52 protein-coding genes (2 of these 52 cut by a window edge) are annotated in these 57,357 nt (G+C 71.3%); 20 read left to right on the top strand and 32 right to left on the bottom strand.

All coding sequences use genetic code 11. The annotated features are described in order from the left end of the window. From cofG to K0817_RS04160, 5 genes are all read left to right on the top strand, one after another. Positions 1-1,411, top strand: the 3' portion of a protein-coding gene (cofG, locus tag K0817_RS04180; protein WP_253735168.1) for a 7,8-didemethyl-8-hydroxy-5-deazariboflavin synthase CofG. Its footprint begins 1,037 nt before the window's first position; 1,411 of the gene's 2,448 nt are visible here — the last part of the coding sequence; the start codon falls outside the window, past its left edge; the stop codon is at positions 1,409-1,411. Next, positions 1,408-2,901, top strand: a complete 1,494-nt coding sequence (locus K0817_RS04175) for an NAD(P)/FAD-dependent oxidoreductase (protein WP_219980108.1) — start codon at positions 1,408-1,410, stop codon at positions 2,899-2,901. Before cofG ends, K0817_RS04175 begins: the two co-directional genes overlap by 4 nt. Next, a complete protein-coding gene (gene fgd, locus K0817_RS04170) occupies positions 2,898-3,932 on the top strand; it encodes a glucose-6-phosphate dehydrogenase (coenzyme-F420) (RefSeq protein ID WP_219980107.1) in 1,035 nt (344 codons plus the stop codon). The genes K0817_RS04175 and fgd overlap by 4 nt, the downstream gene beginning before the upstream one ends. A 77-nt stretch (positions 3,933-4,009) precedes the next feature. Further along, positions 4,010-4,612, top strand: coding sequence for a 2-phospho-L-lactate guanylyltransferase (gene cofC, locus K0817_RS04165; RefSeq protein ID WP_253735167.1), 603 nt, complete (start codon positions 4,010-4,012; stop codon positions 4,610-4,612). Positions 4,613-4,637: 25 nt separating this feature from the next. Beyond that, entirely contained in the window at positions 4,638-5,069 is a 432-nt protein-coding gene (locus tag K0817_RS04160) for a cupin domain-containing protein (RefSeq protein ID WP_219980105.1), read from the top strand. A 259-nt stretch (positions 5,070-5,328) separates the two neighbouring features. Here the strand turns inward: K0817_RS04160 and K0817_RS04155 are convergent, their stop codons facing one another. The 11 genes from K0817_RS04155 to K0817_RS04105 all read right to left on the bottom strand — a co-directional run bounded on the left by K0817_RS04155 (position 5,329) and on the right by K0817_RS04105 (position 17,914). Next, positions 5,329-6,072, bottom strand: a complete 744-nt coding sequence (locus tag K0817_RS04155) for a sulfite exporter TauE/SafE family protein (protein ID WP_253735166.1) — start codon at positions 6,070-6,072, stop codon at positions 5,329-5,331. Position 6,073: 1 nt separating this feature from the next. After that, positions 6,074-7,060, bottom strand: a complete 987-nt coding sequence (gene cofD, locus K0817_RS04150; protein ID WP_219980103.1) for a 2-phospho-L-lactate transferase — start codon at positions 7,058-7,060, stop codon at positions 6,074-6,076. 45 nt (positions 7,061-7,105) lie between these two features. Then, a complete protein-coding gene (locus tag K0817_RS04145) occupies positions 7,106-7,954 on the bottom strand; it encodes a uroporphyrinogen-III synthase (protein WP_219980102.1) in 849 nt (282 codons plus the stop codon). A 177-nt stretch (positions 7,955-8,131) separates the two neighbouring features. Further along, positions 8,132-8,410, bottom strand: a complete 279-nt coding sequence (locus K0817_RS04140) for a hypothetical protein (RefSeq protein WP_219980101.1) — start codon at positions 8,408-8,410, stop codon at positions 8,132-8,134. Next, positions 8,400-8,801 (bottom strand): phage holin family protein, encoded by a 402-nt coding sequence (locus K0817_RS04135; protein ID WP_219980100.1) that lies wholly within the window; start codon positions 8,799-8,801, stop codon positions 8,400-8,402. The genes K0817_RS04140 and K0817_RS04135 overlap by 11 nt, the downstream gene beginning before the upstream one ends. A gap of 1 nt (position 8,802) precedes the next feature. Next, on the bottom strand, positions 8,803-9,189 hold the full coding sequence (locus K0817_RS04130) for a hypothetical protein (protein ID WP_219980099.1): 387 nt from the start codon (positions 9,187-9,189) through the stop codon (positions 8,803-8,805). Between the two features lie 102 nt (positions 9,190-9,291). Beyond that, positions 9,292-10,866, bottom strand: a complete 1,575-nt coding sequence (locus tag K0817_RS04125; RefSeq protein ID WP_219980098.1) for an NAD(P)/FAD-dependent oxidoreductase — start codon at positions 10,864-10,866, stop codon at positions 9,292-9,294. A 53-nt stretch (positions 10,867-10,919) separates the two neighbouring features. Continuing rightward, on the bottom strand, positions 10,920-11,762 hold the full coding sequence (locus tag K0817_RS04120) for an ABC transporter ATP-binding protein (RefSeq protein ID WP_219980097.1): 843 nt from the start codon (positions 11,760-11,762) through the stop codon (positions 10,920-10,922). Then, the gene (locus K0817_RS04115) at positions 11,759-12,730 is read right to left on the bottom strand and encodes an ABC transporter ATP-binding protein (RefSeq protein WP_219980096.1); all 972 of its coding nucleotides are present in this window, start codon (positions 12,728-12,730) and stop codon (positions 11,759-11,761) included. The genes K0817_RS04120 and K0817_RS04115 overlap by 4 nt, the downstream gene beginning before the upstream one ends. 4 nt (positions 12,731-12,734) lie before the next feature. Next, on the bottom strand, positions 12,735-15,476 hold the full coding sequence (locus K0817_RS04110; RefSeq protein WP_219980095.1) for an FtsX-like permease family protein: 2,742 nt from the start codon (positions 15,474-15,476) through the stop codon (positions 12,735-12,737). Continuing rightward, positions 15,473-17,914: an FtsX-like permease family protein gene (locus K0817_RS04105; protein ID WP_219980094.1), complete on the bottom strand. Its 2,442-nt coding sequence runs from the start codon at positions 17,912-17,914 to the stop codon at positions 15,473-15,475. Before K0817_RS04105 ends, K0817_RS04110 begins: the two co-directional genes overlap by 4 nt. 109 nt (positions 17,915-18,023) lie before the next feature. On the opposite strand from K0817_RS04105, the gene K0817_RS04100 reads away from it, so the two are divergent. Further along, positions 18,024-18,593, top strand: a complete 570-nt coding sequence (locus tag K0817_RS04100; protein WP_219980093.1) for an HhH-GPD-type base excision DNA repair protein — start codon at positions 18,024-18,026, stop codon at positions 18,591-18,593. Positions 18,594-18,601: 8 nt separating this feature from the next. Here the strand turns inward: K0817_RS04100 and K0817_RS04095 are convergent, their stop codons facing one another. Continuing rightward, positions 18,602-18,757: a hypothetical protein gene (locus tag K0817_RS04095; RefSeq protein ID WP_219980092.1), complete on the bottom strand. Its 156-nt coding sequence runs from the start codon at positions 18,755-18,757 to the stop codon at positions 18,602-18,604. 139 nt (positions 18,758-18,896) lie between these two features. On the opposite strand from K0817_RS04095, the gene K0817_RS04090 reads away from it, so the two are divergent. Continuing rightward, positions 18,897-19,526, top strand: coding sequence for a LysE family translocator (locus K0817_RS04090; RefSeq protein WP_219980091.1), 630 nt, complete (start codon positions 18,897-18,899; stop codon positions 19,524-19,526). Here the strand turns inward: K0817_RS04090 and K0817_RS04085 are convergent. Continuing rightward, positions 19,519-20,121, bottom strand: coding sequence for a TetR/AcrR family transcriptional regulator (locus K0817_RS04085; RefSeq protein WP_219980090.1), 603 nt, complete (start codon positions 20,119-20,121; stop codon positions 19,519-19,521). The two genes, K0817_RS04090 and K0817_RS04085, sit on opposite strands and share 8 nt — an antisense overlap. 23 nt (positions 20,122-20,144) lie before the next feature. Between K0817_RS04085 and K0817_RS04080 the strand changes: the two genes are divergently transcribed. The 3 genes from K0817_RS04080 to K0817_RS04070 all read left to right on the top strand — a co-directional run bounded on the left by K0817_RS04080 (position 20,145) and on the right by K0817_RS04070 (position 23,392). Continuing rightward, positions 20,145-21,302: an MFS transporter gene (locus K0817_RS04080; RefSeq protein WP_219980089.1), complete on the top strand. Its 1,158-nt coding sequence runs from the start codon at positions 20,145-20,147 to the stop codon at positions 21,300-21,302. An 80-nt stretch (positions 21,303-21,382) separates the two neighbouring features. Next, positions 21,383-21,850 carry an NfeD family protein gene (locus K0817_RS04075; protein WP_219980088.1) on the top strand — a complete coding sequence of 156 codons (468 nt, stop codon included), beginning with the start codon at positions 21,383-21,385 and terminating at the stop codon, positions 21,848-21,850. 48 nt (positions 21,851-21,898) lie between these two features. Further along, positions 21,899-23,392, top strand: coding sequence for a flotillin family protein (locus K0817_RS04070; RefSeq protein WP_219980087.1), 1,494 nt, complete (start codon positions 21,899-21,901; stop codon positions 23,390-23,392). A gap of 118 nt (positions 23,393-23,510) precedes the next feature. Here K0817_RS04070 and K0817_RS04065 read toward each other — a convergent pair whose 3' ends face one another. Both K0817_RS04065 and K0817_RS04060 read right to left on the bottom strand, forming a co-directional pair. Beyond that, positions 23,511-24,893 (bottom strand): glycine--tRNA ligase, encoded by a 1,383-nt coding sequence (locus K0817_RS04065; RefSeq protein ID WP_253735165.1) that lies wholly within the window; start codon positions 24,891-24,893, stop codon positions 23,511-23,513. Between the two features lie 114 nt (positions 24,894-25,007). Beyond that, on the bottom strand, positions 25,008-26,333 hold the full coding sequence (locus tag K0817_RS04060; protein ID WP_219980085.1) for an alpha-hydroxy-acid oxidizing protein: 1,326 nt from the start codon (positions 26,331-26,333) through the stop codon (positions 25,008-25,010). 361 nt (positions 26,334-26,694) lie between these two features. Here K0817_RS04060 and K0817_RS04055 point away from each other — a divergent pair, with 361 nt between their 5' ends. Next, entirely contained in the window at positions 26,695-33,027 is a 6,333-nt protein-coding gene (locus tag K0817_RS04055) for a fibronectin type III domain-containing protein (protein ID WP_253735164.1), read from the top strand. Between the two features lie 179 nt (positions 33,028-33,206). Here the strand turns inward: K0817_RS04055 and K0817_RS04050 are convergent, their stop codons facing one another. The 4 genes from K0817_RS04050 to K0817_RS04035 form a co-directional block, all read right to left on the bottom strand. Continuing rightward, positions 33,207-34,079, bottom strand: a complete 873-nt coding sequence (locus K0817_RS04050) for a hypothetical protein (protein WP_253735163.1) — start codon at positions 34,077-34,079, stop codon at positions 33,207-33,209. A gap of 147 nt (positions 34,080-34,226) precedes the next feature. Further along, positions 34,227-35,360, bottom strand: a complete 1,134-nt coding sequence (menC, locus tag K0817_RS04045; RefSeq protein WP_219980083.1) for an o-succinylbenzoate synthase — start codon at positions 35,358-35,360, stop codon at positions 34,227-34,229. Positions 35,361-35,510: 150 nt separating this feature from the next. Further along, on the bottom strand, positions 35,511-35,660 hold the full coding sequence (locus K0817_RS04040) for a hypothetical protein (protein WP_219980082.1): 150 nt from the start codon (positions 35,658-35,660) through the stop codon (positions 35,511-35,513). A 190-nt stretch (positions 35,661-35,850) separates the two neighbouring features. Continuing rightward, the gene (locus K0817_RS04035; RefSeq protein WP_219980081.1) at positions 35,851-36,786 is read right to left on the bottom strand and encodes a cyclase family protein; all 936 of its coding nucleotides are present in this window, start codon (positions 36,784-36,786) and stop codon (positions 35,851-35,853) included. A gap of 487 nt (positions 36,787-37,273) precedes the next feature. On the opposite strand from K0817_RS04035, the gene K0817_RS04030 reads away from it, so the two are divergent. After that, complete coding sequence (locus K0817_RS04030) at positions 37,274-38,074, top strand: SDR family oxidoreductase (protein ID WP_219980080.1); 801 nt, start codon at positions 37,274-37,276, stop codon at positions 38,072-38,074. A gap of 2 nt (positions 38,075-38,076) precedes the next feature. After that, positions 38,077-38,301 (top strand): hypothetical protein, encoded by a 225-nt coding sequence (locus tag K0817_RS04025; protein ID WP_219980079.1) that lies wholly within the window; start codon positions 38,077-38,079, stop codon positions 38,299-38,301. A gap of 12 nt (positions 38,302-38,313) precedes the next feature. On the opposite strand, the gene K0817_RS04020 is transcribed toward K0817_RS04025, so the two are convergent. Continuing rightward, entirely contained in the window at positions 38,314-39,027 is a 714-nt protein-coding gene (locus K0817_RS04020) for a GNAT family N-acetyltransferase (RefSeq protein ID WP_219980078.1), read from the bottom strand. Positions 39,028-39,124: 97 nt separating this feature from the next. Here K0817_RS04020 and K0817_RS04015 point away from each other — a divergent pair, with 97 nt between their 5' ends. From K0817_RS04015 to K0817_RS04005, 3 genes are all read left to right on the top strand, one after another. Continuing rightward, positions 39,125-40,528, top strand: coding sequence for an MFS transporter (locus K0817_RS04015; RefSeq protein WP_219980873.1), 1,404 nt, complete (start codon positions 39,125-39,127; stop codon positions 40,526-40,528). Between the two features lie 81 nt (positions 40,529-40,609). After that, the gene (locus K0817_RS04010; protein ID WP_301339661.1) at positions 40,610-42,241 is read left to right on the top strand and encodes a peptide MFS transporter; all 1,632 of its coding nucleotides are present in this window, start codon (positions 40,610-40,612) and stop codon (positions 42,239-42,241) included. 196 nt (positions 42,242-42,437) lie between these two features. Continuing rightward, positions 42,438-42,617 (top strand): hypothetical protein, encoded by a 180-nt coding sequence (locus tag K0817_RS04005; RefSeq protein ID WP_219980077.1) that lies wholly within the window; start codon positions 42,438-42,440, stop codon positions 42,615-42,617. On the opposite strand, the gene K0817_RS04000 is transcribed toward K0817_RS04005, so the two are convergent. Then, entirely contained in the window at positions 42,603-43,829 is a 1,227-nt protein-coding gene (locus tag K0817_RS04000) for an MFS transporter (protein ID WP_219980076.1), read from the bottom strand. The two genes, K0817_RS04005 and K0817_RS04000, sit on opposite strands and share 15 nt — an antisense overlap. A gap of 78 nt (positions 43,830-43,907) precedes the next feature. Between K0817_RS04000 and K0817_RS03995 the strand changes: the two genes are divergently transcribed. Then, positions 43,908-44,294 (top strand): MerR family transcriptional regulator, encoded by a 387-nt coding sequence (locus K0817_RS03995; protein WP_219980075.1) that lies wholly within the window; start codon positions 43,908-43,910, stop codon positions 44,292-44,294. A 35-nt stretch (positions 44,295-44,329) separates the two neighbouring features. Next, positions 44,330-45,205: a formyltetrahydrofolate deformylase gene (gene purU, locus K0817_RS03990; RefSeq protein WP_219980074.1), complete on the top strand. Its 876-nt coding sequence runs from the start codon at positions 44,330-44,332 to the stop codon at positions 45,203-45,205. Positions 45,206-45,425: 220 nt separating this feature from the next. Here purU and K0817_RS03985 read toward each other — a convergent pair whose 3' ends face one another. The 11 genes from K0817_RS03985 to K0817_RS03935 all read right to left on the bottom strand — a co-directional run bounded on the left by K0817_RS03985 (position 45,426) and on the right by K0817_RS03935 (position 55,281). Continuing rightward, a complete protein-coding gene (locus K0817_RS03985; protein WP_219980073.1) occupies positions 45,426-46,208 on the bottom strand; it encodes an IclR family transcriptional regulator C-terminal domain-containing protein in 783 nt (260 codons plus the stop codon). A 43-nt stretch (positions 46,209-46,251) separates the two neighbouring features. Beyond that, positions 46,252-46,911 carry a cyclodeaminase/cyclohydrolase family protein gene (locus K0817_RS03980; protein WP_219980072.1) on the bottom strand — a complete coding sequence of 220 codons (660 nt, stop codon included), beginning with the start codon at positions 46,909-46,911 and terminating at the stop codon, positions 46,252-46,254. A gap of 200 nt (positions 46,912-47,111) precedes the next feature. Beyond that, positions 47,112-48,281: a thiolase family protein gene (locus K0817_RS03975; protein WP_219980071.1), complete on the bottom strand. Its 1,170-nt coding sequence runs from the start codon at positions 48,279-48,281 to the stop codon at positions 47,112-47,114. A 1-nt stretch (position 48,282) separates the two neighbouring features. Next, complete coding sequence (locus K0817_RS03970) at positions 48,283-48,975, bottom strand: 3-oxoacid CoA-transferase subunit B (RefSeq protein ID WP_219980070.1); 693 nt, start codon at positions 48,973-48,975, stop codon at positions 48,283-48,285. Beyond that, entirely contained in the window at positions 48,972-49,796 is an 825-nt protein-coding gene (locus K0817_RS03965) for a 3-oxoacid CoA-transferase subunit A (protein WP_374209520.1), read from the bottom strand. The genes K0817_RS03970 and K0817_RS03965 overlap by 4 nt, the downstream gene beginning before the upstream one ends. Before the next feature lie 246 nt (positions 49,797-50,042). Next, positions 50,043-50,441, bottom strand: coding sequence for a 4-carboxymuconolactone decarboxylase (pcaC, locus tag K0817_RS03960; protein WP_219980069.1), 399 nt, complete (start codon positions 50,439-50,441; stop codon positions 50,043-50,045). After that, complete coding sequence (locus K0817_RS03955; RefSeq protein ID WP_219980068.1) at positions 50,438-51,229, bottom strand: alpha/beta fold hydrolase; 792 nt, start codon at positions 51,227-51,229, stop codon at positions 50,438-50,440. Before K0817_RS03955 ends, pcaC begins: the two co-directional genes overlap by 4 nt. Next, positions 51,226-52,722: a lyase family protein gene (locus K0817_RS03950; RefSeq protein WP_253735162.1), complete on the bottom strand. Its 1,497-nt coding sequence runs from the start codon at positions 52,720-52,722 to the stop codon at positions 51,226-51,228. The genes K0817_RS03955 and K0817_RS03950 overlap by 4 nt, the downstream gene beginning before the upstream one ends. Next, positions 52,712-53,299: a protocatechuate 3,4-dioxygenase subunit alpha gene (gene pcaG, locus K0817_RS03945; protein ID WP_219980067.1), complete on the bottom strand. Its 588-nt coding sequence runs from the start codon at positions 53,297-53,299 to the stop codon at positions 52,712-52,714. Before pcaG ends, K0817_RS03950 begins: the two co-directional genes overlap by 11 nt. Beyond that, positions 53,299-54,168, bottom strand: a complete 870-nt coding sequence (gene pcaH / locus K0817_RS03940; protein ID WP_219980066.1) for a protocatechuate 3,4-dioxygenase subunit beta — start codon at positions 54,166-54,168, stop codon at positions 53,299-53,301. The genes pcaG and pcaH overlap by 1 nt, the downstream gene beginning before the upstream one ends. Positions 54,169-54,522: 354 nt before the next feature. Further along, positions 54,523-55,281: an IclR family transcriptional regulator gene (locus K0817_RS03935; protein WP_219980065.1), complete on the bottom strand. Its 759-nt coding sequence runs from the start codon at positions 55,279-55,281 to the stop codon at positions 54,523-54,525. 67 nt (positions 55,282-55,348) lie between these two features. Here K0817_RS03935 and K0817_RS03930 point away from each other — a divergent pair, with 67 nt between their 5' ends. Both K0817_RS03930 and K0817_RS03925 read left to right on the top strand, forming a co-directional pair. Continuing rightward, a complete protein-coding gene (locus K0817_RS03930; protein WP_219980064.1) occupies positions 55,349-56,101 on the top strand; it encodes an IclR family transcriptional regulator in 753 nt (250 codons plus the stop codon). Positions 56,102-56,601: 500 nt separating this feature from the next. After that, a protein-coding gene (locus K0817_RS03925; protein WP_219980063.1) for a 4-hydroxybenzoate 3-monooxygenase crosses the window boundary here: on the top strand, positions 56,602-57,357 show its 5' portion. 429 nt of this gene lie beyond the right edge of the window; only the first 756 of its 1,185 coding nucleotides appear in the window; the start codon lies at positions 56,602-56,604; the stop codon falls past the right edge of the window.

Raw genomic sequence — 57,357 nt, 5'->3', positions numbered from 1 at the left:
CGGAGTCTCGCCGCTGACCGCCGACCACGTCAACCCCGAGCGCCCGTGGCCGCATCTCGACGACCTCGCCCGCATGACCGCCGAGCTCGGCTTCGAGCTGCGCGAGCGCCTCACCGCGCAGCCCGAGTTCGTCCTCGATGCCGAGACCTGGATCGACCCCGCCTTGCGCCCCGCCGTCGACGCGCTCGCCGATCCGGCGACCGGCCTGGCCGCGGCATCCGCCCCTCCCACCCCCATCCCCACCCCCGCGGTTCGTTCGTCACACATGTACGCGGCGGACGGCGTTTCGCGTACATCTGTGACGAATGAACCGGGGGGTGGTGCCGGCGAGAGCGCGGCGGGCGTCAGGCGGCTCGCCGAGGCCGCGGCGGCCGACCCGCTCGCGCTCGACGACGCCGGGTGGGTGACGCTGCTCGAGGCCACCGGTGACGACCTCGACGCGCTCGCCGCGACCGCCGACGACGTCCGCCGCTACACCGTGGGCGAGGCGGTGAGCCTCGTGGTCAACCGCAATCTCACGTCGAGCGGACTGCGCTCGGTCGTGACCGAGGACCCCGCCACCTTCACCCTCGACGACATCGCCGCCATCGCCGCCGACGCGTGGGACCTCGGCGCGACCGAGCTGTGCGTGCAGGGCCTGCTCCCCGGCGCGGAGAGCCCCGAGCGCTACCTCGACATCGCGCGCGCCGTGAAGGCCGCCGCACCGGGGATCCACCTCCACGCCTACCGCCCGCAAGACGTCCGAGACCTCGCCGATCGCACCGGCCTCGGCCTCGAGGGGGGCCTCGACGCCCTGCGCGAAGCCGGCGTCGACACCGTGCCTGGCACCGGCGTCAAGGTGCTGAGCGAGCGGGTGCGCGGCCTCGTCGCGCCCGGCGACCTCGAGATCGACCGCTGGATCGAGGGGATCACGGCGGCGCACCGCGCGGGCCTCCGCTCGACGAGCGTGCTGTTCTACGGCCACGTCGAGACGGCCGCCGAGCGCATCGCCCACCTGCGGCGGCTGCGTGCGATCCAGTCCGACACGCGAGGCTTCACCGAGTTCGTCCCGATCGCCCTCCCGGGGCCGACCGGGGGCGTCCCGCTCGTTCCCGGCCGCGCGCCGATCGACGAGCACCGCGCGATGGTCGCCGTGTCGCGGCTGATGCTGTCGGGCAGCATCCCGCACATCCAGATCCCGTGGACGCGCGTCGGGCGCCAAGCATCCGCCGTGCTGCTGCAGTCCGGCGGCGACGACCTCGGCGGCACGCTCCTCGACGGACGCGTGAAGCCCCGGGCGGGCATCGAGCACGGGCTCGAACTGCCGGTGACGGATGCCGCGGCCCTCGTCGCACGCCTGTTCCGTCCGTTCCGCCAGCGCACCACCGACTACCGTGAGCCCCCGCCCGGCCGCAAGGCGGCGCTGCGATGACAGCTGCCGGGGTGACCGCACGCGTCGAGGTGGCCATCGTCGGCGCCGGCTTCGCGGGCATCGGCATCGCGATCGCGCTGCAGCGCGCCGGGCGCGACGACTTCGTCGTGCTCGAACGCGGCGCCTCGGTCGGCGGCACGTGGCGCGACAACACGTATCCGGGGGTCGCGTGCGACGTGCCCTCGCACCTGTACGGCTTCGCCTCGCACCCGAACCCGTCGTGGTCGGGCACGTTCGCGCGCGGCGACGAGATCCACTCCTACCTCGAGGACGTCGTCGAGGCCGAGCGGCTGGGCGGCCGTCTGCGCCTCGGCACGGCGATGCAGTGGGCGGATTGGGATGCCGAGCACGAGGTGTGGCGCATCGGAACCTCGACCGGGGTCGTGGTCGCCGATGCCCTGGTGCTCGCGTGCGGACGCTTGACCGAGCCCGCCATCCCCGACATCGCCGGGCTCGGGACCTTCCCTGGACCGTTGTTCCACTCCGCGCGCTGGGACCACGAAGCCCGGCTCGACGGCCTGCGGATCGGCGTCGTCGGCACCGGTGCGAGCGCCGTGCAGATCGTGCCGAGCCTCGCCCGCGACGCCGCGCACGTGACGCTGTTCCAGCGCAGCCCGGCCTGGATCGTCCCGCGTGGCGGCACCGTCTACTCCGACGCCGACCGCGACCGATTCGCCGCCCACCCCGACGAGCTGGCCCGGGTGCGGGCCCGCCTGTACGCCGAGGGCGAGGCGCGCTTCGCGTCACGTGCGGGGGATGCCGTGGCCTCGGCCACCGCGACGGCGGAGGCGCGCGCCCACCTCGAGGCGCAGGTCGCCGACCCCGCACTGCGCGCTGCGCTCACGCCGGACTACGCGTTCGGCTGCAAGCGCGTGCTGCTCTCGGACGACTTCTACCCGGCCGTCGCCTCCGATGCCGTGACGCTCGTGCCGTCGGCCCTCACCTGCGTCGAGGGTTCGACGCTCGTCGCCGCGGACGGCACTCGCCACGAGGTCGACGCCCTCGTGCTCGCGACCGGATTCGCCTCGACGCGGCAGCCGTACGCCGACCTCGTCGTGGGAGAGGGCGGGCAGACCCTCGCGGCGCACTGGTTCGCGGGCATGACCTCGTTCGGCTCGACGGTCGTCGCGGGGTTCCCCAATCTGTTCGTGCTCAACGGACCCAACGCCTCGCTCGGCCACTCCTCCTCGGTGCTCATGATCGAGGAGCAGGCCGCTTACGTCGCGCGCGTGCTCGACCGCCGCGCCACAGCCGGCGGCGTGCTGCGCGTGGACCCCGTCGCCGAGCGCGCGTACACCGACGAGATCGCGGCCGCCGCGGCATCCACCCCCTGGATCACCGGCGGATGCCGCAACTGGTACGTCGACGAGCGCTCCGGCCGGCTCACACTGCTGTGGCCCGGCACGGTCGATGCCTTCCGCGCCCGCTTGGCCCGGGCCGACGGCTCGGAGTTCCTTCCTCTGCCCATCCTCGAAAAGGAGCCCACATGACGGATCGACTTCAGCACGGCGGCGTCCCGCTGCGGTTCGGCTACAAGGCTTCCGCCGAGCAGTTCGGTCCCACCGAGCTTCTCGACTACGGCGTGCTGGCCGAGGAGGTCGGCTTCGACTCGGTGTTCATCTCGGACCACCTGCAGCCCTGGCTGCACGAGGGCGGCCACGCTCCGGCATCCATCCCTTGGCTCGGCGCCCTCGGCGCGAAGACCTCGAGGGTGATGATCGGCACGTCGGTGCTGACGCCCACGTTCCGCTACCACCCGGCCGTGGTCGCGCAGGATTTCGCGACACTCGGTGTCTTGTACCCGGGACGCGTGATCCTCGGCGTGGGCACCGGCGAAGCGCTCAACGAAGCGAACCTCGGGATGACCTGGCCCGATCCGCCCGAACGCTTCCAGCGTCTGAAGGAGGCCATCGGGCTGATCCGTCGGCTGTGGTCGGAGGACCGCGTCACCTTCGACGGCACGTACTACACGACCCGCAACACGACGGTCTACGACAAGCCCGACCAGGCGGTGCCGATCTACATCGGGGCGGCGGGTCCGGCTGCGACGCGGCTGGCCGGACGAACGGCCGACGGCTTCATCACGACGTCGGGCAAGAAGCCCGAGCTCTACACCGAGACGCTGCTGCCGGCGCTCGACGAGGGATTGTCGAAGGCCGACCGCACGCGCGCCGACATCGACACGCTCATCGAGGTGAAGGTCTCGTTCGACCACTCCCTCGAAGCGGCCCGCGAGAAGACTCGTTTCTGGGCTCCCCTCGCTCTCACGCCCGACGAGAAGATGGGCGTCGACGACCCCATCGAGATGCAGCGGCTGGGCGAAGAGCTGCCCATCGAGCGCACGGCGTCGCGGTTCATCGTGTCGACCGACCCCGACGAGCACGTCGAACGCATCGCCTGGTACGTCGAGCACGGCTTCCGTCACCTGGTGTTCCACGACCCCGGGCACGACCAGGCGACGTTCCTGCGCATGTACGGCGAGGAGATCCTGCCGCGGCTGCGCGCGAAGTACGGCGCGTGACGGGCTCGATCCGGCGTCTGTTCGGACGGCGAGGTCCGGGCGAGGCGGAGTCACCGCCGTTGCGGTGGATCGTCGTCGTGCCCGTGAAACCGCCCGCGCGCGGAAAGTCCCGGCTCGATGTGCCCGGCGTCGACCGCGCCGCCCTCGCGCACGCGATCGCCCTCGACACCCTCGAGGCGGCTACGGCGTGCGAGCTCGTCGCCCAGGTGGTCGTCGTGACGAACGACCCGGCGTTCGCTCGCGAGTCAGCCGTCATCCCGGCGCTGCGGTTCGTGCCCGAGGGCGATGCCCGAGGCCTCGACGCGGCCGTCGCCACGGGGGTCGCCGCGATGGACCCGAGCGCCCGTATGGCTCGTGCCGCGCTTCTCGGCGACCTGCCGGCGCTGCGACCCGGCGACCTCGCGGACGCGCTTCGGGCCGCGGCATCCGTCCCCCGCGCCGTCGTCGCCGACGCCGAGGGCACCGGCTCGACCTTGGTCACGGCGGCGCCGGACGTGGCGTGGGAGTCGTCGTTCGGCGAGGGCTCGTTCGCGCGGCACCGCGCGCTGGGATGCACGCCGGTGGCGGTTCCGGATGCCTCGACCCTGCGCCGCGACGTCGACACCGCCGACCAGCTCGACGCCGCGCGCGTCCTGGGTCTGGGCGCGCACACGGCCGCCCTGCTCGACCGCCGCGGCTGACCCCTGCCGCCGATAGCCTGGCGGGATGAGCGACTATCAGGTGCTGGAGATGGGCGGACTGGACGAGTGGCGCGAGCACTACGGCGGGTTCCGGCCCGACAGCTCGCGCGACGGCCGGCGGGTAGTCGACCACGACATCACGATGCAGTACATCGGGATGACGGCCAACGCGCTCGAGCCGGGCGAAGAGGCCGGGTACTGGCACCGGCACGCCCGCATCGAGGAGCTGTACGTCTTTCTCGCGGGCCGGGGCCAGATGGGCCTCGACGACGACATCGTCGACGTCGGCCCCGGCACGGTCGTCCGGGTCGGGCAGGACGTGTGGCGCACCTGGCGGGCGGTGCCGGGCAGCTCCGAGCAGCTGCGGTGGCTGTGCATCCGCGCGGGCGGCACCGAGCTGCCCCACCTGCCCGACGACAGCGAGCGCGGCGGCGACCGCCCCTTGCCCTGGGCCTGAGGCTGCACCCCCGCCCGTCGCCTCCCCGCCCGCCCGTCGCACCCCCGCCCCGCCCGCCCGTCGCCGCCCCGCCCGCCCGCACCCCCGCCCGTCGCCGCCCGCCCCGCCCGCCCGTCGCCGCCCCGCCGCGTCGTCGCCTCCCGCGTTGTCGAGAACGTGCGTACTCGCCGAATACGCACGTCCCACGCGCCAGCAGGATGCGTGTTCGGCGAGACCGTGCGGTTTCGACGGAAGGGGGTCGGCGCGACGGAGCGGGGCCTCACGCGACGAGCAGGTACACCGCCCCGACGATCGTGAAGACGATGACCAGCCGTTCGAACAGCTTCTGGTCGAGCCGGTCGGCCAGGCAGCGCCCGACCAGCGCGCCGCCCACCACGAGCGGCACCAGTACGAGGTCCAGCAGCAGGCCGGGCGGTGTGATGATGCCGAGCCCGACCGAGAACGGCACCTTGAACAGGTTGACGATCGCGAAGAACCACGCCGCTGTGCCGAGGAACTCCTTCACCGGAAACCGCGCGGCCAGGAAGTACATCGACATCACCGGCCCGGCGGCGTTCGCCACCATGGTCGTGAAGCCGCCCAGCACGCCATAGGTCGCGGCGGCGACGCGGTGGGGCCCGACATCCGACACCCCCGCCCCGAAGCGGCGGCGCAGCAGAGTGATCGCGATGACGAGGATCAGGATCACGCCGATCGTCCGCTTGACCCAGATGTCGCCGGCGAACGCGAGGAACACCACGCCCAGCAGCACGCCGGCCACGACGGCCGGAGCCAGGCGCAACAGCGCTCGCCAGTTCGCGTGCCGGCGATACATCGTGACGGCGAACAGGTCGGCGACGATGAGCAGCAGGAGCAGCGTGCCGGTCGATTCCCGCGCGGGCAGCACGGCGGCGAAGATCGCCACTGCGAGCGTGGCTGCGCCGGGAACCGCCGTCTTCGACAATCCCACGATGACCGCGGCGAGCGCGAGCAGCGCCCACGCGAACCAGGTCAGCTCGGGCACGTCACACGCCGGCTGCGCCGAGCGCGGTCTCGGCGAGGGCGGTCGAGTGCGCGGCATCCGTCATCCACAACGGTGTGACGAGCGGACGGATGCCGAGACCGGCCACCTCGGCGGCGGCGGCCTCGTCCTCCTGGGCGATGAGCCACGCGTCCAGCAGGCCACCGGCATCGCGCGAGCCGTAGTGCGCGGCGACCGCCGCCGCGGAGGTCTCGACGCCGATCGCGGTCAGGCACACGTCGGCCATGCCCCGCACGACCTTGCCGCCGATGATCGGAGATACCCCGACGACGCGGGCGGATGCCGCGGCGAGGGCTTCGCGCATGCCGGGCACCGCCAGGATCGGACCGATCGAGACGACGGGGTTGGAGGGCGCCACGAGCACCGCGTCGGCCGCCGCTATAGCGTCGAGCACTCCCGGAGCGGGGGTCGCCCGGTCGATCCCCGGATTGTGGAACCGGGCGGGGGCGAGGGTCGCGCGGTGCCGCGTCCACCACTCCTGGAAGTGCAGGCGACCACCGTCTTCGAGCTCGACCATCGTGTCGACCTCGGAGTCGGTCATCGGCAGCAGGCGCGCGCCGAGGTCCCAGCGGTGCGACATCCGCTCCAGCACGGCGGTCGGCGTCAGGCCGTCGCGCAGCCATCCGGTGCGCGCCAGGTGGGTGCCGAGGTCGAGGTCTCCGAGCGTGAACCACGGCCAGCCCGAACCCCACGCCTGCAGCTCGTGGTTGACCCGCTCGGTGTCGCCCTGGCGGCCCCAGCCGCGCCCGCTGTCGTTGACGCCGGCGAGGGCGTAGGTGACCGAGTCGACGTCCGGCTGCAGGCGGACCCCTGAGAGCCACAGATCGTCGCCGGTGTTGACGACGACCGTGAGAACGGAGGTCGTGTCCTCGTCCCAACCGCGCGCGCGCAGCGCACCCCGCACACCGAGGACGAACTTCGATCCGCCGACCCCGCCGGCCAGCACGACGACCCGGGGCATCTCGCTCATCGCGCGTCCATGCGCAGCGAGGGCACTCGGCTCATGGGTCGCTGGTCACGCCCGACGGTGGCGGTCGGCGCCGGGGAGCGGCAGGGCGCCCGTCCGCGGTGCGAACTCGTCGGCCGCGTGCGGCAGTGAGAAGGTCGCGACTGCGTCGATCAATGCGTCGACGGTCTGCGTCGGCGCCACGACGTCGACCTCGAGCCCGGCGCGCTGGGCGTCCTTGGCCGTGCGCGGTCCGATCGCGGCGATGAGCGTGGTGTCGGGGACCTCGGGGAACTGGGCGTGGACCTGCTCGGCCACCGACCCGCTCGTGACGAGGATGGCGTTGATGCGACCCGAGCGCACGTCCTCGGCTATGCGCTCGGTGACCGGCACACCGACGGTGCGGTAGGCCACGACGCTGCGTACCCGGTGTCCGGCTTCGGACAGCTTGCGGGTCAGCACGGGCTTGGCGATCTCGCTGCGCAGGGTGAGGATGTCGCGCGCCTCGGGCTCGAGGGCGATGAGCTGCTCGGCCATGCCGGCCGCGGAGTTGTCCTGCTCGGGAACGAGATCGACGCGGTATCCGACCGCGAGCAGCGCGGCGGCGGTGGTCTCACCGACCGCCGCGACCCGGGTCTTCGACGGCACGACCGCCCGGTAGGCGTACAGCACGTCGACGGTGGTGGCGCTCGTGACGGTCAGCCAGTCGAAGGCTCCTGCGGCCAGGTCGGCGAGCGACTGCTCGAGAGCGGCCTGGTCGTTGGTCGGCGCGAAGTTGATGAGCGGTGCGATCACCGGAGTGGCGCCCTGGCGTCGCAGGGACGCGGCGACGCCGTCGCCCCACGGACCGCCTCGGGGCACGAGAACGCGCCAGCCCGTCAAAGGCTTGGCTGTCGGATGCTGCGCGCCGGCGTTCATTGGGTAGCGGTGTTCATGAAGGAGGTCGACTCTCGTGGTGCTCAGTCGGCCGCCCAGGACGTTCGAGCAGCCGAAGCGCGATTGAATCGGGTTCGCGCGTCGGCAGCATACGCACCATTGCACTGCCTCGCCTCCCGAGCATACCCCTCATCGCGAAAGGTGTGATCGGGAGGCGGTTCAGCGTGTGTACAGGCGGACGAGTCCCCAGACGGCCGCGCCGATCGCCACAGCGCCCACGACGACCGCGACGGTGGCGGCAGTGGGGTTGCGTCGCTGGAAGGCGCGTGCTTTGGTCACGCCGTCGTCGACGGCGATGGCGACCCGCTTAGGGACGTTGGCCTTCTCTTCGATGGCAGCCAGCGCCGCCTTCAGTTCGGCGCGAGCCTTTTCGACGGGGTCGGTGAAGCCGAGCGGTACGGCGGTGCGGGGCACCGGCACGGACGCGTCAGAACTCATCGCGCACCTCCTTCACATCCTGGGCGATCGACTGGGCGGGGTTCTGGCGCTTGCCGATCTTGCGGAAGCGGAGGATGCCGAGCAGCGCCAGCACCACCGCGATGATGAGCATCGCGAAGAACACGACGAGGGCCGACAGCCACACCGGCCACCACGACGACAGGCCGGCGATGGCCCACGTACCGAGTGCCGGCACCGACCAGAACAGGACGAACAGCGCCGCGAACACCCACAGCGCGCCCCAGCCGCCGTCCTTCGCGGTCCGCGAGAGCCACACCTTGGCAGCGTCGATCTCGGCGATCACGAGGTTGCGGACGAGCTCGGGGATCTCGCCGAGCAGCGTCAGCAGGCTGTCGTCCGCGCGGTCGCGGAATCCACGCGGCGTAGTCATGTCATGCCCCGCCGCGGCCGTCGGAGGCGTCATCGACCGCCTCGTCGACGGCATCCTTGACCGCAGCCGTCGACGACTTCGCCGCCTGGCCGAGGTCGTCCGCGGAATCCTCACCCGCCTTCAGTGCGGCATCGAGCTTCTGACCGGGGCTTCCCTTGGACCCCGCGGCCTGGACGACCTTCACGGCAGAGTCCCACAGCGTGGAGGGAAGTGCCATCGCCTGGGATTTCGCGAAGTCCTTGACTTTGCCCACCTGCTCCTGCACCTGGTCGCGGTTCCAGACCTTCAGCCACTGGGACTTGATCTGCTCATAGCGTTCCCTGCCGGCACGGCTGCCGAGCACGTATCCGATGGCGATTCCGACGACGAGTCCTGCTTTGCCCCTCATTGGGGTCTCCTCACACTCGGTGATGCACCTGACGATCTCCCCCAGGGTAGCCCTGTATTCCGATTCCGGCATCCACCCTTGACACGGACCCGAATTGCGCACTCACGCGCGCGTGGCGGAACCGAAGATCAGGGTGCGACGCAGTCGATCGGCCTGCTTCTGGGCGTCGGAGACGACCTGCGCGAGCCCGCTGCCCGACAGCCATGCCCCGACGGCAGCCACACCCGGCGCCCGCTCGATCCGCTCCCGCACCGCCGAGGAGGCGTCGAGCCGGCCGCGCGCCGACGCCGGCGGCGCGAGTGTGAACCGCGCCCGGTGCGCCCCGAGAAGCCGATGCGCGCCGAGCGGGACGCCCAGGAGAGCGGATGCCTCGGCCAGGGCCTGCTCCGCGGCATCCGCGTCATCCAGGTGCGCTGTCTCGGGAGGCGCGTCGGGCCCGCCGAAAGCCACGCGCAGCACGTGCCGCCCCGGCCCCGCCGCCTGGGCGAGCCACTCCCATCGCGCGGTGTCGTGGGCGACCCCGACGGCGCGGTGCGTGCCGGGCACCGCGTGCACGTGGACTCCGCGGGGGGCCTGGTCGAGCCCCGGCGCGTCGACGACGAGCGTGACGACCTCGCGCGCGATGCCCCGCGGGGCGTCGTCGGTGGCCGGTTCGCCGATCAGATCGCCCAGCAGCATCCGGGCGCTCGTCTCGTCCGTCGCGACGATGACCGCGTCGGCCGCGAGGGCCGCACCCGCGGATTCGCCTTCCCCAGTTTCGAGTGCAGGCGGTAGCTCGTGCCGCAGCGCAGAGCTGGAACCGGCAGCAACTGCCGCGTCGGCGCCGGCAGCCTCGGCGTCGACCGGCTCGAGGCGCACGCTCCAGCGGCCATCCGCGGTCGCGACGGCCACCGCGCGGGTACCGGTGCGCACGTCGACGCCTCGCTCGATGAGCCTGTGGTTGAGCGCGCCGACCAGCCCGGGCATCCCGCCCGCGATGCCTTCGATCGCGGGCGCGTCGCCGGCGCTCAGCCGCAGCTCGGCGACAGCGGCGCCGAGCGAGCCGGTGCGCGTCAGGGCGGGGTTGAGGCCGGGCGCCGCGATCTCGACGTCGACGTCCTCGGGCGTCAGGCCGAACCGGTCGATGCTCAGGGGCTCGACCAGCCGCTGCAGCACGCGCGCGCCCATCCGGCTCCGCACCAGCCGGCCGAGGCTGCGCTGCGAGCCGATCGTGAAAGGCGGGCGCAGCCGGTCCACATACGCACGCCAGGCGCCGCCCCAGCCGATGATGTCGCGCACGCTCTCGTCCCACGCGTTGGCCGGGATGCCCAGCACACTCTCGCGGGGCAGGGGCTGCGCACCGCCCTTCGGCAGACCCGCGATCCACTCGCGGTCATCGCGCGGACGCGCGATCACGGCATCCGGGTCGACCTCCTCGATCAGCCGCCGCACGACGCCGTCCCGGGTCGAGAAGCAGGTCACGCCGGTCTCGAGTTCGATTCCGGCCACATGAGTCGTGCCGATCGTGCCGCCGAGCGCGTCGGACGCCTCGAGCAGTGTCACCGCCAGCCCGAGCTTCGCGCACTCCCATGCCGCGACCAGCCCGGCGATGCCGCCGCCGATCACGACGACGTGCGTCTCACGCGCGTGGGCGACCAGTTCGTCGAGGGGCTCCGGGGCGTCGGTCACGGCATCCATCCTCGCACCGTGCCCCTAGCCCTCGGTTGCGGTGCGGCCCGCGGGCCCCCGGGTCAGTCGCCGGAGCGCCGCTGCTCGCGGGCCTCGGCGCGAGTGAGCGGAACGCGAGGCGTGGCGGGAGCTTCTGCCACGGCCTCGTCGGCCGGGTTCTGCTCTTCGACCGCGACGGCGGGGGTGACGGATGCCGCAGGCCCGGCGACCGCGGTGATGCGTCCGTCGTGCAGCTCGATGACGCGGTCGGCCCGCTGCACGAGCAGCGGGTCGTGCGTCGAGACGATCGCCGCCAGGCCCTGCGTGTGCACGAGCTCGCCGATGAGGTCCATGACCGTGGCCGCCGTGCGGGAGTCGAGTTGGCCGGTCGGCTCATCGGCGATGAGCACGTGCGGGCGGGCGGCGATCGCGCGTGCGATGCCGACGCGCTGCTGCTGGCCACCCGACAGCTCACTCGGGCGCTGCGCCGCGTGGTCGGCGAGGCCGACGAGGCGCAGCGCCTCGGCGACACGCTGGTCGCGCTCGGCGGGCGGCGTCTTGACGATGCGCAGCGGCAGCTCCACGTTCTCGGCGGCGGAGAGGATCGGGATGAGGCCGAACGACTGGAAGACGAAACCGAGGCGTTCGCGACGCAGCTCGGCGAGCGCGTCCTCGTCGAGCGCGGTGGCTTCGACATCGCCGATCCAGACCCGGCCCGACGTCGGCCGGTCCAGCCCGCCGAGCAGGTTGAGCAGCGTCGTCTTGCCGGCTCCCGACGCGCCGCGCACGACCACCAGCTCGCCGGCCGACACCTCGATGTCGATGTCGACGCACGCGTGCACCTCGCCGGCTGCCGAGACGAACGTGCGGGTGAGCTTCTCACCGCGCAGGGCAAGGGCGCCGTCCTGAGCTTGTCGAAGGGTCATGAGGGTTCCTCTGTGGTTCGGGGCGTTTCGTCTCGCTTCGCTCGCTCAATGAGCGGGGGCGGCGACTGCTGGCCGGGCCAGACACCGACGTGGTCGGGCTCGAGCGCGAGGCGCACGCGTTCGCGAAGCTCGAGCGCCGCCACGAACTCGTCGGGGAGCTGCAGGCGGCCGACGCGGTCGAGCACCGCGTACTCCTCGGCGACGTGATGCTCGGCGCCGTGCTCATCGAGGCGTGTCGAGCGCAGCACCTCGGTAGAGGTGCGGCCGTCGCGGATCTGCACGGTGCGGGCGACATGCTCCGACACCGCGGGGTCGTGCGTGACGATGAGCGTCGTCACGCCCAGTTCGCGGTTGACCGAGCGCATCGCCTCGAGCACGTGCGCGCTCGTGGTGTCATCCAGCTCGCCGGTGGGCTCGTCGGCGAGAAGCACGCGGGGGCTGTTCGCGATGCCGACCGCGATCGCCACCCGCTGCTGTTCGCCGCCCGACATCTCGGCGGGGCGGCGGTCGGCGCAGTGCGAGACCTCGAGCAGATCCAGCAGTTCGGTCACGCGCGCCCGGCGCGCACCCGCGCCCTTCGCCGCGCCGGCGATGGCGAGCGTGGCGGCGACGTTCTCGCTCGCGGAGAGGTACGGCAGCAGGTTGCGCGAGGTCTGCTGCCACACGAACCCGACGCTGCGGCGGCGGAACGCCACGCGCTCCTTCTCCTTCATCGTCAGCAGGTCGTGCCCCGCGACCCACGCGACACCCGCCGTCGGCTGGTCGAGGCTCGAGAGGATCGACAGGAGGGTCGACTTGCCCGATCCCGAGGCCCCGACCACGGCCACGAGCTCGCCCGCCTCGACACGTAGATTGAGTCCCTGCAGCGCCTGCACCTCGACGCCGGGACCACTGCCGGACTGCACCTTGAAGATGCGCACCAGATCAGTGCACAGGATGTCGGCGTCCGGCGCCGTCACTACAGCCATCGATTCATCCTTCCTCCACCGTGCGCAGCGCACCGGCGGCGCGCACACGGCGTGAAATGAACAGGGTCACGGTGGTGAGGACCACCGCCAGGGCGACGAAGCCTCCAACCGTGAACAGCAGGATCGCCGGATCGATCACATAGGCGGGCGCGACCGACGAGCCTGTGAACGGCCGCAGGTCGACAGCGCCCATGACCACGAGCGGCACCAGCGCGCCGAACACGGTGCCGGCGACCACCGCGGCCGCGGCCGGCGGTCCGATCTCCCACAGGGCGAGCGTGCTCGCAGACCGCCGGCGCGCGCCCAAGGTACGCAGCAGTGCAAGCACACGCGCGCGAGGGGCGGCGGCGAGCGTCAGCGTCATCACCATGGCCAGCGCGCTCAAGAGGGCGGCGACACCGGTCGCCAGCAGCAGCGCCCAGCGAACGCCCTGCACCGCGGGGCCGGACTGGATCTCGGCCGCCACCTGGTCCGCGTTGTCGATCCGCACGGCCTGACCGAGCACCTCGCGGATGCTCTGCTCCACGGCATCCGTCGACGCCCCCTCGTCGAGCCTCACGAGGATCGTGCGATCGCTCTGGTCGCGCCCGAGAACCGCTTCGGCGTATGACGCATCGATCGCCACCCAGTTCTCGCGGCCGCCGATGGGAACCGGACCGCGCGTGACGCCCGCGAGCTGCGCGTCGACGCCGTCAAGGCTCAGCTCGTCGGTGTCGCCGATGAGATCTTCGGCCGCGCCTGATGCGACCACCGGCATCGGCCCGTCGGCGGGGGGCTCGAGCGAGACGCCGGCGGGCAGCATCCCCGGCCCCTCGCCCTGCACGGCGCGCAGGTCGGCGGCGTCGACGACGAACACCGAGGTGCCTTCCCGCACGCCACCGATGTCGAGGGTCGCCGGCTCGGCGCCCGAGATGCCGGTCGCGAGGTCGACGCCGGCGGCCTCGTTCACCCCGGCGAGCTGCTCACGGGTGAACAGCCCGCCGTCCACGCGCAGGTCCGCGCCGATCTGCGCGCGGGACGCTTCGGCGACGCCGGACTGCAGGGTCGACAGCAGCACGCCGGACGACATCGCGACCGACACCCCGACGACGAGCGCGAGCACGGGCGTCACACCCAGGGACGGCTCGCGAAGCGCACGCGCCGAGCCGACGAAGGCGTCGAGGTCGGCTGCGGCACGCGCGCGGGCATGGGCGGCGGCAAGCGGAAGCGGGTAGAGACGAATGGTCACGAGGCAGGCCACGAGCGCCAGGAGCAGCGGTGTGGCCGCCAGCAGCAGATCGACGCCGTCGCTGTATCCGCGGATGAACAGCAGCGCCAGCGCCGTCACCGCGAGCCCTGCGACGACGCCCTCGGCGATGAGCCGCAGCCGTGATCCGCGGCGACCGAGGTCGGTGCGCGCCTGCCGCTCGGCGACAGAAGGGGCGAGGGCGAACAACACGACGACGGGTGCGATGCCCGCCATCAGCGCGGTCAGGATGCCCGCGACGCTGGGGGCGACGCCGAACACCGCTGCTCCGGCCACGACGACCGCCGTCGCTCCGATCAGCGCCGGCACGACGCCGACGAGGAAGCCCTCTGCGGCGAGCAGCCCGCGCAGCTGCCCGAGCGAGGCGCCCCGCGCCGACAGCAGCCGCAGGCTCGAACGACGACCCTCGAGGATCAGCCGGCAGCCGAGCACGAGCACTGCGGCGGAGACCCCGACCGGTCCCGCGACGAGCATCGCGATGACTCCCGCCGTGGAGCGTTGCTGGGCGAGCGCCGATTCGATGGTCGCGGTGATGTCGGCGTCGAACCCGAGGCCGAGAAGCCCCGCACCCTGCTCCGTCGTTCCGATCGGATGCGACACCGCAGTGAGCTTGTTGAGGGCTGCGATGGCGGCCTCGGCGTTGTCGCCCACGATCCGGTCGGTGTCGGTCGGGTACCAGACGAGGGTGGACCGCTCGTCACGGAGGCCGTACGCGACGAGGGACGCCGGATGCGCGTAGGCCGTCCCCGCCACGCGGCGGGGCTGGTTCCCGTCGTCGAAGACGAAGGGCTCGAGGACGGAGGTGACGTGATCCCAGTACTCCGACTGCGGATCCGCGGCCTCGAAAAGTCCGACCAGGTCGAGCTCGACGAGGAATCGCCGAGGGTCCCCCACCGTCCTGATCTGGCCGACGGCCCACTCCAGCTCGGCGGCCGACTCCGCCGAGAGCACGACTTCGATGCGGTTGCCGATCAGCGAGCCGCCGGGATCGCTCGGGGTTTCGGTGAGGAAGCTCACCGCGGGCTCCGGCAAGCGCCCTTCGGTGATGCGGATCTCGTCCTGGTAGGCCGGATCGAAGGCGATCGTCGCCGCCCGTGTGCCGTCGCCCTCGAGGATCTGATTCTCGAGGCTGCGCGTCACCATGCGCGCCGGCGCGAGGATGTGCGGGAGTGGCGCGTCGGCGCGCTCGCGGATGTCTTCGACCGACGCCGAGAACGGTCCCCAGATCTGCTCGGTCGTCGCGGGCTCGAAGAACGGCTCGTGGCCGATCTGCGGAAACGCCGTGGCGCCGGCGTTCTCCGACACCACGTCGCGCACCGTTGGCGCGACGACGTCCAGACGGTCGCGCAGCGTCGCGTCGCCCAGGGCGCTCAGCGCGACCGGCGCCGCCGCGGCGAGGACGGCGAGGACGAACACGAGCAGCGCCACGATCGCTCCGCCGCCCGCGTGCGAGCGGACGTGGTGCGCGACGAGCGCGCGGGTGGACGCGCGGCGGCTCATCGGGAGTCCTCCCCCACCGTGCGGCTGCGGGCGGCGCGGGAGACGCTGAGCGTCACGGCGACGACGATGACCGCGAGACCGGCGGCGAGCAGAGCGACCGCCGCGCCGAGCGGCGCCCACGTGAACGCGATGCCTCCGGCGACGGGAAGGATGCCGGGAGTCACCGCGCGCACCAGCTCGGGCACGATGAGCCACGAGGCGAGCCCGCCCGTCACCGCGCCGAGCACCAGTGCGGCGCCGAACACGCCGACCAGTTCGGCCGCACGCATGCGCCCCTGTGCTCGGCCATCGATGCCGAGCGCACGCAGCACTCCCAGCTCGCGACGGCGGGCGATGGCGAGCGTCTGCACGATCGCGAAGGCCGCGACCAGCGACAGGGCGATCGCCCCGGCCGTCGCGATCCACCAGCCCGGCACCAGGGACCCCACGACGTCGGACGCGACACCCGGCACGGCCGTCGCGACAGGTCGATCCCCCAGGGCGGCGCTCAGGTCGTCATCGGCGGCCGGATCCCCCGCCGACCAGACCGAGTTGGGGTCGACGATCGACGAGCCGCGCTGCAACTGGGATACCAACAGGCTCTCCAGCGGAGCGAAGAGGGCGAGCGACGAGGACGCGCCCGGCACGACATCGGCGATCGATGACACGGTGGCCTCGCCCCGACGACCGGTGCCGGCGTAGCGGAACTCGAACGAGTCGCCCTCGCTGATACCCAGGTGCGTCGCGAGAGCACTCGTGACGACCGCCGCGACGGCGGGGGCCTCGCCGTCGGGCCCGCCGCCGGAGGCGAGCTCGCCGCCGTCGGCGAGCCACACGATCACGTCATTGACGCCACCGGGAAACTCCGCCTCGGCTTGGATGTCGACCGGGCCGCTGCCGACGGCCTCCACCGTCTCGAGTGTCACCCGAACGGCCTGGCTGGTGAACGACCGACCGCGGTCAGCGCCGACGGCGAGTAGCCGCCACGGTGCGGTGCCGTCGGGCAGCGTGGCCTCACCGACGAGGGTCACCGAGCCGTCGTCGTTCACTCTGGCGTCGCCCTCGAGCAGGAGCCTGGCCGGGGCCCCGGTCGCATCGAGCACCAGGGCGGCGAGCGCGAGGCTCGGCGCGAGCTCGCCCTCCGACACGGCTCGCGCCGTCAAGCGCAATCCCGTAGCGCCGTCGCCGAGCGGCACCGGCTCGGCCACCACGGCGTCACCGACGGCGCCCGCGCCTCCCTCGGCCGCGGGCGCGTCACTCGGAGGTTCCGACTCCACGGGTCCCGCCGTCGCCGCCAGCGCGCTCTTGTCCACCAGTCCGCCGGCCGAGGTCACGACCGCGGCGATCCCGGGTGCCGGAACGGCGACGACCTGAGCGTCGGCATCGCCGATCTCGATGTCTTCGACGAGAGCCGGCGCCGCCGCATCCACACCGCCCACCGACGCCGCCATGGCGACGTCACCGGGGTCGGCGGATTGCGGGGACATGTCGACCCGCAGGTCGGCACCCGCGCGCACCGCGGCAGAGTCGGTCGCCATCGCCGTCCAGGTCGCGCTGTATGCGGAGGCGAAGACGGCCTGGGCGATCGTGAGCGCCACCAGCAGCACGGCGACGGCGTAGATCGGGATGCGGCGCGCCACCTGCCGCGCGGGATAGCCCGGCTGCACCGAGGGGAACGCGGCGGCCGGTCGCGCCCACGCGACCGCTGCCGCGCTGAAGACCGCCAGCGCGACCAGTGCGCCCGCCATCAGCACGACGGCGGGCGCGATCGCGACGATCGGGTCGAATCCCTCGCCGCGGGCGAGCGGCAGCTGCCAGACGACCAGTGCCGATGCCAGCAGCACGACCACCACCACAGCCGTCGTCGTCGCCCGCGCGACACGGGATGCCGACCGGGTGCGTTCGCCGCGTCGCAGCGCCACCGTGAAGACGAGGGCCAGCACGAGAGCCATGGCCGCAACCCACGGCCATGCCGCAAGGACGTCGCCCGCGGTGCCGCCGAGGGATGCCGCGAGACCGGCCGCGAGCGCCACGCCGAGCAAGGCGCCGGCGACGGCGACGGCGACTCCTTCGACGGCATCCGTCACCCAGGCCTGGGTGCGTGAGAACCCCCGGGCGCGGATCGTGGCCGTCTCGTGCTCACGTGCCGCCGAGACGAGCCGGGCCAGCTGGGCGACCGCCGTGCCGGCGAGGATCGCCACCAGCAGCACGAGCGCCGGAGCGGCGGATGCAAGCGCCGCGGCGCCCGCCTCGACGTTCTCGGCGACCTCGTCGGCCGACATTCCCGGGGGCGGCGGATCCCCTGCTCCCGCCGCGGCGCGGGCAAGCCACCCCAGCACGAGGCACACGGTGGCGATCGCCACCGCGACCGTCGCGGCGGCACTGGCCAGCAGACCGGCACGCGCCCGCGCCCGCACCCCGAGCAGTCGCGCCGACGAGGGCGCGCGGCGATCGGGCATGGGCTCGGTCCTCCGCGGTTCGTCTGGCGCCGACGTGATCCAGCCCAACTTATCCGACGCCCCTCGCCGCGGCCGTGACTCCGAACCGCGGCGGTGCGAGACTGGGCGCATGACGCTGCACATCACGGGCGACGCCGCCGCCGATCAGCTGCTGACCGACGACCCGCTCGCACTGCTCATCGGCATGCTGCTGGATCAGCAGGTCGCGATGGAGACCGCGTTCGCCGGTCCGCTCAAGATCGCGGAGCGCGCAGGAACGCTGGATGCCTCGGCATTGGCCTCGTTCGACCAGGATGCGTTCGCCGAGCTGTTCAAAGCGACGCCGGCCGTGCACCGGTTCCCGGGATCGATGGCCGGCCGCGTCCAAGCACTATGCGCCGCGATCGCGCAGGACTGGGCGGGCGACGCGGCGGCGATCTGGCGCCGCGACGACCCGGACGGGCAGACCGTTCTGAAGCGGCTCAAAGCGCTGCCGGGGTTCGGCGAACAGAAGGCCAAGATCTTCCTCGCGCTGCTCGGCAAGCAGTACGGGTACTCCGGCGACGGCTGGCGTGAGGCATCCGCCCCCTACGGCGAGGACGCATCGCACCGCAGCGTCGCCGACATCGTCTCGCCCGAGTCGCTCGCTCTCGTGCGCGAGCACAAGCGCGCGATGAAGGCGGCCGCGAAGGGCGCGTGACGCGTGTCTTAGGGGTGGGTCTGCGCCGGCCGATCCGACGCGGCTTCACGTTGGTCTTCGGCGCGCGCGGCGTCTTCCTTCACTTCGTCTGTCACGGCCTCGGTCGGGGGCGCGGTGTCGGTCTCGATGTCGTCGGAGTGGCGTTCACGGGGCTGATCGCTCATGGCGGTCTCCTCTCTCGGTGCCTCGACTGTGCTCCGTTGCGGACCCGAGAACCACGCCCTTGACAACCGGGAGCTGAGCATGGCGTCGCGCACCGGCCTGTCGCTACACTCGGCGCCACTCACCAGTTGCGGAGGATGCATGGAGCTCACGACCGTTCTGGCCTTCGCCATCGCCGCCTCGGTGGCGATCGCGATACCCGGGCCGACCGTGCTGCTCGCCCTTGCCAACGGGTCTCGCTACGGCGTGCGCCGGGCGACCTTCGGCATGCTCGGCGCGGTCGCCTCCGACATCGTGCTGGTCGTGGCGGTGGGGATCGGGCTGGGCGCACTGCTGCAAGCGAGCGAGGTCGCCTTCTCGGTCGTGAAGTGGGTGGGCGTGGCATACCTCGCCTATCTCGGCATCCGCATGATCCTCTCTCGGGGGGCGCTGCTGCACGGTGATCCCGCCGCCGATCCGCGCGGTGCACGGGGAGCGCTGTTCCTCAAGAGCTTTCTGGTCGCGGTGACCAATCCGAAGGGGTACCTGTTCGTCGGCGCCCTGCTTCCTCAGTTCATCGCGCCCGGGTCTTCGCAGCTGGCCCAATACGTCGTGATCGGGATGGTGTTCTGCGCGCTCGACTTCGCGATCATGTTCGCCTACGCGCTGCTCGGTTCACAGGCGATCCGCATGCTCAAGAAGCGCGGCGCCGTCTGGATCGAACGCGTGTGCGGCGGCGTGATGCTGGCGATGGCCGCGTGGCTCGCGACGTCGCGGCGAGCTGTCACCTGAGGCCGCGTCGAGATCCGCCGAGCTCGGCCTTCTCTCGTGCGGCGGCGACGAGGACCGCGGCGATGCGGCGAGCGATCGCGGTCGTGTGAGCCGGATCGCGCAGCCGCATCGCGAGGTCGCCGGTGACGACGAGGAGCAGCTGCTCCGCCAGTTCGCCGGCCGAATCACCGCAGAGGGGCTGAGCAAGCTCGGCGAGCCGGCTGCGCAGCGCGCGGGTGTCGTCGTGCACGGCCTGGGCGACCTCGGCCGGCGCGTCGGCGTACTCGGCGGCAGACCCCAGGAAGGCGCACCACCGTGAGCCCAGGGGCCGCGTGCGGAACTCATCGAGCGCATCGAAGACCGCGAGAAGCCGCTCCTCGTCGGTGTGCTGCCGCGCGACCGCGTCGTCCCAGACCTGCAGCCAGGCCTCATGGCGACGCCTCAGCGTGGCTGCGAGGAGCGCCTCTTTACTGGCGTACCCGCGATACAGCGTCGCCGGCGACACACCGGCCCGCTCGAGAATCGCGTCGACGGGCGTCGCGGCGATACCGCGAGAGAAGAACAGGTCGTCGGCAGCATCCAGCAGCCTGACCTCAGTGCTCGCCCGGATCGTCATGAACACACCCTAGACTCGCAAAAGTGAAACGTGCGTTTTCGTTAAGGACTGCCTCGCCGGTCGCGCTCATCGCGAGCGGGATCGCCTTGATCGCGGCGACGTACGGTCTCATCCGTCTCGCGTACGGCCTGTTCCTGCCCGACATCCAGGCCGAGCTGAACCTCGACGCCGCGACGGCGGGTGCGATCTCGGCCGGAGCGTCCCTGGTCTACTGCGTCGGCGCCCTGGCCGGGTTCGTCGCCGCGTCGCGGCACTCCCGAGCGCTCGTGATCGCGGCGGGTGCGGCCGGCGGTCTGGGAGCGGCCGGGATGGCGAGCGCGCCGGATGCCACGGCGTTCGCGGTCTTCGCGATCGCAGGCTCTGCGGGGGCAGGGCTCGCCTCGCCGGCACTGGTGACCGTCATCGAGCGGAACGTGACCGCGCCGGGCGTCGGCCGAGCGCAGGCGATGGTGAATGCCGGGACCGGGCCGGGCCTTGTCGCCGCCGGGCTGCTCGCCCTGGTGCTCCTGCCGCAATGGCGGATCGCATGGTTCCTGACGGCCGGCTTCACGGTCGCCGTCGCCGCCGTCGTGCTGCTGCTCGACCGGACGAGCCAGGCGCCGCTCCCGCGCAGCCGGCCGCTTCCGCCGCCGGGGTGGTACGTCGCACACGGACGCGTCATCGCCGCCGCACTGCTGCTCGGCACGGCGTCCGCCGCGGTCTGGAACTACGGCAGAGTGCTCCTGGTGGCGTCGGGCATGCCGGAGTCCACGTCGACCCTGGCGTGGATCGCACTGGGAGTCGGCGGCGCCTCGGTGATCGCTACGGCCCGATGGACGGGTCGGCTGGGGCCGCGGGCCACGTGGGCGCTGACGTGCGGCGCCCTCGCCGCCGCTTCGACGGCACTCGTGCTGGCCGCCGTGATCGCCCCGGTTGCGATCCTGATGTGCGTCGTCTTCGGGTGGGCGTACACCGCCGCCACGAGCGCGCTCATCGGGTGGACCTCGCTCATCGACCCCGCTCGCGCACCCGCCGGCACGGCCCTCCTGTTCATCGTGCTGGTGCTCGGGCAAGCCGCCGGTGCGGCAGCGGCCGGGTGGCTCATCACCGCGGTCGGAAGCACTCCCGCCTTCATCGCGTCGGGCGTCGTCGCCGCCGCGGCGGCAAGCCTCGCGCTGAGACTCCGCAGGCGGGAACAGTGACGTTGTCCACAATCGGGCGGCGCGGCGCGGCGGCGCGTCTGTAGGGTGGGGGCACACCCGCCCCTCGCCGTGGAGTCCACATGCTGCCCTTCCTCATCGTCGGTGGGATCGGCCTCGCCGTCCTGCTCATCTCGCTGATCGTCGGCGACATCTTCGACCACTTCGAAATCGGCGACGGCGCCATCTCGGGCACCGCTCTGGGCGTCGCCGCGGTCGTGTTCGGGGCATCCGGCGTGCTGACCTACACGGCAGGACTCGACACGGTGTGGGCCTACGTCCTCGCCGTGGTGCTGGCCGTACTGGCCTACCTCGTCGCCGTGTTCTTCGTGAAGCGGCTCACCCGGTCATCCGACGGGGTTCCGCTCTCGGCGCTCGGTCTGACCGGGGTGTCGCGCTCTGACATCACGCCCGCCGGCGGCGAAGTGAGCCTCGACGGCCCCGGCGAGGTCGAGCGACGCCTCGCGTACTCCGAGGCCCTGATCCCCGAAGGCGTCCGCATCCGCGTCGTCGAGCACTCGGGCACACGCGTCAAAGTCGTCGCCGAATAGTCCTCCACCCCCTCGAACCCGCCGATTGCCGGCATCCGGAAGGTCACCATGCTCGATCCGACGCTCATCCAGGTCATCGCCGTCGTCGCACTCATCGTCGCCGTCCTCGGCCTCATCACCTTCATCGCGCGCCGCATCCGCCGCGTCCCTCCGAACGAAGCCCTCGTGATCGTCGGCCGCGGCGCCGGCAGGCCCGCGCCCGGCGAGGGCGGCACCGGCCAGCGCGTCGTCATCGGTGGCCGCACCTTCGTGTGGCCGATCCTGCAGCAGGGCTTCTCGATCTCGCTCGAGCAGCGTCAGATCGGCATCACCGTCGAAGGCGTCGACAAGAACCGCATCAAGATCGCGATCAAGGCGTCGATCAACTTCAAGGTGTCGGGCACCGAGGACGGCGTGCGGCGTGCGGCTCAGCGATTCCTGTCGCAGCAGGGCGCGCTCACCGAGATCATCAAGGAGTCGCTCGAAGGCTCGCTGCGCTCGATCATCGGCGACATGACGATCGAGCAGATCATCTCCGACCGCAAGGGTCTGTCGGACCGCGTCGTCGCCGAGACCAAGACCGACCTGGTCGAGCAGGGTCTGCAGGTGGACCTGCTCAACATCAGCGACATCTCGACCCCTGGCAGCGACTACCTCGCCAACCTCGGTCGCGCCGAGGCCGCGCGCGCCCGCCAGGTCGCGGAGATCAGTGAGGCAGAGGCCGCCCGTGCCAGCGAGTTCGCCCGCATCGAGGCTGCCGAGCAGATCGCCGAGCGCCAGAAGGCGCTCAGCCTCAAGCAGGCCGTCATCAAGGCCGAGACCGACCGGGCGAACGCCGAAGCGCAAGCCTCCGGACAGCTGGCCACCGCCGAGCAGGACAAGCTCGTCGCGATGCAGGAACGCGAGGCCCTCACCGAGCAGGCGCTCGTGACGCAGGAGCGCCTCGACATCGAGATCCGCAAGCCTGCCGAGGCCGAGGCCTATGCAGAGGTGCAGCGCGCGACGGCCCTGCGCGATGCCGCGAACGCCGCAACCGAGGCCGACGCGTACAAGCGCACCAAGATCGCCGAGGCGAACAAGGTCGCAGCGGTGCAGGACGCCGAGGCATCCGCCACCGCCGTCCGCTTCTCGGGCGAGGCCGAGCGCGACAAGCAGGTCGCGCTGGCCGCGGGTATCCGTGCCGAGGGTGACGCCCGAGCGTCGGCGATCCAGGCCGAGGGTCTTGCCGAGGCGGCGTCGACGGATGCCAAGGCGCTCGCGCTGCAGAAGTACGGCGAGGCCGCCCTCGCGCAGGAGATCATCTCGCGCCTGCCCGAGATCGTGCGGGCCGCGGCCGAGCCGATCGCCTCGATCGACAAGCTCACGGTGATCTCGACCGACGGCGCGTCGGATCTGACCAAGACCGTCGGCAAGGTGCTCGGCGAGGGCACTGAGGTCGTGAAGAACCTCACCGGTCTCGACCTCAACACCCTGATGCAGGCTTTCGCGTTGAAGGCGACGGGCATCGACGCCACCGGCGACGGGGCCAAGACCGCGCCCGGCGCGCTCGCCGGCACCGACTGATCGCGCCGGCGGTCGCGAACGGCGGATGAGGTGTTCTGCCCGGCACAGGATGATCAGCGGCGGAGTGACCTGCCTCCGCCGGAACACCTGTTCTCGGCAAGATGGTCAGCCGGTGCGGCTAGGCGCCCTTGAGCCTCTCCGCGAGGTAGGCGTGAAGGGCGTCGAGGGGAACGCGCTCCTGACCCATGGTGTCGCGGTCGCGCACCGTCACGGCGCGGTCATCGAGCGAATCGAAGTCCACCGTGACGCAGAACGGCGTGCCGATCTCGTCCTGGCGGCGGTAGCGACGACCGATCGCGCCGGCGTCGTCGAAGTCGACGTTCCACTCGCCGCGCAGGTCTTCGGCCACCTCGCGCGCGATGGGCGACAGCTGCTCGTTGCGTGAGAGCGGCAGGATCGCGGCCTTGACGGGCGCCAAGCGGGGGTCGAGCTTGAGCACCGTGCGGGTGTCGGTGCCGCCCTTCGCGTTCGGCGCCTCCTCCTCGTGGTACGCGTCGACAAGGAACGCCATCATCGCGCGGGTGAGACCGAACGACGGCTCGATCACGTAAGGGACGTACTTCTCGCCCGAGGCCTGGTCGAAGTACGACAGCGACTGGCCCGACGCCTCGGCGTGGCTGGAGAGGTCGTAGTCGGTGCGGTTGGCGACGCCCATGAGCTCGCCCCACTCCTTGCCGGGGAACCCGAAGCGGTACTCGACGTCGATGGTGCCCGCCGAGTAATGTGCGCGTTCGTCCTCGGGCACGTCGTAGCGGCGCATGTTGGCCGGGTCGACCCCGAGGTCGGTGAACCAGTTCCAGCAGTCCTCGACCCACGCCTTGAACCACTCGTCGGCGTCGGCGGGCGGAGTGAAGAACTCGATCTCCATCTGCTCGAACTCGCGCGTGCGGAAGATGAAGTTGCCGGGCGTGATCTCGTTGCGGAAGGCCTTGCCGACCTGGCCGATGCCGAACGGCGGCTTCTTCCGCGAGGCGGTGAGGACGTTCGCGAAGTTCACGAAGATGCCCTGCGCGGTCTCGGGCCGCAGGTAGTGCAGGCCCGACTCGTCGTCGACGACGCCGAGGTACGTCTTGACGAGCCCCGAGAACGCCTTGGGCTCGGTCCAGTTGCCGCGCTGACCCGTCTCGGGATCGGGCACCTCGTCCCAGCTCTCGGGCTCGCGACCCCGCTTGGCCACGAAAGCCTCCCACAGGTGATCGGCCCGATACCGCTTGTGCGTGATCTTGGATTCCACGACCTCGTCCGCGAAGGTCGCGACGTGGCCGGATGCCTCCCACACGCGCTTGGGCAGGATGACCGACGAGTCCAGGCCCACCATGTCGCCGCGGCCGCGCACGAACGTCTGCCACCACTGCCGGCGGATGTTCTCCTTCAGCTCGGTGCCGAGAGGCCCGTAGTCCCATGCCGAACGGGATCCGCCGTAGATCTCACCCGCTTGGAACACGAACCCGCGGTGACGGGCGAGGGCGATGACTTTGTCGAGGCGGGACTGCTCGGCCACGGTGGCTCCAATGGTCGGGTGGGGACTGCACGAAGGTGCCGGAAGCCGCGAGCGCGGCATCCGTCGATTCTAGTCGTTCGGCTGCGCGCTCCTCGGGCGCGTCAGGGGTGGAGATCACACCTGGCGCAGCGCCTCTCGCCCGACGTCGGCGATCGAGACGTGGCCCGACAGCCCGAGGGTGATGTCGAGCTCGGCGAGGACGTTGCGCACCACCTCGCGCACGCCCTCCTCTCCGGCGAGGCCGAGGCCATACGCGTACGGACGCCCGAGCGCGACGGCGGTCGCGCCCAGCGCAAGCGCGATGAACACGTCGGACCCCTGCCGCACCCCGGAGTCGAACACGATCGGCACGCGCCCCGCGATGCGATCGGCGATCGTGGGCAGCACCTCGAGCGTCGGGACGGACTGGTCGATCTGGCGGCCGCCATGGTTCGAGATCCAGATGCCGTCCATGCCGGCATCCAGCGCACGGATCGCGTCGTCGGGATGCACGATGCCCTTGAGCAGGATCGGAAGGCTCGTCCACTCCCGCGCCTTCGTCATGTCGTCCCACGTGAGCGCGGGCGTCGAGAAGACGTCGAGGAACGTTTCGACCGCGGCGCGCGGCAGGGGCGAGCGCAGGTTGTCGCGCACGCTGCGCGAGCCGGTCAGCGCCGCGCCCTTGCGGGCGATCCGGACGCCCGCGGCCACCGCCTTGGGCGTGAGCTTGACCGGCGGCGCGGCATCCGGTGCCGCTGGGCCCCGCCGCACCCGGTCGCGCACCAGCTGCTGAAAGACCGGGTCGCTGGTGTACTGCGCGATCCCCATGCCGCGGGTGAAGGGCAGGAAGGCGAGGTCGAGATCACGGGTGCGCCACCCGAGCAGGTGCGTGTCGAGCGTCATGACGACGGCTTCGCACCCGGATGCCTCGGCCCGGCGCAGCAGCGACGCGTTGAGTTCGTCGGACGCCGACCAGTACAGCTGGAACAGACGCGCTCCGGAAACCCCGACCGCCTCCATCGGCATCGAGGCCTGGTTCGACAGCGTGTACGGAACGCCGAGGGATGCCGCAGCCCGCGCGACCGCGAGGTCGGCGCCGGCGTCCGCGAGCTCCATGACCCCCAGCGGTGCCAGCAGCAGCGGCGTCGGGCGGCGCGTGCCGAGGAAGTCGATCGACAGGTCGCGCTTCGAGACGTCTCGGAGCGGACGCGGCCATACCTGCCATCGGGCGAACGCGGCGCGGTTGGCCGCGACCGTGCGCTCGGCGCCCGCTCCCCCGGCGATGTAGGCGAACGCCTCGGCGCTCAGCGCCTTGCGCGCCGCCACCTCGAGGGCGTCGGCGTCGACTGGCACGCGGGGCCGGGTGCCGCTGATGCCGGCGCGGTAGATGTCGGACTGCGTCCGGCGCGAGATGCCGCGCGCGGCGGCGGGGTCTTGCGGAGCAGCGCTGCTCGTGGCCATGCGGCCAGCCTAGGGCGGGCACGTCGAGCCCGCCGCCGGTGCGGTCCGTACACACACCGACGACGAGGGAAGGGAAAGCGATTGCCCGAAACCATAGGCGACGCGGCCGCGGTGCCGCAACCCCGGGCGCGAACTTCGAAAAACGTTTCAAATTCTTCTTGCCCCTCGCCTCCGGGTCATGCCAGACTGCGAGCGGCCCCGATTGGAATGCGCTTTCCGTCGGGCCGACAACAAACCGGTCGGGCACGTCCCGACCACTCGGACAGGGCTCGAGTCCGTACGCGCCCGGTTCACGTCGACGGATGCTGCGATGCCGCAGCATCCCCGTCATCCTTTGCCAACGCTGACAACAGGAGAAACCGTGCCCCATTCGGCTGCGCACCCCCAGAGCGCATTCACGCACCCGGCGTCCGGGACGCCGCCCATCGCCCGCCCCGCGCGTCGAATCGCCGCGGCGACGACGGCGGCTGTCGTCGTCGCCGCGCTCCTGACCGCGACGCCGGCCGCGGCAGCGGCAGCGGCGATCGAACCCGGTCCCGACGGCGCGTACCGCTTCGACTTCGGCACCGGGAGCAGCCCCGTCGCCGAGGGCTTCACCGAAGTGTCTCCCGGCACCGCCTACGACGCGGGTGCCGGCTTCGGCATCTCGACGACCGAAGGTCTGACGCTGATCTCGCGTGACCGCACCGGCAGCACCGACCCCGCGGACCCCCTGACGAACGACTGGGTCGGCGGAGGCACGTGGGAGTTCCTCGTCGACCTGCCGAACGGCGACTACGACGTGACGGTCACCTCCGGCGACCAGCTCGCCGGTACCAGCACCGTCAGCACGGACGTCACCCTCGAGGGCGTGGCCGCCGGGCGCATCTCCGCACGCCAGGAGGCTGTGACCCAGACGTTCCGCACGAGCGTCGAGGACGGCCAGCTCACCGCCGGCTTCGGCGGAAGCGGCATCGCGGGACTCGTCAACGGGCTCGAGATCGTGCCGTTCACGCCGGCGGCACCGGCTGATGCCACCATCACCCGCGTCGCCTGGAACGCCGTCGACCTGTCGTGGAGCGTCGTGGACGGCGCGGTGACGTACGACGTGCTCCGCGCCGACGTGGCCGAGGACGGCGCCGTCGGCGCGTTCGCGCCGCTCGCGCAGGATCTGACCGAGACCACGCACTCCGACACGTCCGTTGTGGTGGGCGGCTCCTACGCGTACGCGATCGTCGCGGTGAGCGCCTACGATCGGGTGTCGCCACAGAGCGCCCCGCTGCTCAGCGACGAGATCCCCGAGCTCACCGCTCCGGATGCTCCGGCCGACCTGGCCGTGGCGGCCGTCACGACCGACTCGGTGACCCTCACGTGGTCGGCCGTCGCGAACGCCGAGACCTACCTCATCGAGCGCGCACCGACCGGCACCGAGGCCTTCGAGGCACTCGCCACGGTCGGTACCCCCGGTCACACCGACGCCGGCGTCGACACCGACCAGGCGTGGACGTACCGCGTGACCGCGGCCAATGCGGCCGGGTCGGCATCGGCGACCGTCGACGCCCCCGCCTACGTCGCCCCCGCCCCGCTGCCGGAAGGCGACGTGGTCACGTTCGACTTCGGGCCCGGCGCGGTCGCCGACGGAGCGCTGCCGGTCGTGAGCACCACGTCGTACCTCGCGGAGTGGGGCTACGGCTTCACCACCGCACCCACGGCAGAAGCGGCGGACGTCGATCGCGGCACCGCGGATGCGCTGCGGAGCGACTTCGTCTCCGTCGCGGGCGCCACCTTCGAGGCGGACCTGGGCGCGGGCGACTACTCGGTCCAGCTGATCGCCGGTGACGAGCAGAACCCGACCACCACCACGATCACAGCGGAGTCGATGGCCAAGGTGCAGGCCAACCCGCAGAGCGCGGGCACGTATCTCGAGATGGCCTTCACGGTCGCCCTCGTGGACGGTCGCCTGACGCTGCAGTTCGGCGGGGACGCGGCATCCCTCAACGCGCTCACGATCACACGGCTGCCCGAACGCGTCGCCGGCGCGATCCCGACGGTGTACATCTCAGGCGACTCGACGGTGCAGACCTACGACCCGATCGCGTATGCGCCGCAAGCGGGCTGGGGCCAGATGATCGACCGGTTCTTCGCCGACGACATCGCCTTCGCCAACCATGCGATCGGGGGCCGCTCGTCGAAGAACTTCATCACGCAGGGGCGCCTCGACGAGATTCTGCGCGCGATCCGGCCCGGCGACTACCAGCTGATCCAGTTCGGTCACAACGACGCCACCCAGGGCGTCGACGACCGCTACGCCAGCCCCGCCGACTACAAGGAGTACCTGCGGGTGTACGTCGAGGGCACGCGCCAGCGCGGCGCCACTCCGATCCTCGTGACGCCGGTCTCGCGCCGTTCGTTCAACCCCGACACCGGCGAGTTCAACGTCAGCTTCCCGGAGTACGTGGCGAAGATGACCGAGCTCGCGATCGAAGAGGACGTGCTGCTGGTCGATCTGTCGGCCTCCAGCCGCGCATACCTGAACGAGATCGGACCGGATGCGGCGAAGGCGGTGTTCCTGCACGTGGACCCGGGCGTGTTCCCCAACCGTCCCGGCGGCACCGTCGACGACACCCACTTCCAGGAGTACGGCGCCATCCAGATGGCCCGCCTGATCGCGCAGGACGTCGCCGAACTCGCCGACCCCCTCGCGCAGGAGGTCGTCGACATCGCGCCGCCCGCCGAGGTGCCCGTCGCACCGCAGAACCTGGTCGCCGGCGCGATCAGCAACGGCGGCGCGACGCTGCAGTGGGATGCCTCGCCCTCGGCCGACATCTACAAGATCTACCGTCAGGCCCTCGCCGACCCCGAGCCGGCATGGGCCCTGGTGGGAATGGTGACCCAGACGAGCTCGATCGTGCAGGGCCTCGCCGAGGGCACCGGCTACCGCTACCACGTCGTGGCCGTCAACGGACGCGGCGACTCCGAGCCGAGCAACGTCGTCACCTTCAACACCAAGCAGGCGCTGTACAAGTTCGACATGCAGTTGGCCGGGAACCCCCTGATGGCCGGGTACACCGAGGTCACGCCCACCATGGGCTATGACGCTTCGGTGGGCTACGGCTGGGAGCGCACCGGCGGTTCCGGCGACGGTCGCGACCGCGGCGACGCCGGCGGTGCCGCGAACGACCTCGTGCGCGACTTCGTCCTGCCCGGCGACTCGAACACCTTCGCGCTGGACGTGCCCAACGGCACCTACTCGGTGAAGACCTACTCGGGCGACTGGATCGGCACCACGCGCACCAACTTCCGCGTCGAAGGCCGCGAGGCGGGCACCGGCAACGCCGGTCGTGGGGGCGTGAACGAGACCCTGCGCGGTCCGTTCCTCGTCACCGACGGACAGCTGAACGTCGAGGCCTACGGCAGCGCGGCGGCGACCCGCTTCAACGGCCTGGAGGTCACACCGATCCTGCTCGGTCCGACCGGACTCGAAGTCACCGGCATCGACACCGACCCGGCTGCGCCGAGTGTCTCGCTGTCGTGGGATGCCGTGGGGGATGTGACCTGGAACGTCTACCGGCAGTCGCCGTTCGACGCCGCCTCGGTCCTCGTGGGGTCGGTCGACGCACCGGAGTACGTGGACACCACGGCGCGCGTCGGACTCGACTACGCCTACCACGTCACCGCTGTCGACCAGACCGACCTCGAGTCTGTGCCCTCCGACACCGTCGAGGTGTCGTTCGTCGACGAAGCTGCCGCCGCGCCGTCCGCTCCGGTGGATCTGTCGGTCGAACGCATCGACGCGCGCGAGATCGAGATCGCCTGGGCGCAGCCGGTCGGCGCGCTCTACCACCTGGTGTTCCGCTCCGAGGTCGAGGGCGAGCAGGGTGAGCTCGTCGGAATCGCCGAGACGAACCGCTACGTCGACGCCGACGAGGTGCTGACCACGATCCCGTACTACTACACGGTCGTCGCGGTCAACGCCGGCGGGGCGGGCCCGGCATCCGCCCAGCTCATCACCCAGGCCGTCACCGTGCTGCAGCGCCAGGCCGAGTACCTCGACCGCGCGCCGCTGGCGGTGCAGACCGACGACGGCATCCTGGTGTCGTGGCGACTGCTGGGCACCGATCCCGCATCGGTCGCGTTCCACGTGTACCGCGACGGCGAGCGGATCACCGACGAGCCGATCACCGGATCGACGAACCTGCTCGATTCCGACGGCGGGGCCGAATCCGAGTACTTCGTGACGAAGGTGCTCGCCGAGAAGGAGACGACCGAGACCGAGGCGTTCGGGGTGCAGTCCGGCGACTACCTGTCGCTGCCGCTGCAGAAGCCTGCCGACGGCTACACGAAGGACGGCCAGCCCTACAGCTACTCGGCGAACGACGTGAGCGTCGGCGATGTCGACGGCGACGGACAGTACGAGTACTTCGTGAAGTGGTACCCCTCGAACGCGAAGGACAACTCCCAAGCCGGCTACACCGGCAACGTCTACCTCGACGCGTACCGCCTCGACGGCACGCGCCTGTGGCGGGTCGACCTCGGGGTCAACATCCGGGCGGGCGCGCACTACACGCAGCACATGGTGTACGACTTCGACGGCGACGGCTCGTCCGAGATGATCGTCAAGACCGGCGACGGCACCATCGACGGCGTCGGCCAGCCCATCGGCAACGCCAGCGCCGACCATCGCAACAGCTCGGGCTACGTGCTGACGGGTCCGGAGTATCTGACCGTGTTCGACGGCCAGACCGGCGCGGCCATCGACACGATCGACTACACGCCGCCGCGCGGAGACGTCGGTGCGTGGGGCGACGGGTACGGCAACCGCGTCGACCGCTTCCTCGCGGGCGTGGCCTACCTCGACGGTGAGAAGCCGAGCGCGATCTTCAGCCGCGGGTACTACACCCGCGCGGTGGTGGCGGCGTACGACTTCGACGGCGAGAACCTCATCGAGCGGTGGGTGATCGACTCGACCGAGGAGGGCGCCGAGGGACTCTACGGCGAGGGCTACCACTCCCTGTCGGTCGCCGACGTGGACGGTGACAGCAAGGACGAGGTCGTCTTCGGGTCGGCGACGATCGACGACGACGGCGAGCTGCTCTACGCCACCGGCCTGGGCCACGGCGACGCCGAGCACGTGTCGGACCTGGATCCGTCGCGCCCTGGCCTGGAGATCTTCGCAGCCCACGAGAATATGACCGCCTCGGGCAACCGCGGCGCCACGTTCCGCGACGCCCGCACCGGAGAGATCCTGTGGGACATCCCCGCGAACGTCGACACCGGACGTGCCGCCTCGGGCGACATCGATCCGCGCCACCCCGGTGCCGAGAGCTGGGCCGTCGGCGGCGACGCCGCATGGAACAGCAGCGAGGGCCACCTGATGACGGCCGGCGGCGAGCGCATCGGCGACACCATCCCCGCCGCCAACTTCATGGCCTGGTTCGACGGCGACCCGCTCCGCGAGATCGTGGACCACGCGTTCCACGACGAGGAGTACTACGGCACCCCCACGGTGGCGAAGTGGAACTGGGAGACCCAGTCGTCAGAGGTCATCCTCGCCGACGAGGGCGCCCGGTCCAACAACGGCACCAAGGGAACGCCCAACGTGCAGGCCGATCTGTTCGGCGACTGGCGCGAAGAGATCGCGTGGCGCTCTGCGGACTCGTCCGAGCTGAGGATCTACTCCACCACCGATGAGACGGAGCACCGGATTCCGACGCTGATGCACGACATGCAGTACCGTGTCGCGGTCGCGTGGCAGAACACCGGCTACAACCAGCCACCGTGGCCGAGCTTCTTCATCGGCAACGACATGGCCGATGCTCCGCTCCCCTCGATCGCGGTGACGGGCGACCCTTCGGGGGCGACCGACACCACGGCCCCGGTCGTGTCTGGCATGCCCGCGGACGGCACGCTGCTGCCCAGCACGGCGACGTTCACGGTGGAGGTGACGGCGGACGACCCGGAGTCGGGCGTGCGCACACTCGACATCGCGTTCGACGGCGAGCCGGTCGCACCGGGCGAGGCGATCGAGCTCGACGGTCTTGTGGGGCCTCACACGCTGTCGGTCAACGCCGTCAACCACGACGGCCTGGTCACGCAGACCTCGGTGCGGCTGCTGGTGTTCGACGACGAAGGCGCCACACGGGCGCCCGGTCGCGGGGTGCTCTCGAGCACCTCCGGCTGGGAGGACGGTCTGCACGACGGCGCGTTCACGGTGTCGATGAACCTGTGGCACGGGGTCAATGGCTCGGTGTTCCGGCTGTACGAGAACGGGACGCTGATCTCCACCGAGCTGCTCGACCCGAACTCGCCGAAGGCGCAGCTGTCGACGGTGAACGTGGCCGGCAAGCCCAACGGCACGTACGTGTACACGGGTGAGCTGATCAACGCCGCAGGAACCACGGCGACGACGTCGGTGACCGTCAGGGTGAAGGACGCCGCACCCGCGATGCCCGTCGTCTCGCACGACAACTGGGACAAGAACGGCGACTACACCGTCACGGCCAACCTGTGGTGGGGCACCAACGGCACGGCGTACAAGCTCTACGAGAACGGCGTGCTGATCGACGAGCAGGCGCTCGCGGCGGATTCCCCCAACGCGCAGCAGGCGACGACGACCGTCACGGGACGCGGTCCCGGCAGCTACACGTACGTCGCCGAGTTCACCAACGACGCCGGCTCGACATCGTCGAAGCCGATCACCGTCACGGTGCGGTAGCGCAGAACGGAAAGGGACAGGTCTCGGCCCCACAGGCCGGGGCCTGTCCCTTCTGGCGCCGACCATGTTGGTTTCTCGCCGAGCATGTTGGTTTCTCGCCGAGCATGTCGACATGCTCGGCGCAGAACCCACATGCTCGGCGCAGAACCCACATGCTCGGCGCGGAGGGACAGGGAGGCTCAGCCGAAGCCGCACCACTCGGCCACCCACGACAGGATCCGGCCCCGCATGTCCTCGCCGACGAACAGCTCGATCTCACCGGGTTCACCGTCGACCACCACGGGCACGCTGAAGATCGTGCCGCGCTTGTCCTCCTGCACCGCGTGCGGATCGCAGCGCGACGGCACGAGCGGCAGCTCCACCACGGTGGGCGTCTGCTCCCCCGGCGCCACCACGAGGTCGAGCGGGTACACGCGGCCGATGGTCGACGGTCCGAAGTCGAGCAGGTTCGTCGTCTGGACGCCGACGACCGTGGCGCCCGCATCCCCGGTCGGCGTCACGGTGAGCTCCAGGGCGGCAGGCGCGCCCGGTGGCGACTCCCGGAACCCCGTGAAGGCGAGGGACGCGGCATCCGTCAATCGCTGCGCCCGGCACTCCCGTTCGTGGAGCGGTGCGATGAATCCCAGCGGGTCGGTGGCGGATGCCGTCACCTCGGCACTCCCGGAATCCGAGACGATCTCGAGCACGACCTCGGGCCGCGCGTCGCCGGGCGCCGAGCAGTCGACGCCGGGCAGCTGTACCCGCACGTCGACGCTGCGGCCCGCCGAAAGGGTGCTCGTGCGATCCGCGACCACCCGCGCCGCCGCACCGTCGAACCTCGGGTCTTCGACACGGACCTCGCCGATCGTGAGGGCCTCATCGGACCCGTTCGTCACGTGCACCTGCGCGTGGCGCGGCGCGACGTCGGCGCGCAGCTGCACCAGCTCGACCGTCACTCCGGCAGGCAATGTCGCGGCCGGATCGGGGCCGCGGCCGGTGGGCGGCGTGCCCGCGCATCCGGCGAGCCCCAAACCCAGCAGCGTGAACCCGGCCAGCAGGCTGGGCCAACCCACTGCCCTGTGCGTCGTCCACGCGCGACCCCGTACCGTTCTCAGGGCCCGCCTGCGCCGACTATCGGCGGAACCGGCGTGTCGCGGCATCCGCCCGCATCCGGTCCTGAGAACGGTACGCACGGCACGCATGACCAGGACCTCGACGGCCTATCGCGTGAGGGTCTCACGCGCGACGGTGAAGTCCTCCCACGCGACCCGGTCGATCTCGACGCCGAGACCGGGGCCCGTCGGCACGCGCACGTGGCCGTCCTCGAGCACCGCCGGCTCGGTCACGATGTCGCGCGTGTAGAAGCGGCTCGAGGCCGACACGTCGCCGGGGAGAGTGAAGCCCGGCAGCGCGGCGAGCGCGGCGTTGGCGGCGCGGCCGATGCCGGTCTCGAGCATGCCGCCGCACCACACCGGCACGCCGGCATCCCGGCACCGGTCGTGGATGCGGACCGCCTCGAGATATCCGCCGACGCGGCCGGCCTTGATGTTGATGACGGATGCCGCGCCCAGCGCGAGTGCGTCGGCCGCGGCCTTGTCCGACACGATCGACTCGTCCAGGCACACCGGGGTGCGCAGCTGCCGGGCAAGCTCGGCGTGGTCGACGAGATCGTCCTCCTGCAGCGGCTGCTCGATCAGCAGCAGGTCGAACCGGTCCAGCTCGGCCAGGGTTGCGGCATCCGCCAGCGTGTACGCCGAATTCGCGTCGACCTGAAGCGGGATCGTGCCGAAGGCGTCGCGCACGGCGGCCGTGTCGGCGACGTCGCGCCCGGGCTTGATCTTGATCTTGATGCGGACGTAGCCGTCGTCGAGGTAGCGCCCGACGGCATCGACCAGCGCCGCCGGATCCCGCTGGATGCCGACCGACACCCCGCTGGGCACCCGGTCGTGCACAGCGCCCAGGTACTCGCCGAGCGGGCGACCCTCGGCGCGCAGCGCGGCATCGAGGACAGCGAGCTCGAGCCCCGCCTTCGCCATGCGGTGGCCCTTGAAGGGTTCGAGCATCCCGGCGACGTCTTCGGGAGCCAAGCGAGGGCGATCGAGGAGGGCGGGCGCGAGGAACCGCAGCGCCACGTCCCACGCGCCCTGCGTGTACTCGCTGGAGTACAGGGGGTCGGCCTGCGTGACGATCTCGCCCCACCCCTCGCCGTCGGCGGTGAGCGCCCGCACGACGATCACCTCGCGTACGGTCTCGGTGCCGAACGACGTCGTGAACGGAGATACGAGCGGCAGGTGCAACACCCTCAGCTCGAATCCTTCAAGGGCGACGGATGCCGTGGGCCGGGCGATGGGCATGGGCTCAGCGTACGCCGGAGCCGTCTCGCGGGGCTCCGGCACGTTGCCCAGATCAGGTGATCCGGCCAGGACCGCCCCGGCGCCGCGCGGCCGTCCTGCCTGCGCCGGAACACCCGTTCCGGGCAGGAGAAGGGTCGCGCCCGGCGCGGCTCAGTGGGCGAACCGCACGCCGGATCCCTCGCGCGGCACGACCACATAGGTCGAACGGGCGCGACGGGGGCGCCGCCGACGCGGAACCCGACGGGCGTCACGGTTCGCACCGGTCAGTACGGCGATCAGCGTTTCGATGTGCTCGCGCATGGCGCTCCTCCTCTGCTCGGAGTGAAGGAGCGGCTCGGCGCGGGCCTGATACGTCGCGGCGGGCACTTCCACAGGAGAAAGCGGCCTCCACAGGACGAACACGCCTCGAAACCTCCTGCGGAAGGCCGGTTGACCTGTCGAGCTGTGCCGCCGTCTCAGCGGCGTGGCCCGGTGACTGCGCGCCGCCGACTCAGCCCTCGATCTCGGCGAAGGCCCGCACCGGGAACGTGCCGAATCCCTCGACGGCCGGCGGCGCGGCGGTGAAGCGCGCACCGCGCGGCGGAAGCCCGCCGAGGTTCGTGAGGTGCTCGACGACGTGCACTCCCGCGCCCAGCAGCAGCGAGTGCGCGGGCCGTTCGCCGCCAGACTCGGTGTCGTCGATGTTGAGCGAGTCGATGCCCACGAGCACGGCGCCCGCCTCGATGAGCCACTGCGCGCCCGCGCCCGTGAGGAACGGGGCACCCGCGCCGTACTCCGGCCGTCCGAACCAGCGGTCCCAGCCGGTGTGCAGCAGAACGGCAGCGCCTCGCACGTCGCGATCGGCCAGGGTCTCGGGGCGGATGCCTCGGCGCGTGGCATCCCACGCATCCTCCAGGTGGAACACCTCGGCGCGCAGCCCGACGAGCGACGTCAGGTCGAGGCCGGCCAGGTCGGGGCCCGAGGCGTAGCGGTGGAACGGCGAGTCGAGGTAGGTGCCGGTGTTGCCGATCATCGTGATGACTTCCATCGCGAACTCGGTGCCCGGGGCGTAGCGCGCCCGCGAGTCCTCACGGGTCAGGTGCGGAGTGATCGTGGGAGCGGGCAGACCGGGGTAGGTGACGAGTCCGGCACGGATCGGGTGGCTGAGATCGACGACGCGACGGGATGCCGTGGCGGCAGCATCCGGGATCGTCTCGACCCCGCGGCTTCCGCGGTGGGGCTCTTCGACGATGCGCAGGCCGCGCAGCTCGACCTCGTCGACCAGCGCGAGTCCGAGGTGCTGGACCAGCAGCGTCGCGACCTCCGGCTCGCCGAGGTCGGCCGAGGGCAGGTCGAGTCGGAAGCCCGTGCCCGCGAGGCCGCCGCCGTTGGCGAAACGGATGTCGAAGTCGAAATGGGCGCGGTACTGCGCGGGCGTCTGCGGCATCGCGCCAGACTACGGGCCCGGCCATCCGCCCATCATCCGCCCGGCGGACAATGGCGCGGATCTCGGAGCATCTGGCAGAAATCCTCCGCCGGTCGCGACACGCTCCGCCCGGCGGAGGGGTGCTACCCCGCCCACCCCGACACGCCCCGCCCGGCGGAGGGGTGCTACCCCGCCCACCCCGACACGCCCCGCCCGGCGGAGCGGCGCTGCCCCGCCCACCGCGACATGCTCCGCCCGGCGGACAATGGCGCGGATGTCGGAGCATCTGGCAGAAATCCTCCGCCCACCGCGACACGCTCCGCCCGGCGGAGGGGTGCTGCCCCGCCCACCCCGACATGCTCCGCCCGGCGGACAGGCGCTTCCCCACCCACCGCGACATGCTCCGCCCGGCGGAGCAACGCTTCGCGGCCGTCGGGACGGCATAGCCCGTCGCGCCCGGGATGGCAACCCCGTGCCGGCGGGCGCCACGCCCGCCTAGCGTCGAGCCATGGAGACCTTCGCCTTCGCACCCCGCCGCGCGATCGTCACCGCCTCGGACTCCGGCATCGGCAAGGCGACCGCGCTCGCCGACGCGGGCCTCGACGTCGGGATCACATGGCACTCCGACGAGGAGGGCGCCCAGCGCACCGCCGGCGCCGTCCGGGAGCGCGGCCGCACCGCCGAGGTGACGCGGTTCGACGCGACCGACCTCGATCACGTCGGGCCCACCCTCGACGAGCTGACCGAGCGGCTGGGCGGCGTCGACGTGTTCGTCAACAACGCCGGCGGCGGTTCAGGCGGCCCCTTTCTCGACGTGAGCCTCGCGGACTGGCGGCAGATCGTGGCGCTCAACCTCGACGGCGCCTTCGCCGGACTGCAGACGGCGGCGCGGCACATGGTCCGCGCGGGCCGCGGCGGGCGACTCATCGCGGTCACGAGTGTGCACGAGACGCAGCCGCGCGTCGGCTCGGCGGCTTATGTCGCCGCCAAGCACGGCCTGGGCGGGCTCATCTCGACGATGGCGCAGGAGCTGGGCGAGCACGGTGTCACCGCGAACGCCGTCGCCCCGGGCGAGATCGCGACCCCCATCAATCAGATGGACTCCGACGATGCCGGGCACACGCACCGCCCCGGCATCCCGCTCGGCCGCCCCGGCAAGCCCGAAGAAGTGGCAGCGGTGATCGCCTTCCTGGCGTCGCCGGCCGCAAGCTACGTCACGGGCGCGAGCTGGACCGTGGACGGCGGGATGCTGCAGATGGGCCCGCAGGCCGGGTCGCACGTGACCGACGACTCGTGGCGAGAGGGATGACGATGGACGGCGAACGACGGACCGACCGGGACGAGGGAACGAGCGACCCGACCGGCATGACCCACGATGAGAAACGGCGCGACCAGCTGCTGGCGGCCCCCGGCGCGGTCGAATCCGACGCCGACCCGCGTATCGACGTGACGCACAGGCCCGGGGTGACGCGCATCGATATCCGCGACGACGCCGACGTGCGGCCGGGCGACCCGACGAAGGATCCTGAGGACTGAGTCCCGCCTGCCCTACCCGCGGACGAGCAGGTAGCCGCGCTCGTCGTCGAAGCCGCCGATCCGCAGGCCCTCGGCCAGGTGCCCGACGAGGCCCTCGCGTACGCGCAGACGCCAGGCCGCGGCATCCGTCGGCGCTTCCCGGCGCAGTGTCTCGATGTCGCGCGGGATCTCGACCGACGCAACCACCCGGTCGGCCGGCGGCGTCGGCACCGGCGGCGCGGCGAGCGCCCACGACACCATGATGCGATCGGTCTCGTCGCCGCGGTTGACGCCGTCGTCCATCGGTCCGTAATGGTTCACGAGGTACTCGGTCACGCGTGTGCCCAGCACGCGCAGATTGAAGTGCGCGTTGCGTGCCACGAGAGGGTCGAACGTCCACGTGATGTGCCCCACTTCGCGGGCCAGCGCCCACTCGCGCTGGTGCTGCTTGAGCACGCGCCCGAGCCCTTGGGACTGGTGGTCGGGCAGCACGCCGGTGATGTGGCTGTGCATCGATCGCGTGGCGGGCGCGGCGAAGAAGGCGACGGATGCCCCGACCATGCGGTCGCCGTCGTACAGGCCGACGGCGTAGTTGCCGGCGTGAGCGAGGGCGCGCAGCAGATTCGGCGGCATGCCGCCGCGGTCGCCGCCCCATACCTCGGCGAGCACTTCGGAGGCGCGGAACACCTCTTCGACCGTGTCGAGCGCACGAATGGCAATGCCCGGCGGAGTCCCTGTCTGACCCATGCCCCCAGTCTGCACCCGCAGAGCCCCTCCCTCACGGCGCCGATAGCCTGGACGGATGGCTGACGGGGATGAGGACGCGAGAAGACGACTCACCCGGATGCCACGGCAGGGCGCGATCGTGGCGGTCCTGGCGGTCGCGGGGCTGTGCTCGTCGTTCATGTTCACGCTCATGGTGCCGATCCAGTCGAAGCTGCCCGAACTCCTGGACGCCAGCCGCGAAGACACCGCGTGGGTCGTCACCTCGACGCTGCTCGCGGCGGCGGTCATCACGCCGATCTCGGGCCGCTTGGGCGACATGTACGGCAAGCGCCGAATCCTGCTGGTGCTCGTCGCCGTCATGATCGTCGGCTCGGTGATCGCGGCGCTGTCGCCGGGAATCATCGGCATCATCCTCGGGCGCACGCTGCAGGGCGCCATCGTGGGCGTCGTGCCCCTGGGCATCTCGATCATGCGCGACGTGCTGCACGAGGACCGGGTCGACTCCGCGATCGCGTTCATGAGTGCGACGCTCGGCGTCGGCGGCGCGCTCGGCCTGCCGATCAGCGCCTTCGTCACCGAGCGCAGCGACTGGCACATGCTGTTCTGGATGGCGGCGGTCCTCGGCGCGGTCGTGTTCGTGCTGGTGCTGTGGGTCGTGCCGGTGAGCGTGCTGCGCACCGCGGGCCGCTTCGACTTCGTCGGTGCCGCCGGGCTCGCCGTCGGCCTCGTCGGCGTGCTGCTCGCGATCTCACGCGGCAACGAATGGGGCTGGGCATCGCCCGCGGTGCTCCTCTCGGGCCTCGGCGGTCTGGCGGTGCTGCTGCTGTGGGGCTGGTTCGAACTGCGCATCGCCGAGCCTCTCCTGGATCTTCGCGTCGCCGCGCGCCCCGCGGTGCTGCTGACCAACATCGCCTCGATCGCGATGGGGTTCTCGCTGTTCGCGTCGAATGTCGTGTATCCGCAGATGCTCGAGCTGCCCGTCGCCACCGGTGCGGGGTTCGGGCTCTCGCTCCTGGCGGCGAGCCTGGTGGTCATGCCGTCGGGGCTTGTGATGATGCTGCTCTCCCCGATCGCCGGGCGCATCGCGCAACGCACCGGGCCCAAGCTCCTGCTGCTCCTCGGCGCGATCTCGCTCATCGTGGCGTACGGCTTCACGCTGCTGTTCTCCTCCGAGGTCTGGCACCTCGTCGTCGCGAACATCCTCATCGGCGCGGGCATCGGCTTCGGCTATGCATCGATGCCGATGCTCATCATGCGCTCCGTGCCGCAGAGCGAGACCGGCGCATCCAATGGCCTGAACGCGCTGTTCCGCTCCCTCGGCACGAGCACGGCCGCCGCCGTCATCGGCGCGGTGCTGGCCAGCTACGCCGTCGACTTCGAAGGGGTGCCCGTTCCGACGTCGCAGGGATTCACGATCTCGCTCATCCTCGGCGGAGCGGCCGCGATCATCGCCCTCGGCATCGGACTGTTCATCCCGTCCCGGCGAGCGCCGGAGGAGCGGCATCCGTCCCTCCGCAACTGAGACTCCCGCTCGCCGCCTACTGACGAGGGACGGACCTGAGCGCTAGCCTGACCTCATTGTCAGGGGTGACAGGAGCGAGTCATGGTTCGGGGCGACGACCGCAGTCCGCACGACGAGCAGGAGCCGGAGCAGGTTCCGGTCGGACCACCTGAGGGCGCCACCGCGGCGGGTGAGCCGTACGCCGAGACGCGTGCGGGGCGCCGCGCGGCGGAGGCCAGCGGGACGGATGCGGCAGCCACCGTGGCCACCGTGGCCACCGACGAGGACGACGGCTCCGACCACGACACCCGGTTCTTCGGCCAGCCGTGGGCGCTCGCGCACGTGTTCGGCGTGGAGATGTGGGAGCGCTTCAGCTTCTATGGCATGCAGGGCATCCTGCTCATCTACATGTATTACACGGTCGCCGAGGGCGGCCTCGGAATCGACCAGTCGGTGGCGACCGGCATCGTCGGCGCCTACGGCGGCACCGTGTACCTCTCGACCATCCTCGGCGCGTGGGTCGCCGACCGCCTGCTCGGCTCTGAGCGGGTGCTGTTCTACAGCGCGATCGTCATCATGCTCGGGCATATCGGCCTTGCGATCCTGCCCAATGTGTGGGGCCTCGGCGTCGGCCTGGTGCTCGTCGCCGTCGGATCGGGCGGGCTCAAGGCCAATGCCACGTCGGTCGTCGGCACGCTGTACTCCGAGAAGGACCCGCGCCGGGATGCCGGGTTCTCACTCTTCTACCTCGGCATCAACCTCGGCGCATTCTTCGGCCCGATCGTCACCGGTCTGCTGCAGTCCTCGATCGGATTCCACGCCGGCTTCGCGGCCGCCGCGGTCGGCATGGCTCTGGGCCTCATCCAGTACTCCTTCGGGCGCAAGCAGCTGCCGGCGTCGTCGCGCCGGGTGCCCAACCCGCTGCCGGCGAACCGGCGCCTGCTGTTCGTCGGCATTGCGGTCGGGGGCCTGGTCGTTCTCGCCGCGCTGGTGCTGATCGGGGTGATCCGGGCCGACAACCTCGCCGGCATCGTGATCCTGGTCACGCTCGGTGCCACGGTCGCGTACTTCATCGTGATCCTGGCCTCCCGCGCGATCAGCGCTGTCGAGCGATCACGCGTGTTCGGCTTCATCCCGCTGTTCATCGTGAACGTCGGCTTCTGGTCGCTGTATCAGCAGCAGTTCACCGTCCTGACGATCTACTCCGATCAACAGCTGAACCGCAGCATCTTCGGGTGGGAGATGCCGGTCTCGTGGGTCAATTCGATCAACCCGATCTTCGTCATCATCCTCTCCGGCGTCTTCGCGGCGGTCTGGACGAAGATGGGAACCCGCCAGCCCTCGACGCCGGTGAAATTCGCGGTGGGTGCGATCGTCATGGGCATCGCGTTCCTGCTGTTCCTGCCGTGGGCGAACGGCGCCGCGAACTCCACGCCGCTGCTCGCGATCGTCGGCATCCTGTTCGTGTTCACGATCGCCGAACTCTTCATCTCACCGGTCGGACTCTCGGCGTCGACGAAGCTCGCACCCCAGCACTTCCACACCCAGATGGTGGCGCTGTACTTCTTGTCGGTCGCGCTCGGCACCTCGATCGCCGGCTGGCTCGCGCAGTTCTACGACCCGACCAACGAGGTGCCGTACTTCACGATCCTCGGCTTCATCGCGATCGGCCTCGGCATCGCGCTGTGGTTCTCGGTCAAGCCGGTGCTGGCACTCATGAAGGGCGTGCGGTGACGGATGCCGCGGCTCGGTCATAACCGGCATCGATGAGCGCGATAACTTAATCGGTCTTCGCTGATGCCCCTTCGACGCACGTCGAGGTGATCGTCGAGAGCTTCCTGTCGATGACCCACTTCATCGCCGGCACGCGGCGCATCGGCGTGATCCAGACCGCCATCGCTCCCCTCGCGGTCCGTGCGGGGGCGTGCGGGTGGTGCGCCTCCCCTTCACCCCCACCCCGCTCACCAACGCGCTGTGGTGGCATCCCGTGCATGGCCGCGATCCCGAGCACGCCTGGATGCGGGACCTGTTCGTGGAGGCCGGCCGGATCGTGGATGCCGGAGCCCACGTCGCTCAGACGTCCGGCACTCCCGGGTCACCCCCGCGCTGAGGCTGCCAGCCTCGCCTTTGCCAGCATCACGCCCACCACCCCGAACACCGCAGCGACCACCATGGCCGAAGCCGATACCGCCGTGATGACGGTGGGCGCGGTCTCTCCCCCGACCACGCCACCCAGCCACGGTCCGACGGCGATGCCGACGTTGAAGAGCACGACGATCCCCGCACTGGCGAGGGTGCGTGTGCGTTCGGTGGCGATGCGCATGAGCGTCGTCTGCAACAGGGGGAAGAGCGCACCGATCGCAAACCCCCACACCAGCAACGCGCCGACGACCGCGGCGACAGCGCCGGCGGCGACGGTGAGGACCGTGAATGCGACCGCGAACGCCGCGAGGATCGCCACGAGCGAGCCACGGGGGAACCGGTCCGCCAGGAGCCCGGCGGCCACGACTCCCACCATGCCGGCGAGGCCGTAGGCGAACAGCAGCGCCGCGGCCCACTCGGCGCCGATCATGGCAGACACCTCGAGGTAGGGCCGGATGTAGGTGAACGAGGCGAACTGTGCGACGGCGATCAGGACGGCCGCCGCGCCGAACGCGGCCAGCGCCGGCAGGGAGGGGTCCCGCCAGAAGCCGCGAGCCCGGTCTTCCGGAGCCGCCGCAGCCGGCACATAGCGCGGCATCCCCCGCACCACGATGACGCCGATCACCAGGGCGATGCCTCCCAGCACCACGAAGGCGGCGCGCCACCCGATGGCCTGTGCGAGCAGGGTGGCAGCCGGCAGCCCCGCGACCGTGGCAGCCGTGCCTCCCGCGGTGACGATCGCGAGCCCGCGACCGAGATGGGAAGGAGCCAGCAGCGAGCTGGCATAGACGATCACGACGGCCCAGAAGACACCGTGCGCCGTCGCGGCCACGATGCGCATCGCGAAGGCGAACCCGTATGACGGCGCGAGCGCCGTCGCGAGATTGGCCAGCGCGAAGAGGCCCAGCGACACTCCGACCACGAGGCGCCGGTCGACGCGTGAGACGGCCTTCGAGAGCGGGATGCTCGTCACGATCACCGTGAGCGCCCACACCGAGATCAGCAGTCCCACCTGCATCGAAGAGACCCCGAGGTCGGCCGCCATCTCGGGCATCATGCCGGCCGGAAGCGATTCTGCCGTCACCGTCACGAGCACGGCGAAGCTCAGGATGAGCAGGGCGCGCATCGGAAAGCGCGACGAGGAAGCGGATGCCTCGGTGGCGGGCGTTGTCGTCGTCATGATGCGAGGCTAAACTTTGACATCAATGTCAATGTCAAGCCCGCTATGAACATCGGGCCCTGACCGGGACGAGGCGACATGAAGATCGGCGAACTGTCGGAGCGCACAGGCATTCCGACCCGGATGCTGCGCTACTACGAGCAGCAGGGTCTGCTGTCGTCGAGCCGGGCCGCGAACGGCTACCGGTCGTACGACGAGTCGGATGTCGAACGCGCCACGCGCGTGCGCGGCCTCGTGCAGGCGGGCCTGTCGACGCGCATGACGAAGGTCGTGCTCGACATCGAGCGGCAGTGCGAGCTCGCCGCTCCCCCGCAGTGCTCGCAGGCTCTGGCCGCGGAGCTCGCCACCGAGCTCCAGGCGCTGGATGACCGGCTGGCCTGCCTGACCAAGAGCCGCGACGCCGTGGCGCGCTTTCTCGAACTCACCCGGCACGGCGACCTGGTGCAAGGCATCCGCACTGCCTGATCGTCCGGGTGCGCAGGACGCGGCAGAATCGAACAATGCCCGCGTCTCCGAATCTCCTCGCCGACCACGCCTGCCTCATCGTCCACGGCAGTGACCGTCCCGGGATCGTCGCCGTAGTCTCGGCGATGATCACCCGGATCGGCGGCAACATCGTCGCGTTCGACCAGTACTCCGACGACCCGACGGGGGGCGCGTACTTCCAGCGAGTGGTGTTCCACCGCCCCCGCTTCGCCGCGGACCGCCCGCAGATCGAGGCCGAGCTCGAGGCGACACTGGCCGACTTCGACCTGGAATGGTCTCTCACCGACCAGTCGGTTCCCAAGCGCATGGCGATCCTCTCGTCGCAGCAGGACCACTGCCTGCTCGACCTGCTGTGGCGGCACAGGCGTGGCGACCTCCCCGTCACGATCCCGATGGTGATCTCGAACCACACCACCTCCGCCGAGGACGTACGGTCGTTCGGCGTGCCCTTCTTCCACGTGCCGTCGGTGCCGGGCCCCGACAAGTCCGCGTCCGAGGCGAAGATCGTCGAGCTGCTGAAGGGCAACGTCGACTTCGTCGTGCTGGCGCGCTACATGCAGATCCTGTCGGGTGACTTCCTCACGCAGCTCGGCGTGCCGGTGATCAACATCCACCACTCCTTCCTGCCGGCTTTCATCGGCGCCGAACCGTATAAGAAGGCGAAGCAGCGCGGCGTCAAGCTCATCGGCGCGACGTCGCATTACGTCACCAACGACCTCGATGAGGGACCGATCATCGAGCAGGACACCGTGCGCGTCACCCACGCCGACTCGGCTGCCGAACTCGCCCGCCGCGGCGCCGACGTCGAGCGTCAAGTGCTCTCGCGTGCCGTGCTGTGGCACGCCGAGGACCGCGTGATCCGCCACGGCAACCACACGATCGTGTTCTGACCCGGCCTGACCCGGCGCTCGCGGCATCCGTCATCGTCCACGCCTGAGCCGCCCCGGCGCTCGCGGCATCCGTCATCGTCCACGCCTGAGCCGGCCTGACCCGGCGCTCGGGGGTCACGCCACGCGGCATCGCGCGGGCGATCCCGCGTGTTGCGCCACCCGAACCGGCGCGATCCGGGCGGTCGGCGAGCGAGCGGGGGGCCGCCGGCCGGCGAGCGGTTCAGACGAGGCGCAGCTCGGCGTCGATCGCCGTGGCCGTCGCGAGAAGCTTCGGCAGGTACTCCGCCTCGAGCCGGTCGAGGCTGTCGCGCGTCGCACTCGTCGAGACGTTGACCGCAGCGACCACATCGCCGCGACGGTCGTGCAGCGGCACGGCGACAGAGCGCAGGCCCGGTTCGAGCTCGCCGTCGACCAGCGCCCATCCCTGGCCGCGAACGTGCACGATCTCAGAGCGCAGCGCGGCCGCTTCGGTGAGGGTCCGCTCGGTCAGCGACTCGAGAACGGATGCCTCGAGCAGGCCCTCCAGCGCAGCATCCGGCATTCCCGCCAGCAGTACCCGCCCCATCGACGTCGCGTACGCCGGGAACCTCGTGCCGATCGTGATGCGCACGCTCATGATGCGGCGCGTGGGCACGCGCGCGATGTAGACGATGTCGGTGCCGTCCAGGACCGCCGCCGAGACGCTCTCGTCGACCTCGTGCGAGAGACGCTCGAGGTGAGGCTGCACGATCTCGGGAATCGACACGGCGCTGAGGTAGCTGAATCCGAGCTCGAGCACCCTCGGCGTGAGGGCGAAGCGGCGGTCGTCGGCGCGCACGTATCCGAGCTGCTCGAGCGTCCGCAGGAACCTGCCCGCGGCGGCCCGCGTGATCCCGGAGCGCCGGGCGACGTCGCTCAGCGTGAGCTCGGCGTGCTCCGCGTCGAACGCACGGATCACCGCGAGTCCGCGCGCGAGCGACTGCACGAAGTCGCCCGAGGGCGCCGACTGGGGCTCTTCACTCACTCGCCGTGCTCCTCGCGGGTGGAACGGGTGTCCGTACGCGAGACTATCGCGCCCCATCCGCCGTCCCACGGCCCCGCCGGCCGCGCGGGCCCAACCCGGCGAGCATGCGGGCCAGCTCGCCGCGGGCATCGGCGATCTCGCGCAGCTCTGCGTCGGCCCGCGCGAGGGTGTCGTCCAATCCGTCGCCGGGAGCGCGATGCGCGTCGAGCAGATCGAGGTCTGCGCGAGCGGTCGCCACGACGCCAGCGAGCGCGGCCGCGAGCGCCTCGCCGGCGACGACCAGGTCGGCTTCGACGTTCGGATTGCCGACGTCGGCGAGCAGACGCACCTCCGCGAGGAGGGATGCCGCCACCCGCCCCACCGCGAGCGACGAGTCCGTCGCCTCCACGGTGGCCGCCCGCACGGCGCTCTCGCGCTCGGGGCCGTCGTCCATCGCGAGCGCGGCTCCGAACCCAGCCGACCGGACGCCGTCGGCCTCAGCGGCCGCGGTCGCCTGACGCCGGACGCGGTCGAGGCGCGTGCGCGCCGACGCGGCCTCGGGCTCGCCGGGCGTGTAGGCGGCGACCATGCCCAGCAGTGCCGCCGCGATCGCGGTCATGACCGCGCACGCCGCACCACCGCCCGGGGCGCCGTGGTCCTCCGCGAGCCGGTCGAGCCACTCGTCGAGCGGGGTCGCAGCGGGGATGAGATCGTCGTCGGCCATGGTCCTCCTCAGCGTCGCGTCGCGGTCGGTGGCGACGGATGCCGTCACCCTATGGTCTGGACGGTCAAGGCCCCCGGGGCTTGACTCCGTGTGTCGAGACCGCACGTACTCGCCGAGAACGCATATCCTGCGCGCCAGGAGCATGCGGTCTCGGCGAGGCCGTACGGTCTCGACGGCAGGGGGCGCGTCCCGGGGCGGGCTCAGCGCTCGAGCACCACCGCGAGGCCCTGGCCCACGCCGATGCAGAGGGCGGCGACGGCGACGCCGCCGCCGCGGCGCTTCAGCTCGTGCGCGGCGCGCCCGATGATGCGTCCGCCAGAGGCGCCGAGCGGATGCCCGATCGCGATGGCACCGCCGTGGATGTTGAGCTTGGCGGGGTCGAGCTCGGTCCACAGCTTCAGGCACGCGAGGCTCTGCGAGGCGAACGCCTCGTTCAGTTCGACGACGTCCACGTCCGCCCATGTGCGGCCGGCTCGTGCGAGGGCGAGGTCGGCCGCTTCGACCGGCGCGACACCGAAGACGTCGGGGTCGTTGCCGAAGACGCCTCGACCGGTGATGCGAGCGAGGGGCTCGGCATCCATCGCCCCTTCTCTTCCGAGCAGCACGGCCGAGGCTCCGTCGTTGATCGACGACGAGTTGCCGGCTGTCACGGTGCCGTCCGTAGCGAAGAGGGCCTTGAGCCCCGCGAGCTTCTCCAGCGTCGTGTCGGCGCGGATGCCCTCGTCACGGGTGAGCTCGGCGCCCGGCACCTGCACGATCTCGGCGTCGAACACGCCGTCGGCCCACGCCTGGGCGGCACGGGTGTGGCTCTTCAGCGCGAACGCGTCCTGCTCTTCACGCGAGATGCCGTAGATCGAGGCGAGCTTCTCGGCCGACTCGCCGTTCGAGATCGTCCACTCCTTCGGCAGCGCCTTGTTGACCATGCGCCACCCGATCGAGGTGTTCCACAGCGTCTGGTTGCCGACGGCCGGCCACGGCTTGGGTGACTTCTCGACGACGAACGGCGCGCGGCTCATGGACTCGACACCGCCCGCGAGCACGATGTCGGCGTCTCCCGCCTCGATCGCCCGTGACCCCTGGATGACCGCCTCGACGCTCGAGCCGCACAGGCGGTTGACGGTCACTCCGGGCACGCTCGTCGGGAACCCGGCGAGCAGCGCACCCATGCGCGCGACGTTGCGGTTGTCTTCCCCCGCCTGGTTTGCGTCGCCGAACACGACCTCCTCGATGCGGGCAGGATCGAGCCCGGTCCGCTCGACGGTCGCCTTCATGACGATGGCCGCGAGGTCGTCGGGGCGTACGCCTGAGAGCGCTCCGCCGGCGCGGCCGAACGGCGTGCGGACGGCGTCGTAGATATAGGTGGACGGCATGTCAGTTCCCTTCGACGGATGCTGCGGCCGAGACCGGGCTCAGATCGAGTCCGGTCAGCTCGGACAGCGACGCGACGGTGTTGTCTCCGAAAGCCTCTCGCACGGCGAAGCCGTCGGCGGTGACGTCGAAGATCGCGTGATCGGTGTAGACGCGCGTGACGCACCCCACGCCGGTGAGCGGATACGTGCAGGCCTGGACGAGCTTGGACTCGCCGGACTTGGTGAGCAGATCCGTCATGACATAGACGTTCTTCGCACCGATCGCGAGATCCATCGCGCCACCCACGGCCGGGATGGCACCCGGCGCGCCGGTGGACCAGTTGGCGAGATCGCCGCGCTCCGAGACCTGGAATGCACCGAGGACGCACACGTCGAGGTGCCCGCCGCGCATCATGCCGAAAGAGTCGGCGTGGTGGAAGTACGCCGACCCGGGCAGCGCCGTGACGGGCTGCTTGCCGGCGTTGATGAGGTCGGGATCGATCCGCTCCGGCTCGGGCGCCGGGCCCATGCCGAGCAATCCGTTCTCGGTGTGCAGGATGATCTCGAGGTCGTCGGGCAGGAAGTTGGCGACCAACGTGGGTGCGCCGATCCCGAGGTTGACGTACGAGCCCTCCGGGATGTCGGCGGCAATGCGAGCGGCGAGCTGCTCGCGGGTGATGCGGCTGGCCGCGGCGCCAGGCTGCTGAGAGTTCACTGGTCCACCTCCGCTGTGGCCGCGGCTGGGCCCACGCGCCCGGAGGCTCCGCGCAGCGCGCCAGCGCTGTGTGGAGAGGGCGTGGGGACCGGTCTCGCCAGCGGCCGCCCCTCGATATCGACGCCGCCGACGAACTCACCGCCGCGCAGCCAGGCGCGCTCGCCGACCGCGACGACGCGATCGACGAAGATGCCCGGCGTCACGACGTTCTCGGGTTCGAGCGACCCGAGCGGCACGATCTCGTCGACCTGGACGATCGTGGTCGCCGCGGCCGACGCCATGATCGGGCCGAAGTTGCGCGCGGTCTCTCGGTAGACGAGGTTGCCCCAGCGGTCTGCGCGGCGCGCGCTGATGAGCGCGACGTCGGCCTTGATCGGATACTCGAGCACGTACGTGCGGCCGTCGATCACCCGCTCCTCCTTGCCTTCTGCCAGCTGCGTGCCGACGCCGGTCGGGGAGAAGAAGGCGCCCACGCCGGCACCCGCCGCGCGGATGCGTTCGGCCAGGTTGCCCTGCGGCACCAGCTCGAGCTCGATCTCGCCGGCTCGGTACAGCTCGTCGAAGACCCACGAGTCGTGCTGGCGAGGGAACGAGCACAGGATCTTGCGCACCCGCTTCTTCGCAAGCAGCGCCGCGAGCCCGACGTCGCCGTTGCCGGCGTTGTTGTTCACGACGGTGAGATCGGTCGCGCCTTGTGCGATGAGCGCGTCGATGAGCTCCACCGGCTGCCCGGCACGCCCGAACCCGCCGATCATGACGGTCGCGCCGTTCTGGATGCCGGCCACCGCCTCGTCGACGGATGCCACGGTCTTGTCGATCACTATGCCTCCGTGTTCGCTGTGCGAACGCTTGTACGTATTGCGGCCAGTCTAGCGAAGCGGCCGCGATAGCGGAAGCCCCGGCGGTGGACCGCCATGAGCACGTCGCCAGGACGGCGCGCCGCATCCCGTCGCCGCATCAGGAGATCTCGTGGGGGCGAAGGTGGGGGCGCGCGGGTGGGGGCGAAGGTGGGGGCGGGCGGCGGGGTGGCAGGAGGGTCGCGGGCGAGCGGGCGGCGGGACCGCGCGTCACTCCGCGGCGAAGACCTCGTTCGCGATGCGGAAGGCGGTGTTCGCGGCGGGGACGCCGCTGTACACCGCGGACTGCAGGATGATCTCGCGGATCTCGTCGACCGTGAGCCCGTTGCGCAAGCCCGCGCGCAGGTGCATCGCGAGCTCTTCGTGGTGCCCGTGTGCGATGAGCGCCGTGATGACCGCGACCGACCGGGAACGGCGATCTAGGCCCGGCCGGGACCAGATATCGCCCCACGCGACGCGGGTGATGAAGTCCTGGAAGTCCGCGGTCAGTTCGCTCGTGCCGGCGATCGCGCGGTCGACGTGGTCGTCTGACAGCACCTCGCGGCGCACCACCATGCCCCGGTCGTACCGCTCCTCATCCGAGAGCCCTTCGCCGGCAGGTCTGGTCATGCGCTCGTCCCCTGTCGTTGCTGCGCGAAGAAGTGCACGAGAACGGATGCCACAGCCTCGGGCTGTTCGGCGGGTGGCAGGTGTGCGGCGTCCGGGATCTCGTGCGTGCGCCCGCGGGTGACACCGTCGGCGATCTCGTGTGCCTTCGAGTCGGGCGCGACGGCGTCGTGCGCACCCCACACCGCGAGGATCGGAGCGTCGATGCGCCCGAGGTCGGCGCGCACGTCGTACGCGGCGAGCGCCTCGCAGCACAGCGCGTAGCTTTCGTCGTCGGCGTCCTGCAGCGCGTGCAGCAGCCGGCCCGACAGCTCGGGGCGGCGAGCGACCGAGTCGGGTGCGAACCAGCGCTGCGCCGATGCGACGATGAGGCTCGACGTCGACTGGGCACGCACCTGGGCAGCGCGCTCGTGCCATGCCTCGGGTTCGCCGAGCTTGGCACCGGAGGCGAGGATCGCCGCCGCGGTGACGCGATCCGGATGCCGCAGCGCGAGCGCCAGTCCGACGGCTCCGCCCAGCGACACCCCGGCGTAGAGGAACGGTCCGTCCACCGCGTCGGCGACGGCATCGGCGAGGTCGGCGACCGTGAAGGGTTCCGTCGCCGGCGAGGACACACCGTGCCCGGGCAGATCCCACGCGACGACCCGGTACTCACCGGCGAGCGCGGGTGCGACGTCCTCCCACAGGATCGTCGAGGTGCCGAGCGACGGCCCGAGCACCAGGAGAGGCGCCGCGTCGGCGCCGACGGAGGGACGGCCGAGGGGCGTGAGGGCGATCGATGGGGCGGTCATGCTTCCTCCCGCCGCTCGCCGGGTTCGCTCTCGGTCGCGATACCGGCACCGGCATCGGCATCGGCACCGGCATCGGCACCGGCGGCCGCGTTCCGGCGATGCCCGGCGACGGCCTGATCCACGAGCTGCGAGGCCAGCCCCGAGTACGCGGCGGGGTCGAGGAGGGCATCGACATCGAGGTCGGCGGCCTCGGGCAGTGCGGCGACGAGCTGCCGCAGGTCGCCGCCCGCGCCGGCGGCCGTGACGAGGTCGCCGACGCGATCGGCGCCGATGCGAGGGCCGAGCACGAGCGACAGCCGCTCGGCGACGATGAGGCCGTGCGTGGCGGCGAGGTTGCGGGCAACGGCGGCCGTGTCGACGTGCAGGCCCTCGACCAGACGCTGGGCGTTCGCGGTGGCCCCCAGCGTGAGTCGCAGCAGCTCGCGCAGGGTCGGCCATTCCGCGTGCCACGCGCCGTCGGGGCGCTCGTCGACAGCGAGCGCCGAGGCCAGGTGCAAGGTCGCCCCGAGTTGCGGCGCGCGCAGCGCGGCGGAGCGGATGAGAACGGATGCCGCGGGGTTCTGTTTCTGCGGCATCGCCGACGAGCCGCCGGCCGCTCCCTCGGCGAGCTCGCCGATCTCGGTGCGGCTGAGGGTGGCGACGTCGGCGGCGATCACGCCGACGGCGTCGACGGCCTGCACCAGGGCGTCGCCGAGCTCGGTCACCGGCCACCGCGTGGTGTGCCACGGTGCCTCGGGGGCCGCCAGTGCGAGCTCATGCGCGAAGGACGCGGGAAGCATGGTCGCAACGGCACGTGCGCTGAGCGAGGAACGAGACGGAGCATCCGTCCCCGCGATCTCGACGAAGGAGGCCAGGGTGCCGCCGGCCCCACCGAGCTGGGCGGGAAGCTCGCGCCACACCGCCTCGAGCCGGTCGGCGGCACGTCGCACGCCACGCAGCCAGGTCGCCGCACGCAGACCGACCGTGGTCGGCACCGCGTGCTGCGTGAGGGTCCGTGCCGCGCCCACCTCGTCGCGGCGCGAGCGCGCGAAGCCGCGCAGCGCGATCTCGGTGTGCCGCAGCGATGCCGCGGCCTGGATCGCGGCGCGACGCCCGATGACCATGAGCGCCGAGTCGAGGATGTCCTGGCTCGTCGCGCCGCGGTGCAGCCACACGCGGGCCGGATCGGAGAGGCGGTCCTTGAGTATGCGCACCAGCGGGATCACCGGGTTGCCGCCCGAGACCGAGGCCGCCGTCAGCGCGCCGAGGTCGACGCCGTGGCCGCGGCATCCGCGCAGCTCTCCCGCCCAGCCGAACTCGGTCTCGATCTCGTCGACGACCTCGCCGGGCACGAGGCCGGCGGCGGCGTAGGCGCGGACGAGCGCGACCTCGGCGGTCACGAGCGCGTCGAGGACCGCAGCATCCGTCACGGCCGCGTCGTGACCGACGGTCACCGGCGACAGCAGCCCGGCGTCCCCCGCGAGGGGAGGGCCGGCGGATGCGTCAGAAGGCAAGGAACACGGTCTCCTTCTCGCCCTGCAGATGGATGTCGTGGTGCAGGTGTCCGTTGGGCAGGCGCGTCGCGACGAGCGTAGCGCGCTCGCCCTCCTCGAGCGAGGACAGCAGCGGATCGGCCGCCAGCAGGTCCTCGGCCTCGGGCAGGTAGATGCGCGTCACGAGCTTGTCGGGCAGGCCGCGCGCGAAGACCACGACCGAGAAGAACGGTGCTCCACCGTCGACCGATCCGGGGTTGCGGGTCCAGAACTCGTAGCGACCGACATCGGTCGTCGCCGCCCGGCCGAAGCCGGTGAACGAGTGGTCGTCACGGCGGAACGCGCCGTGGGCCCGCGGGATCTCGCCGTTCTCGTCGGCACTCCAGATCTCGACGACCGCGTCGGGGATGGGGGCTCCGGCGCCGTCGAACACGGTGCCGCCGACCACGATCGCGCCGGGGCTGTGCGGGAAGACGACCTCGTGCTTCTTCTGATAGTCCAGGCCGAAGGCGAAGAACGGTCCGACGGTCTGGCCGCCGGTCGGCTCATGCGTCTTCTCGCCCAGGTCACGCTTCGCGCGTGCGGATGCAGCGGCCATCAGTGCTCCCCCTCCTCGGGCTCGAACCACGTGGCATCCGGTCCGTCCACCACGATGTCGAAGCGGTAGCCCATCGAGAACTCTGGCACCGAGAGATCGTGGTCGTACAGGCCGATCAGGCGGTCGCGGTCCTTCTGGCGCCAAATGGTGTTGTAGATGGGGTCGAGCGGGAAGAGCGGATCCCCCGGAAAGTACATCTGGGTGACGAGGCGCTGCGTGAATCCCGAACCGAAGATCGAGAAGTGGATGTGCGCGGGTCGCCACGCGTTGACGTGGTTCTTCCACGGGTACGCGCCCGGCTTGATCGTCGTGAACTTGTAGTAGCCGTCGTCGTCGGTGACGATGCGACCGGCGCCGGTGAAGTTCGGGTCGAGGGGGGCCGGATGCTGGTCGCGCTGGTGGATGTAGCGGCCCGCGGCGTTGGCCTGCCAGAGCTCGACGAGCTGGTTCGCGACCGGGCGGCCCCAAGAGTCGAGCACGCGGCCCTCGACCGTTATGCGCTCACCCTGCGGCTCGCCGGTGTGCTGCAGCGTCAGGTCCGACTCGATCGCGGCGACGTCGCGCTGACCGAACGCGGGAGACCACAGCTCGATCGTCTCGGGGTCCACGAGCTTGGGGTTCTTGGTGGGGTGGCGAAGCAGCGTCGAGCGGTACGGCGGGAAGTCGTGCAGGCTCATGTTGAGCCGTTCGCCCGCCGCCTCGCGGCGTGCTGCGGCGGCGTGGTAGTCGATGATCTCCTGCGTGATCTCGCCCTGGGTGAGCTGGTCGGGCGAGGCGAGCAGCGACTCCGGCGCGGCGGCCGCCTGCTCGAGCACGACCGAGGACGAGAACGCCTCCTCGCCCCGGGGATCGGGTTCGGCTGAAGTCATGAGGTCTCCTTCGACGCACGTGTTCGCTGCGGAACGGTCCTGACCAGCGTGACACCGCGACCCGCCCGTCGCGCGGAGGATTCCCACCCAGTGGGAATGCCCCCGCATCCTCTCTCCCTCCCCCGCATCCTCATGTCCCTCCCTCCCCGCGTCCCCTCTCCCCCGCGTCCTCATGCCCCTCCCTCGCCGCGTCCTCATGCCCCTCCCCCGCCGACCATGTGGGTTCTGCGCCGACCATGTGGGTTCTGCGCCGACCATGTCGACATGCTCGGCGCGAAACCCACATGCTCGCGAGAAAACCCACATGCTCGGCGAAAAGGATGCGGGAGGGATGCGGAAGAAATGCGGGAGGGGTCAGGGCAGGCGCAGGTCGTGGTGGAGGTCCTTCGCGGCCTGCACCACGAGGGGCCCCAGCCGGCGCTCGTCGGCGCGCTCCAGGTGCACGACGAGACCCACCGCGGTGGGCGGCAACCCCTCGACCCGCGGCAGCGCGGCGGCCACCGACACGTTGCCGAGCGTCATCTCCTCGCGGGTCGTGGCGAACCCCAGCGCGCGGGTGCGCGCGATGTCGGCGCGCAGCCTCGCTTCGGTGGTGATGGAGTGCACGGTCTCGCGTTCGAGCGGCGCGCGGAAGTAGCGCTCGAGCCACGGCTCGTCGCGCGTGGCCAGCAGTGCCTTGCCGACTCCAGTCGTGTGCAGGGGTCCGCGGCCGCCCATCCGGCTCAGCGTCGGTATGGACTGCCGGCCCGTGAGCCGACCGACGTACAGGGCACTCGTGGTCTCGGGGGTGGCACCGTCGAGCACCGCCAGATGGACGTTCTCGCCCGTCGCCTCGTACAGCCGCACCATATGCGGCAGGGCGGTCTCACGCAGCCGCAGCGACAGTGGCGACAGCTCGCCGAGCTCCCACAGCCGCGGGCCGATCGCGTACGTGTGGGCGGGTCCCCGCGACAGCAGACCCTCGGCGACGAGGGTCGCGAGCAGGCGATGGAGCGTCGAGGACGCGAGCCCCGTCCGCTGGGCGAGCGTCGCCGCCGTCACGGCCGGCTCGTCGTCGCTGAAGCATCCGAGCACACGGAGCGTCCGCTCCAGCACGCCTTCGCCCTCGCCCATGGCTCCTCCCCGTGCAGGCTACCCGTCCCGCGGGCGCGGGCGGGCCGCGGCGTGGCACAGTGGGCGCATGGCCAACTCGCCCTCCGGCGATTCGATGACCGACCGCCTGGTGCGCGTGCTCGAGACGTTCACCGCCGAGCGGTCGATGCAGACGGCGTCCGAGATCGGGCGCCGGGCGGGCCTGCCGTCATCGACCGCGCACCGGATCGTCGATGAGCTCGTCGCGGCAGGACTGCTCGAGCGCGACGAGGACCGCCGTGTGCACCTCGGCATGCGGCTGTGGGAACTGGCGCTCCGCGGGTCGACGGCGCTGCGGCTGCGGCAGGCGGCGCTCCCTCATATGGAGCGGGTGCAGGCGCTGATCCGCGAGCACACTCAGCTCGCGGTGCTCGAGCAGGGCGAGGCGCTCTTCCTCGAACGCCTCTCGCACCCCGATGCCGGCGCCAACATCACGCGCATCGCCGGCCGGCTGCCGCTGCACGCTTCGTCGTCGGGCATCGTCCTGCTCGCCCACGCGCCGGGCGAGCTGCGCGACCGGGTGCTCGCCGGCCCCCTGCGCGCCGTCTCGCACGAGACGGTGACGGATGCCGCAAGCCTGCGTCGCATCCTCGCCGAGGTGCGCCGCACCGGCGTCGCCGTCGCGCCCGGCTGGATCGAGTCCGTCTCGACCGGCGTGGCGGTGCCGCTCCGCGATGCGGGCGAGGTGGTGGCGGCGCTGTCGATCGTGCTGCCCCGCGACACGCCGCCCGAGCCGGCGATCGCCGCCCTGCGGGTCGCCGCCGGCGAGATCGAACAGGCGCTCCGCGCCGACCGCCGCTGACCCGAGCGAGCGCGCACCTCGTGCCGGGGCATCCGTGTTCCGCCCCTCGTGCTTGCACCGCGATCCGCCGCTCATCCCCGCCCCTCCGCCCATCCGCTCATCCGCCCATCCGCCCACAGAATCGGATCCGCAGGTGCGGACGTCCGCCCCGACACGCCGCGGGTCGACCGTCCACTGCGGCGAGTCGGCCGCCGGGTCCGCACCTGCGGATCCGCACCTGCGGATCCGATTCGAGGGAAGGGATACGACACAGGCACGAACCGAGGGAAGGGATACGACACAGGCACGAACCGAGCGAAGGGATACGACACAGGCACGAACCGAGCGAAGGGATACGACACAGGCACGAACCGAGCGAAGGGATACGACACAGGCACGAACCGAGGGAAGGGATGCGGCAGAGGCACGTAATCCTCCCGATGAACGGGAATCTGCCCACAGCATCCAGAACCGCGCGGCACACTGGGCGGCAGCATCCGTATTCCGTCGAAGGAGACGCCATGACAACGATCCGCACCCGCGTCGCCATCGTCGGCGCCGGACCCGCCGGGCTGCTGCTGTCGCACCTGCTCGGCATCGCCGGCATCGAGTCCGTCGTCATCGACCAGCGCACGCGCGACGAGATCGAGACCACCATTCGTGCGGGCATCCTCGAGCAGGGCACGGTCGAGATCCTGGACTCGTCTGGGGCCTCGAGCCGGGTTCGCGCGGTCGGCAACCGCCACGACGGCATCGAGCTGCGCTTCGCCGGCGCGGGGCACCGCATCGATTTCGCGAGCCTCGTGGGCCGCGGCGTGTGGCTCTACCCGCAGCACGAGGTGCTGAAAGACCTCATCGCGGTGCGCCTGGGCAAGGGCCAGGACCTGCGCTTCGGAGTGACCGCCGAGCGGGTCGAGGACGCGGCATCCGCTCGCCCGCGAGTCATCGCGACGGATGCCGAGGGCGACCGTCTCGAGATCGAGGCCGATTTCGTGGTCGGCGCCGACGGGTCGCGCAGCGTCGTGCGCGAGGCGGTCACCGGCTCATCGACGGGCGGGTACTACCGCGAGTATCCGTTCGCGTGGTTCGGGATACTGTGCGAGGCGCCGCCGAGCGCCGACGAGCTCATCTACTCGAACTCGCCCAACGGATTCGCCTTGATCAGTCAGCGCAGCGCCACGGTGCAGCGCATGTATTTCCAGTGCGATCCGGATGCCGATCCCGACGCCCTCACCGAAGAGCAACTGTGGCAGCAGCTTCAGGCGCGCGTGCCTGGC

The organism is Microbacterium sp. HD4P20 (genome assembly GCF_019449275.2).
Lineage (GTDB): Bacteria > Actinomycetota > Actinomycetes > Actinomycetales > Microbacteriaceae > Microbacterium.
The sequence above is the reverse complement of the archived record's forward strand: the minus strand, read 5'-3'. Positions and strand labels throughout refer to the sequence as shown.

Excerpts from the sequence above, each read along its gene's own strand:
- K0817_RS04090 (WP_219980091.1), top strand. The coding sequence starts at position 18,897 with ATGGAGCTCACGACCGTTCTGGCCTTCGCCATCGCCGCCTCGGTGGCG.
- fgd (WP_219980107.1), top strand. The coding sequence starts at position 2,898 with ATGACGGATCGACTTCAGCACGGCGGCGTCCCGCTGCGGTTCGGCTAC.
- K0817_RS04070 (WP_219980087.1), top strand. The coding sequence starts at position 21,899 with ATGCTCGATCCGACGCTCATCCAGGTCATCGCCGTCGTCGCACTCATC.
- K0817_RS04075 (WP_219980088.1), top strand. The coding sequence starts at position 21,383 with ATGCTGCCCTTCCTCATCGTCGGTGGGATCGGCCTCGCCGTCCTGCTC.
- pcaC (WP_219980069.1), bottom strand. The coding sequence starts at position 50,441 with ATGACCAGACCTGCCGGCGAAGGGCTCTCGGATGAGGAGCGGTACGAC.
- K0817_RS04015 (WP_219980873.1), top strand. The coding sequence starts at position 39,125 with ATGCCACGGCAGGGCGCGATCGTGGCGGTCCTGGCGGTCGCGGGGCTG.
- K0817_RS04160 (WP_219980105.1), top strand. The coding sequence starts at position 4,638 with ATGAGCGACTATCAGGTGCTGGAGATGGGCGGACTGGACGAGTGGCGC.
- K0817_RS04110 (WP_219980095.1), bottom strand. The coding sequence starts at position 15,476 with ATGAGCCGCCGCGCGTCCACCCGCGCGCTCGTCGCGCACCACGTCCGC.
- cofD (WP_219980103.1), bottom strand. The coding sequence starts at position 7,060 with ATGAGCGAGATGCCCCGGGTCGTCGTGCTGGCCGGCGGGGTCGGCGGA.
- K0817_RS04010 (WP_301339661.1), top strand. The coding sequence starts at position 40,610 with ATGGTTCGGGGCGACGACCGCAGTCCGCACGACGAGCAGGAGCCGGAG.
- K0817_RS03930 (WP_219980064.1), top strand. The coding sequence starts at position 55,349 with ATGGCCAACTCGCCCTCCGGCGATTCGATGACCGACCGCCTGGTGCGC.
- K0817_RS03995 (WP_219980075.1), top strand. The coding sequence starts at position 43,908 with ATGAAGATCGGCGAACTGTCGGAGCGCACAGGCATTCCGACCCGGATG.
- K0817_RS03980 (WP_219980072.1), bottom strand. The coding sequence starts at position 46,911 with ATGGCCGACGACGATCTCATCCCCGCTGCGACCCCGCTCGACGAGTGG.
- K0817_RS04040 (WP_219980082.1), bottom strand. The coding sequence starts at position 35,660 with ATGCGCGAGCACATCGAAACGCTGATCGCCGTACTGACCGGTGCGAAC.
- K0817_RS04105 (WP_219980094.1), bottom strand. The coding sequence starts at position 17,914 with ATGCCCGATCGCCGCGCGCCCTCGTCGGCGCGACTGCTCGGGGTGCGG.
- K0817_RS04135 (WP_219980100.1), bottom strand. The coding sequence starts at position 8,801 with ATGACTACGCCGCGTGGATTCCGCGACCGCGCGGACGACAGCCTGCTG.
- K0817_RS04085 (WP_219980090.1), bottom strand. The coding sequence starts at position 20,121 with ATGACGATCCGGGCGAGCACTGAGGTCAGGCTGCTGGATGCTGCCGAC.
- K0817_RS04115 (WP_219980096.1), bottom strand. The coding sequence starts at position 12,730 with ATGGCTGTAGTGACGGCGCCGGACGCCGACATCCTGTGCACTGATCTG.
- K0817_RS04035 (WP_219980081.1), bottom strand. The coding sequence starts at position 36,786 with ATGCCGCAGACGCCCGCGCAGTACCGCGCCCATTTCGACTTCGACATC.
- menC (WP_219980083.1), bottom strand. The coding sequence starts at position 35,360 with ATGCCCATCGCCCGGCCCACGGCATCCGTCGCCCTTGAAGGATTCGAG.
- K0817_RS04000 (WP_219980076.1), bottom strand. The coding sequence starts at position 43,829 with ATGACGACGACAACGCCCGCCACCGAGGCATCCGCTTCCTCGTCGCGC.
- K0817_RS04145 (WP_219980102.1), bottom strand. The coding sequence starts at position 7,954 with ATGAACGCCGGCGCGCAGCATCCGACAGCCAAGCCTTTGACGGGCTGG.
- K0817_RS04095 (WP_219980092.1), bottom strand. The coding sequence starts at position 18,757 with ATGAGCGATCAGCCCCGTGAACGCCACTCCGACGACATCGAGACCGAC.
- K0817_RS04175 (WP_219980108.1), top strand. The coding sequence starts at position 1,408 with ATGACAGCTGCCGGGGTGACCGCACGCGTCGAGGTGGCCATCGTCGGC.
- pcaH (WP_219980066.1), bottom strand. The coding sequence starts at position 54,168 with ATGACTTCAGCCGAACCCGATCCCCGGGGCGAGGAGGCGTTCTCGTCC.
- K0817_RS03975 (WP_219980071.1), bottom strand. The coding sequence starts at position 48,281 with ATGCCGTCCACCTATATCTACGACGCCGTCCGCACGCCGTTCGGCCGC.
- K0817_RS04140 (WP_219980101.1), bottom strand. The coding sequence starts at position 8,410 with ATGAGTTCTGACGCGTCCGTGCCGGTGCCCCGCACCGCCGTACCGCTC.
- K0817_RS04060 (WP_219980085.1), bottom strand. The coding sequence starts at position 26,333 with ATGGCCACGAGCAGCGCTGCTCCGCAAGACCCCGCCGCCGCGCGCGGC.
- K0817_RS04120 (WP_219980097.1), bottom strand. The coding sequence starts at position 11,762 with ATGACCCTTCGACAAGCTCAGGACGGCGCCCTTGCCCTGCGCGGTGAG.
- K0817_RS03935 (WP_219980065.1), bottom strand. The coding sequence starts at position 55,281 with ATGGGCGAGGGCGAAGGCGTGCTGGAGCGGACGCTCCGTGTGCTCGGA.
- K0817_RS04100 (WP_219980093.1), top strand. The coding sequence starts at position 18,024 with ATGACGCTGCACATCACGGGCGACGCCGCCGCCGATCAGCTGCTGACC.
- K0817_RS04030 (WP_219980080.1), top strand. The coding sequence starts at position 37,274 with ATGGAGACCTTCGCCTTCGCACCCCGCCGCGCGATCGTCACCGCCTCG.
- purU (WP_219980074.1), top strand. The coding sequence starts at position 44,330 with ATGCCCGCGTCTCCGAATCTCCTCGCCGACCACGCCTGCCTCATCGTC.
- K0817_RS04025 (WP_219980079.1), top strand. The coding sequence starts at position 38,077 with ATGGACGGCGAACGACGGACCGACCGGGACGAGGGAACGAGCGACCCG.
- K0817_RS04130 (WP_219980099.1), bottom strand. The coding sequence starts at position 9,189 with ATGAGGGGCAAAGCAGGACTCGTCGTCGGAATCGCCATCGGATACGTG.
- K0817_RS04125 (WP_219980098.1), bottom strand. The coding sequence starts at position 10,866 with ATGGATGCCGTGACCGACGCCCCGGAGCCCCTCGACGAACTGGTCGCC.
- pcaG (WP_219980067.1), bottom strand. The coding sequence starts at position 53,299 with ATGGCCGCTGCATCCGCACGCGCGAAGCGTGACCTGGGCGAGAAGACG.
- K0817_RS03955 (WP_219980068.1), bottom strand. The coding sequence starts at position 51,229 with ATGACCGCCCCATCGATCGCCCTCACGCCCCTCGGCCGTCCCTCCGTC.
- K0817_RS04020 (WP_219980078.1), bottom strand. The coding sequence starts at position 39,027 with ATGGGTCAGACAGGGACTCCGCCGGGCATTGCCATTCGTGCGCTCGAC.